This window comes from Glutamicibacter protophormiae (assembly GCF_014647495.1).
Classification (GTDB): domain Bacteria; phylum Actinomycetota; class Actinomycetes; order Actinomycetales; family Micrococcaceae; genus Glutamicibacter; species Glutamicibacter protophormiae.
In genome coordinates this window covers 1-56795 of sequence record NZ_BMPH01000004.1, presented here as the reverse complement: position 1 = coordinate 56795, position 56795 = coordinate 1, and the positions used below count along the sequence as shown (strand labels likewise).

Here is a 56795-nt window from a genome sequence, read left to right as displayed (position 1 = left end):
GCCAGAACCTGCATACCGCCTAGCCGCAGGAGAAGGAGTACCACCATGAGCACCGCACCGCAGACCCCGGCCCGGCGGCAGGACGCCGTCGGCCACCAGCCGCACACCCTGTGCCTGGCCGCGCTGAACCAGCTGGTCGAACCGAACGACGTCACCGCGGCCGCCCTGCTGGAACTGATGACGCCGGCGGAGCTGCTGGCCCTGATCCGCCGCGAGGACCACGTGCCGCAGGGCCTGGGGCTGAAGCTCGCCGAGGCCACCGGCCAGCAGCCGGCCCCGAATTCCGCCCAGGACCTTCACGTCGCGCTCACCCGCTGGCGCAAACGGCTGCCCTACGCCAACGAGCACGCCGCCCTGCAGACCATGCAGCGCCTCGGCGGGGGACTGCTCACCGACCAGGACCCGGGCTGGCCGGCCCAGCTGGGCGATCTGGGGCTCGGCCGGCCGCTGTGCCTGTGGTGGCGGGCGGCCGAGCCCGGCAACCTCGCCGGGGATCCCGCGCGGACGGTGTCCATCGTCGGCTCGCGCGATGCCAGCGACTACGGCAACCAGGTCACCTTCGAACTGGCCCGGGCGCTGGGGCTGCAGGGCTTCACGATCGTCTCCGGAGGCGCCTACGGGATCGACGCCGCCGCCCACCGCGCCGCCCTGTCCCTCGACGGCTGGGACTTCCCCAACCCGCCGACGATCACGATCCTCGCCGGGGGAGCGGACCGGCTCTATCCGGCGGGAAACCACAACCTGCTGGAGCAGGTCATCGCCCGCGGCGCGCTGTACTCCGAGGTTCCTCCGGGCATCACGCCGACCCGCTTCCGGTTCCTGAACCGCAACCGATTAATTGCCGCATTCAGCCGGCTGACCATCGTCACCGAGGCGCGGCATCGCTCCGGTGCGCTGAATACCGCCAGCCACGCAGTGGAGCTGGGCCGGGATGTCGCCGCGGTGCCCGGCAGCGTGTTCTCGCCGAACTCGGCCGGCACCCACCGGCTGATCCGCTCCGGCGCGGCCGAGTTGATCTCCAGCCCGGCCGAGGCCTCCGAGCTGCTGGGCATCGCCCCGGATGCGCCCGCCGGCACAGCGTCCGCCGAACCGGGCGATCCGCGCCAGCGCCCCGTGGACGGCCTGCCGGTGGAGGTCGGTATGCTCTACGACGTCCTGTCCTTCACCAAGCCGATGAGCCCTGACGAGATTTCAGCCCGAAGCGGGGTCACGATCCTGCAGACGCTGCGCGGGCTGTCGACCTTGCAGGGCCGCGGCCTGGCGGTACGCAACGATGCGGGGTGGAAGCTGGTGCGCAGCTAGCGAGCGGGTTCGGCGCGGTATCCTCGAAGGGATGAAGCAGGATACCCGCGCACCCAACTCCCCGCAGCTGCCGCCCTCGTTCGCCGAGCCGGTCGCCGACTACCTGGACTACCTGCGCCTGCAGCGCGGGCGCAGCGAGAACACCCTGCGCGCCTATGAAGTGGACCTGCGCACCCTGGGCACGTTCCTGCACTCCGCCCGCCAGGTCAGCACGCCGAGCCAGGTGGATGTGGAGATGCTGCGCGAATGGCTGGCCAGCCTGCACGAAGCGCAGATCTCCCGCACTACCATCGCACGGCGGATCTCCTCGGTGAAGAACTTCTTCGCCTGGGCGCTGAAGCACCAGCTCATCGACGTGGACCCCGCACTGCGTTTGGTCGCGCCGAAGAAGGAGCGCAGGCTGCCGCACGTGCTGCAGCCCGGACAGATCGACCGGCTGCTTGCGCAGACCGCCGCGGATGCCGGGGCGCAGGGCAGCGGGGACGCCGCTGGAGAACAAAGCCCGCAGCAGCTGGCGGTCCACGCCCGCGACCGGGTGATCGCCGAGCTGCTCTACGCCTCGGGGCTGCGCATCAGCGAGCTGGTCTCCCTGGACGTGAAAAACCTTGACTTCGGCCGCCGCACGCTGAAAGTGGTCGGCAAGGGCAACAAGGAGCGAGTGGTGCCCTTCGGCAATCCCGCCCAGCGGGTGCTGACCTCCTGGCTGCTGACCCATCGGGCCGTTCTGGTCGACGAGGAGAAGGCGCAGGGAGCGCTGCTGGTTGGCGTGCGCGGCGGCCGGCTGAATGTGCGCCAAGCCCGCGAGGTGATTTCGCAGGCGTTGAAATCGCTGGGGGATACCGCCGCCAGCGGGCCGCACGCCTTGCGCCACACCGTGGCCACCCATCTGCTCGACGGAGGCGCGGACCTGCGCGCGGTCCAGGAGTTCCTGGGCCACGCATCGCTGGCCACGACCCAGCTCTACACCCATGTTTCCGTGGATCGGCTGCGCCAAAGCTACCGGCAGGCCCACCCCCGCGCCTGACGGATTCTTCCAATTCCCTCCAAATCGTCCTCCCGAGTAGCGAAAAGTGCTGTTCATCGGGCAAAATAGAATCATCGGCGGTAACTGCACCACCACGATGTTGACGTAGGGGAAGACGATCAACACCGTACGGAGGATGGCATGTCTGCACCGATGACCAGGGGCGTAATTTTTATTCATTCCGCCACTGCTGCGCTATGCCCACATCTGGAATGGGCTATCGGGTCCGTGCTCGGAACACCGGCCAAGATGGAATGGACCGAACAGCACGCTGCACCCGGCTTTCGTCGTGCCGAAATGGAGTGGGTAGGACCCCAGGGCACCGGCGCCTTGCTGACCAGTGGAATCCACGGTTGGCAGCATCTGCGATTCGAAGTCACCGAGGACCCGAGCCCGGGCGTCGACGGCAGCCGCTGGTCGGTGACCCCGGATCTCGGGATCTTCCATGCGACCATCGACACGGCCGGCAACGTCATGATCAGCGAAGAGCGCATCCGCTGGGCCTATGAGAAGGGCGACGGCAATCCTTCGATCTTCTACCAGGAAATGTCCATCGCCCTTGGCGAGGCCTGGGATGAGGAACTTGAACCCTTCCGCCATGCAGGCGAGAACTCGACTGTTCGATGGCTCAACCAGGTGGTTTAGCGACTGGTTAACTAGTCGTCCCGTCGCCGCCTGGCGGCCGGAATCCAGCCCCGGCGGTGCGGGGCGCTGGATCCAAAGATGAAATGCGGTCCCCTTGGGGATCGCATTTCGTGTTTCTCCGCGAAGCTGCCGCCCTGGTGCTAGGATCGATCGTGATGAAGACCAGTCAGGCCGTCTCAGGCCGCTCCCGGAACGGCTTCCTGGTCGTTCCCTGATCCGCGCTCCTCCCTGCGTACGACGCTCCACGCATCACGGAAACCGTACAACCAAAAGGGAAACATGACCGCACAGTTCAACCACACCATCATCGCCTCGACCGATGCCGCACAGATGGCCGAGTTCTCCAAGGACCTGGTGGAGGCCGCCGAGCAGCCCGGTGGGTGGCCCTTCCGGAGCATCAGCATCGGCGTACTGCTGCAGTTCGCCGCGCCCCCCGATGCGGTTCCCTCCGCAGCGCCAGCTGTCCGGGCAGCTCAACCACGAGCACGGGGGCCGGGGCGTCTACCTGCTGGATCCCTCCGGGCACTACCTCGAACTGATCACCCGGCCCTATCTGTAACGCGGGCCCGCCGCCGGTCAGCGCAGCACGTCGAACACGTTCTTCTGGATGCCGTTGGAATAGACGGCGGAGTCGACCAGCTTCAGCTTCTGCGCGCCCAGCTCGGCACCGCTGAACAGGCGCTTGCCGGCGCCGAGCAGCACCGGGAAGACCAGCAGGTGGTAGCGGTCGATCAGGTGGTGCTCCTGCAACGAGTGGACCAGCGTCGCTGAGCCGTGGATGCTGATGGGCCCGCCGTCGCTGGCGCGCAGCCGGGCGACGTCGGCGGTCGAACGCAGGATCGTGGTTTCGCCCCAATTCTCCACCAGGTCCTTGTCCTTGAGCGTCGTGGAAACCACGTACTTGGGCATGGCGTTGTAGCCGGGGAATTCCTCGGTCATGGCGGGCCAGACAGGGGAGAAGGCCTGGTAGCTGCGGCGCCCCAGCAGCAGCGCCGTGGCCTCGTCCTGTTCTGTGCCCTTCATCTCGTAGGCCGCCGGGTCGAAGTCCACCGACGTCATGGTCCAGCCGGAATTGCGGTAGTCGGGTTCGCCACCGGGCGCCTCCATGACCCCGTCCAGTGAGATGAATGCGGTGGCGATCAAGGTGCGCATGGTGCGGCTCCTTCGAATGGAAATTGCTGGGCGGCCCGTCGAGATCGAGCGTAGCAACGCCCGGTGCCCGGCGACAATAGAGATCGCCGGTTAACGCCCAGCGGGCCGGAACCGAGTGCTCGGTTCCGGCCCGCTGGGGGACAGCTGCTGCTAGATGCTGCGGATCGCGACGACGGCGTTGTGGCCGCCGAAGCCGAAGGAGTTGTTCAGGGCGACGATCGAGCCCTCGGCCGGAAGATCGGCCGGGGCGCCGGTGACGACGTTCAGCGGGATTTCCGGATCCTGGTTGTCCAGGTTGATGGTGACCGGGGCCTTGCGGTGGTAGATCGCCAGGGTGGTCAGCACGGACTCCACGGCACCTGAGGCGCCGAGCAGGTGGCCCATCTGCGACTTGGTGGCCGAGACGAGGACCTTGTCGAGGTGCTCGCCCAGGGCGGCCTTCAGCGCGGTGTACTCCGGCTTGTCGCCCACCGGGGTGGAGGTGGCGTGCGCGTTCACGTGCACCACGTCCTCCGGCTGGATGCGGCCGTCGTACATGGCGGCCTTCAGCGCGCGGGTGGCGCCCAGGCCCTCCGGGTCCGGTGCGGTGATGTGGTAGGCGTCGGCGGTGACCGACGAGCCGGCCAGCTCCGCGTAGATGCGGGCGCCGCGGGCCAGCGCGTGCTCCTCGGACTCCAGCACCAGTGCGCCGGCGCCTTCGCCCATGACGAAGCCGTCGCGGTCCACGTCGTACGGACGCGAGGCCTTCGTGGGATCGTCGTTGCGGCGCGAGAGCGCGTGCATGGACGCGAACGCTGCCATCGGCATCGGGTGGATCGCGGCCTCGGCACCGCCGACCATGACCACGTCGGCCTTGCCGGCGCGGATCAGCTCCATGCCCACGTGCATCGCCTCGGTGCCCGAGGCGCAGGCGGAAACCGGGGTGTGCGCGCCGCCGGCGGCGCCCAGGTCCAGCGAGACCGCGGCGGCCGGGCCGTTGGGCATCAGCATCGGCACGGTCATCGGCAGCACGCGGCGCGGGCCCTTTTCCTTCAGGGTGTCCCAGGCGTTCAGCAGCGTCCAGACGCCGCCAATGCCGGTGGCGAAGGCCACGGCCAGCTTGTTGCGGTCGATGTCGTCCTTGGACAGTCCGGAGTCGGCCCAGGCCTCGCGGGCGGCGACCACGGCGAACTGCGTGGACGGGTCCATCCGCTTGGTCTCCGGACGGGTCAGCACCTCGGAAGGCTGCACCGAGGCGCGGGCGGCGAAGGTCACCGGCAGGTCGTATTCCTCGACCCAGCTGTCCTCCATGGTTGCGGCGCCGGAAACACCCTTCAGGGCGTTCTCCCACAGGGTAGGTACGTCCCCGCCGATGGGGGTGGTGGCTCCGAGACCGGTGATCACTACTTTGCGCGCCATCATCAAACTCTCTACTGGGGTACAACATTGCTGTCAAAATTTGTGGGGCCGGCTTGACGTACCGGCCGGTGTGCGCGGCTTGCCCGCACAACGGTGTGCCCGCGAAAGGTTCGCGGGCGGAATGCTGCTAGGCCTGGGCGCCGGCGATGAAGCTCACGGCGTCGCCCACGGTCTTCAGGTTCTTGACTTCCTCGTCCGGGATCTTGACCTCGAACTTTTCCTCGGCCTCAACGACGATGGTCATCATCGAGATCGAGTCGATGTCCAGGTCCTCGGTGAAGGACTTGTCCAGCTGCACGTCTGCTTCGTCCAGGCCGGTCTCCGAGTTAACGATTTCGGCGAGGCCTGCCAGGATTTCTTCGTTGCTAGCCATGGATGGCTCCTTTTCTCATGATGCCGGACGGATCCGGTCGTTGCTCTGGATTCATGCCCGCGGCGGCGGGCCATGATCCGACTGTTCGAAACCGCCGGTGCGTCCCGTACGGGGCGCACTGATGGTTTCACCGCTTAAAGCTTAGGCCAGGTGGCCCTCACCGGTTGGGCGATGACGCGTCAAGCGGGCGAAAATTTTTGGGCGGCACCCTGCGGCGCCTAGTTGGAAGTGTGCTCCGCGATGAACTCGCGGGCCGCGTCCAGGTCTGCGGGGGTCTTCAGGGCCATGCCCTTCACGCCCTTCAAGCCGCGGCGGGCCAGGCCCACCAGGGTGCCGGCCGGGGCCAGCTCCAGGATGCCGGTGACGCCTTGGGCGGCGAGGGTCTGCATGCACAGGTCCCAGCGGACCGGGCGGGAAACCTGGGCCACCAGGGATTCGAGGTTGGCTGCGCCGGATTCGACGGCCTGCCCGTCGTAGTTCGACAGCAGGGCGGTGGACGGCTCGGACGGGGCCAGCGTTTCGGCCAGTTCCTGCAGCACTCCCACGGCCGGTGCCATGTGCGCGGTGTGGAACGCCCCGGCGACCTTCAGCGGGATCACGCGGGCCTTGGCCGGAGGGTTCTCGCCCAGCGCGGCGAGCTGTTCCATGGTGCCGGCGGCGACGGTCTGTCCGCCGCCGTTGGCGTTGGCCGGGGTCAGGCCCAGCTCGGCCAGCCGGTCCAGGACCTCCTGGGGATCCCCGCCGAGCACGGCGGCCATGCCGGTCGGGGTCGCCGCGGCGGCTTCGGCCATCGCGTTGGCGCGCACGCGGACGAAGTTCATCGCATCGTTTTCGCTCAGCGCACCGGCCAGGGCCGAAGCGGTGATTTCACCGACGGAGTGGCCGGCGAGCACGGCGTTGGCAGGAAGCCGCTCGCCGAAGAGCGCACGGGCGGTGACCAGGCCGGCGGCCACGATCAGCGGCTGCGCCACGGCGGTGTCCTTGATGGTCTCCTCGTCGGAGACGGTGCCGTGCTCGATCAGGTCGCGGCCGGTGATCTCGCCCAGCGCGGCGAGGTGCTCGCGCACGCCGTCGACGTCGAGCCACTCGGAAAGAAAACCTGGGGTCTGGGAGCCCTGTCCCGGGCATACGATTGCTAACACTCTTACAGCTTTCCAAAAATTGCGGCCTCGTGGCGCGTGGTCACGCACCAAGCTCACGGTCACGGTTTGTAGGTTTCCTACAAAAGCCTAGCGCATGGGGGACGCAAAAACCCATGTAACGCCGCTGCGTGACGGGTCTGCGACTGTGCGGAACCGCCAAAAGCGTTATTGGCCGGAGTCCGCCAGGCGTCCGACGACCAGCGCGCTTTGCAGTACGAAGGCGTCGCGCGGGGACAGCGGATCCCAGCCGGTCACTTCGGAGACGCGCTTGAGCCGGTAGCGCACGGTGTTGGCGTGCACGAACAACCCGCGTGCCGTGCCTTCCAACGAATGGCCCAGCGCCAGGTAGCTGGACAGGGTTTCCAGCAGGCCGTTGGAGGCCTGCTGCAGCGGCCGGTAGATGCGCTCCAGCAGTGCGGTGCGCGCCAGCGGGTCGCCGTTGAAGGCGCGTTCGGGCCACAGGTCGTCCGCGCCCACCGGGTTCGGGGCCTGGGGCCAGGCGCAGGCGGCGGCGTAGCCGGCAATGGCGGCCTGCGCGGCCTGCGGCATGTCGGTGACGGTGGCGGCCAAGGGGGAGTAGACCAGCGGGCCGGGCCCGAAGAAGCGGGCGAGCCGTCCCAGGTCGGCCTCCTCGAATTTGGTGTCGGAGAGCATCAGCACCGAGCGGTCGCCCAGCACGCTGACCAGCGAATCGCGGGCATAGCGGGTGGCCAGGCGGCGGATGGCGGAGACGAAGCTGACGGAGTTCGACCCCGGGGTGGCGCCGACCAGGATGCGGATGTTGCTCTGCGACTTCCAGCCGATGGCGGCCAGCCGCGAGGACAGCGAATCGTGGCCCTCCCCGTGCATCACCGCGTCCACCACATGGGCCTCCAGCCGGGAGTCCCATGCGCCGCGGGTTTCGGCCGCGCGGGCGTAGACGTCGGCCGCCGCGAAGGCGACCTCGCGCGAGTAGCGCAGCACCGCCTCGCGCAGCGCTGCCTGCTCGGCCTCCGGTGCGATGTCGGGGACCTGGGATTCGACGACCTCCACGATGGTGCGCAGCAGGCCCAGCGCCTTCTGCAGCGAGATGGAGCGGGTCAGCTCGGTGGGGGCCGCGCCGAACACGTCGGTGACCACCCAGGAGGGGATGGAGGAGGGGTCTTCGTACCAGGTGACGAAGGTGGAGATGCCCTTCTGCGCGATCAGTCCCAGCGCCGCGCGCTCGTTGGGTTCCAGCGAGCGGTACCAGGGCAGCTGCTGGTCCAGGTACTTCAGCGCGGTGGTGGACAGCACGCCGATGTGGTTCTTGAGCCGTCTGACGGTTTCGGCGCTCGGCGCGGGACGGGCTGCCCGGGCGCGCGCGGCGGCGATCGATTCGGTTTCTGGGACCATGCCTCCAAGTTTAGCGTTGCGGCTTCTTCGGCGAGGGGCAGCCCGGACCGGCGCACCGCCCGCAGACGGCAAGCCGCCCTGCCCGAAACGGATTCGGGCAGGGCGGCTTTAGCGGTGTTCGAGGTGAACGGGCCGTGCGCCTAGGCGTCGCCGCCGGCGTTGCCGGACTTGCCGGCGTTCGGGTTGTTCAGATCGTACTTGGCGTGCGCCTTGACGGCCGAGTCGGCCGCGATCTCGCCGCGCTCGACCAGCGAGTGCAGGGTCTGCACGACCAGCGAGTGCGCGTCGATCTTGAAGAAGCGGCGCGCCGCCGAGCGGGTGTCCGAGAAGCCGAAGCCGTCGGCGCCCAGGGTGTGGTACTCGCCCGGAACGTACGGACGGATCTGCTCCGGCACCGCACGCATGTAGTCCGTGGTCGCGATGAACGGACCGGTGGCGGAGGACAGCTTCTGGGTCACGTATGGCACGCGGCGGGCCTTGGACGGATCGACCAGGACCTGCTCGTCGGCGTGCAGGCCGTCGCGGGTCAGCTCGTTCCACGAGGTCACGGACCAGACGTCTGCGGACACGCCCCATTCGTCGGCCAGGATCTTCTGGGCTTCCAGGGCCCACGGCACTGCCACGCCCGAAGCCAGCAGCTGCGCGCGCGGGCCGTCGGTGGTGGCTTCCTTGAGCAGGTAGATGCCCTTCTCGATGCCCTCGACGTCCACGTTCTCCGGCTCGGCCGGCTGGTGGATCGGCTCGTTGTACACGGTCAGGTAGTACATCACGTTCGGATCCTCGTGGGTTCCGCCGTACATGCGCTCCAGGCCGGAGCGCATGATGTGGCCGATCTCGTAGCCGTAGGCCGGATCGTAGGTGATGACCGCAGGGTTCGTGCTGGTCAGCACGGGCGAGTGGCCGTCGGCATGCTGCAGGCCCTCGCCGGTCAGCGTGGTGCGTCCGGCGGTGGCGCCGATGATGAAGCCGCGGGCCATCTGGTCCCCGGCGGCCCAGAACTGGTCGCCGGTACGCTGGAAGCCGAACATCGAGTAGAACACGTAGATCGGGATCAGCGGCTCGTTGTGGGTCGAGTAGCTGGTGCCCGCCGCGGTGAACGCGCCGACGGCGCCGGCCTCGTTGATGCCCGGGTGGATCAGCTGGCCCTGCGGGGATTCCTTGTAGGCCAGGACCAGGTCGCGGTCCACCGACAGGTAGTTCTGCCCGGCAGGGTTGTAGATCTTGGCGGTCGGGAAGAACGCGTCCATGCCGAAGGTGCGGGACTCGTCGGGCACGATCGGCACGATGCGGTGGCCGAATTCCTTGTCGCGCATCAGGTCCTTGAGCAGGCGCACGAAGGCCATGGTGGTGGCCGCCTGCTGCTTGCCCGAACCGCGCTTGGCGATGGCGTAGGCCTTCTCGCCGGGCAGGGTCAGCTTGACGTCGGACTCCTGGCGGCGGGTCGGCACGGAACCGCCGAGCTTGGCGCGGTGCTCCATCATGTACTTGTACTCGACCGAGTCCTCGGACGGGCGGTAGTACGGGGGCAGGTACGGGTTCGCCTCGAGCTGCTCGTCGGTGATCGGGATGCGCAGGTGGTCGCGGAAGCCCTTGAGGTCGTCGAGGGTCAGCTTCTTCATCTGGTGCGTGGCGTTGCGGGCCTCGAAGTGCGAGCCCAGGCCGTAGCCCTTGACCGTCTTGGTCAGGATCACGGTCGGCTTGCCCTTGAACTCGGTGGCTGCCTTGTAGGCGGCGTAGACCTTGTGGTAGTCGTGGCCGCCGCGCTTGAGGTTCCAGATCGCGTCGTCGGTGTAGTCCGCCACCAGTTCCTTGGTTTCCGGACGCTGGCCGAAGAAGTGCTCGCGCACGAACGCGCCGGACTCGGCCTTGTAGGTCTGGTAGTCGCCATCGGGGGTCTGGTTCATGACGTCGACCAGGGCGTTGGTCTTGTCGGCTTCGAGCAGGGCATCCCACTCGCGGCCCCAGACGACCTTGATGACGTTCCATCCGGCGCCGCGGAAGAAGGCCTCCAGCTCCTGGATGATCTTGCCGTTGCCGCGCACCGGGCCGTCAAGACGCTGCAGGTTGCAGTTGATGACGAAGGTGAGGTTGTCCAGCTTTTCGTTGGCCGCCAGCTGCAGGAAGCCGCGCGACTCCGGCTCGTCCATCTCGCCGTCGCCCAGGAAGGCCCAGACGTGCTGCTCGGAGGTCTCCTTGATGCCGCGGTTGTGCAGGTAGCGGTTCAGCTGGGCCTGGTAGATCGCGTTGGCCGGGCCGATGCCCATCGACACGGTCGGGAATTCCCAGAAGTCCGGCAGCGAGCGCGGGTGCGGGTAGGAAGGCAGCGCATGGCCTTCCTTCGACTTTTCCTGGCGGAAGCCGTTCATGTCCTCTTCGGACAGGCGGCCTTCGAGGAAGGCGCGGGCGTACATGCCTGGCGAGGCGTGGCCCTGGAAGAAGATCTGGTCGCCGCCGCCCGGGTGGTTCTTGCCGCGGAAGAAGTGGTTGAATCCCACTTCGTACAGGGTTGCGGCACCGGCATAGGTGGAGATGTGGCCGCCCACGCCGATGGAAGGCTCCTGGGCGCGGTGCACCATGATGGCCGCGTTCCAGCGCATGAAGGCGCGGAAGCGGCGTTCGATCTGTTCGTCGCCGGGGAACTCGGGCTCCTGGTCAACGGGTATGGTGTTTACATAGTCGGTGGTTGTCACCATCGGTACGCCAACGGACTTGGCGCCGGCACGCTGCAGGAGCGAGCGGATGATGAACTGGGCACGCTCGGTACCCTGGGTTTCGACGAGTGCGTCGAACGAGTCAAGCCATTCCTGGGTTTCCTCGGGATCCCGATCGGACAGCTGGTACGTCAACCCGCTACGGATCTGGGAGATGTGTTCCTCTACAGCCACTGAAGCTCCTTGATTGAAATTGCGGCTCCGCTGCGGTGCAGACATTTTTCTGCGGTGCAGCGGGATGGGACATCGGGTGCAGTAACACTGGAGTGGTGTGTCCTGCTCGGTTCACTGCCTACTCTAATGAATGGAACACCGAAAAAACGACGAGATTTTTGGGCAAAATGGCATAAAATAGGTTATTTTGGGTGACTTGTGCAACACTGTGCAGGAGTCAACGTTAGGTTGATCCTGTCAATTGGTGCCGTGTCACATTTTGGCGGGTGATATTCGTTCGGCGTGTTATCGCTGCAGCGCTTGAATGGAGCGACGAAACGGTGTTTCGTTGGTAGTAACGCTTTGCACCATCAGGAGGAATGAAGTGAGCGACGCCGTATCGGCAAACTTGGAGTCCGTTAAAAAACTGGGCTTCACGAAAGAAGAACTTATCCAGGAACTGGGTTACGACGATGACGTGGACTTCGATCTTCGCGACGCGATCGAGGACACTATTGGTTCAGACTTGCTCACCGAAGAGGATCACGACGTCGTTGATGCAGTGATCTACTGGTGGCGTGATGGCGACGGAGACCTTGTCGACGCGCTGATGGACTCGCTGAGCAACCTCGGGGAGGGCGGCATTGTTTGGCTGCTGACCCCGAAGCAGGGTCGCGAGGGGCATGTGTCCCCATCGCTGATTCAGCAGGAAGCTCCGAGTGCAGGTCTGCACGTGACCACCACCGAGGGTGTCTCGGCCGACTGGTCGGCCATTCGTTTGGCACCACGCAAGAAGAACTAGATGATCGAAACGGGTTCACGCCTGTTCGATTTCTCGCTGGAAAATCAATACGGCGAAACGATCACCAGCACCGGGCTGTCCGACGGCCGGGTGCTGGTCGTCTTTTATCCGTGGGCTTTTTCCCGTGTCTGCGGTTCGGAACTGGCGCTGCTGCAGGAGAACCTCGGGTACTTCAATGAGCGTTTGGTGCGGGTCGTCGCAATCTCGGTCGATCACAAATTCGCACTCCGAAACTATGCCGAATCGTTGGGTATCCAATTCGATCTGCTAGCCGATTTCTGGCCGCATGGTCGAGTGGCGCAGCTAGCCGGAGCCTTCGACGAGCGGCAGGGTGTTGCGATGCGACTGTCGATCTACCTTGAAGACGGAATTGTGCGCCAGACATTCACCAGTGCCATGACGCAGCCGCGCAGCCTGGATGATTATCGGAGCGCAATCGACAGGGTCTAGAGAATTACGGGTTTTGTGGGAGGGAACCCGATTTGCACAGAGTTGAAAAGCTCTGTAAAGTAATTCCTCGTTGGCTCGCAAAGGCCGATGTGGTTAGGGCCTTTAGCTCAGCTGGTAGAGCGTCACGTTTACACCGTGAATGTCATCGGTTCGATCCCGGTAGGGCCCACCAACAAGAACCCAGGTTCTCGATTATTGATCGGGAACTTGGGTTTTTTGCGTTTCAGTGTGGTGAGGTCTTGCGGAGCTAATCTCCGAGCATCCGTTCCAGCGCTTCCAGGGCGTCCGGGCTGCCCGCGTCGGCCAGCCGTTGAAGCTCTCGTGCGTCATCGTCCTTGGCGGCACGCCTGGTGAGCAGCAAGCCGGCGTATTCGCTGCCCTCGTCGAGCAGATCCGACAGCGCCTCCACGTCGCCGCGAGCTTCATAGATGTCGGCAAGCCGCTTCTGCGCAGTTTCGTTGCCTTCCTCGGCAAGTTCGCGCAGTGTCTCCTCGTCAATATTTCGGTCATTCATGGCTCGATTGTACGTACTGGCGGCTCTGGGATTTCGCAAAATTCATTGGGTTCACCCAAGCCGTTGCATGAAAATTCGTACTATCGGACTGTTTGGATTGTGCAGCCCGGAATTGAAGGCCTCGGAATCGAATTGATCGCGCTGGCGGCAGGGGGTGACGCGCTTGGACAGGATTGGAGCACCGCATTTGCGCCAGGGCCATCCAGCGTGGATGCCTGAGTGGCGGAAGGGCATCATGGCAGTAGGGTGTTGGCACCTGCTGGCTTCTGGAATCCGGTTGGATCGACCGCACGGCCTCATTCGCCGCGCTGGGCCGCGCGCAGCTAGCAAATGTCTCCCACCGACTTGCGCATCGACTAGGACATATTAGTGCGCCGACTATATCCAGCCGGCAGTCGGGGCGGTAGGGTACTGCCATGAGCATGGATTCAAGAGTGCCGGGCCACCGGGGAAGGCGCACCTTCACCTTCCGCAGTTTTCCCAAGAACCTGACGGTAGTTCCAGGGCAGCCATTCGCCACAGGATTTGTCATGGCCGCCGGCGCATTGCTCGCAGTGGGGCTGGCCATGGTCGTGGTTTCGATGTCATCTGTGCTCATGTCCATTACGCTTGCGCTGTTCCTCGCCCTGGGCATGACACCGGCCGTGAATGCGCTCAAGGGACGCGGCATGCCTCATGGCTGGAGCGTCCTGACCGTGATTGCGGCATTTGTCCTTCTCATGGTCGGAGTTGCGGCGCTGGTTGTGCCCGCGATCGTCCGCCAGTTCACGGAGTTTCTTGCAAGCATCCCGCAGGAAATCGATGCGATTCAAGCCAGCTCGTGGTACACGGAGCTCTCCGAGTCCATGGGGTTCAGCGCAAGCGAGCAGCTTCTGGCCGCGTTCGAAACGTACTTCACTGCAGAGAACCTGCTGATGCTGTCAGGAGGCGTGCTGCACGTCGGCATCGGTATCGTCAACGGCATCTCCTCAGCTTTCCTGGTGATCGTGCTGACACTGTACTTCGTTTCCACCTTGGACCCGATGAAGAAGGCCGTGGCACGTTTGGTTCCTGCCTATCGGCGTGAGAAGTTCTCCGAGACCCTGAACTCGATCGTTTTCGCTGTGGGCAGGTCAGTGGCGGGAGCGGTCACGCTATCGGCGATCAATGCTTCAGTGGTCCTGGTGATTTTTCTGCTGCTCGGCTCTCAGGTCGCGGTCTTATTCGCCCTGGTGGCGTTCCTGATTACGTTAATCCCGATGATTGGTTCCGTTCTGTTCCTGTGTATTGGAACTTTGGGGGCACTGCTGATGAGCCCGACGTCGGCGCTGATTTTCCTCGTTGTCTATTTCATTTACGTCCAATTGGAGGCATACCAGGTGACTCCCCGAATCATGGGCAAGGCGGTCAATGTCCCCGGCGTGCTGGTCATTATTGCGGCCATGACGGGCGCTGCGCTTTTGGGCCTGTTCGGCGCGTTGCTTGCCATTCCCATCACCGCTTCGATTCTGATCATTGTGCGCGAAATTGTGATTCCCAAGCGTGATGCGCAAACCGAGCCGCCGACCTAGAGATGCAGGTCACTGAGTCCTGACTTGCATGGATGCGTGGTTCCCCGTAAAGTTATTCCCTGTTGGCAGGAGGAATGATCCTCAGCCAGCAGTGGTGAGGGCCTTTAGCTCAGCTGGTAGAGCGTCACGTTTACACCGTGAATGTCATCGGTTCGATCCCGGTAGGGCCCACCAAATAAGAAACCCGTTCATGAGATCTCCAAGATCCCGTGAACGGGTTTCCTTGTTCTCCGATGAAGTAGAAGGACAGCTGGGTCGCGGGAAACAGGTGTTGTCGTCGATTTCAATGGATGGCATGCCGAAACTGGTTTGCCCGTCGGATTTTTTGCCGAAACGCCGCAGCTGCGGCATTCGTTTCCACGGTCCATCTTCGTTCCCACACACCATACTCGCTGGCAGTCCGAGAAAATCGGTTTTATTGCATCTCCTGAGTCAAATGCCGTATTTCTGCTTCGTGACAAAGTGTTACTTGGCCATTCTGAAACAATCGGAGATCTTTACTCCGATCGTCGGGAGTAAGTTGTAATCTAGCAATAGTGATAGTCGCAAGTCCGGATAAACCGGGGGGCGTAGTCCGGAGCGGCAAACGGTTTGCGTGGATATGGGGATAGCCACGAGTACCTTCACTCGCAAGAAAACCCCACCAAGAAATTGGTGGGGTTTTCCGCAGTCGGAGTAAAACGTTGATGGCGTCGACCCAATCCCTTGTGTGGAGATGCTCAATACCTGTAAACCTGCTCGTTCCCCGTGGCCCTTCATGCTGCAATAAGTTCTTGATACTTTCCTCGTGCTAGCTTCCAGTCTTCGTTCCGGCGTCTGCGGTAAGGGGCCTTCCGGGACTCCGAATATAAGGTTCGCTTCGTACACGAAAGCCGAACAGTGCCGCACGGGACGATATCCGCTCATTGCCCGCCCCGCAAGCAATTGCTGCTTTCTTGGGTTTATCTTCAGCGCCTACCCAACTGATCCGGAAGCTCGATTGTTAGCGTTGGGTATGTACGGATTTCCAGCGACAGTGAGGAAAGTGCACATGAGTTTCGGTGACAAGGTCAAGAACAAGGCACAGGAAGCCAGCGGCAAGGTCAAGGAAAAAGTTGGCGACGCCACCAACAATGAAGACCTGCAGGCCGAAGGCCTCGCAGATCAGGCAGCAGCCAAGACGAAGCAAGCTGGAGAACACGTCAAGGATGCCGCCAAGGACATCAAGAACGACTTCACGAAGTAGCGCCGCGACAGGCGACAACATCCCGAACGCCCCGGACACTGCAAAAGTGTCCGGGGCGTTGTTCGACTTATAACGGGCCGCTGCATCTGCGGACATATAACCCGGCTTTGGCCTGACAATATGAAAACATGGAACTCCATAGTTCACCCTCGGACCATAGGAGACAACATGTCAATGCCAACCGGGCGGAGCATCGAGCTGATCACCGAGTTGATTGCCGTTGACACGACGAGTCGGGATTCCAACCTTCCGTTGATTGAGCTCATTGAAGACCAGCTCACGGAGCACGGCATCGAGTCGGTGAAGATCCCCAGCCCGGATGGGCTGAAAGCGAATCTCCTGACGACAATCCCGGCGGTCGACGGCTCGCGCACCGGGGGCATTGTGCTCTCCGGGCACACCGACGTTGTTCCCGTCGATGGACAGGCCTGGCGCAGCGAACCATTCGCAGCCCAGGTGCGCGATGGAAAGCTCTATGGCCGAGGTTCCTGCGACATGAAGGGCTACCTCGGCGTGATCCTTGCGAAACTGCCGGAATTGACCGCCGCCGAACTCAGTGAACCGATTCACTTGGCGTTTTCCTATGACGAAGAAATCGGCTGCGTTGGCGCGGTTTCGCTGGTCGAGCGCATCGTCGAGCAGGGGCTGGCACCCCGTGGCTGTTTCGTCGGGGAACCAAGCAGCATGCGCGCGATCCGCGGCCACAAGTCGATGAACGTCTTCAAAGTCAGCTTCGCCGGTGTTGCCGCGCATTCGTCGCTGCCCAGCGAGGGGCTGAATGCCATCTCGTACGCATTGCGCTTCGCCTCCTTCGTTGAAGGCGTGGCCCGGGAGCTTGCAAGCACGGGGCCACGCGACAAATCCTTCATCGAGCCGACGACCACCATGAACGTCAATCGCTTCGACGGCGGAATCGCAGTCAACACCATCCCGTCAAGCTGCGTGGTGTTTTTCGAATACCGCTCACTGGCGCAGGTCGACCGCGAAGCGCTGACCGAGCGGTTCCGTGTCGAAGCCGAAAGGCTTGAAACGGAAATGGTACGGCGGAACCCGGCGGCCTCGGTGAGCTTTGAACAACAGGCCGGGGCTCCGGGGCTGGAGACCGCGCCGGGGGAGGACATCGTGGGACTGGCGGCTGCCTGCGGTGCCATTGCCACCGATGAGAAGGTCACTTACGGCACCGAAGCCGGCCTGTTCTCAAGCGCCGGCATTCCCACGGTCGTCTGCGGGCCCGGCGACATCGCCCAGGCCCACGCGCCGGACGAGTTCATCGAGCTCGACCAGATCGCCGCCTGTGAACGATTCATCGACCAGTTGATGATCCAGCTTTCGACAAGCTAACCATTCGGCATCGGCGTGCACGGTGCCAGCCGCCGGTCGCGGGGCAGGCTGGCGCCGTGGTTTTCCACGCTCTTGGCGGTCTGCGGGGCGGATCCTACAGCGCTACCAGAAGCACTGCCGTCCAGTGGCAGAGGAATGCCAGAATGGTGCAGGCATGGAACAGCTCGTGGAAACCGAAAACAGCAGGCAGCGGGTTGGGGCGTTTGAGGGCGTAGAAGACCGCGCCGACGGTATAGGCAAGCCCGCCCGCAACGATCAGGATCATCACCGCGGGGTTGGCCGCCCAAAATGCCGGCAGATACATGACAGCGCCCCATCCCAGCAGGATGTAGAGGCTGACGCCAACCCAGCGAGGAGCCCAGGGCCAGAACGACTTGACCGCGATTCCGGACAGCGCCCCGACCCAGATGATCGACAGCACGATGGTCGTCTGCTTTGCCGGAAGCGTCAGGGCGGCGACGGGAGTATAGGTTCCGGCAATCAGCAGGAAGATGTTCGCGTGGTCAGCTCGGCGGAACAGCCCCATGATCTTGTCGGTCCAATTGCCCCGATGGTACAAGGCAGAGGTGCCGAACAGGGTGATGGAGCTCAGCGCGAAGACGGCAGTGGTCCATTCGGCCAATTGCCCGTCCGCCAGGACGATGAGCAGCAGGCCCATGATGATGACGCCCGGGGTAGACCACGCGTGAATGAGTCCCCGCCACCGTGTCCTCTCCGTGCCTTGGACTGCGGCTTGTCGAAGTGGACGTTTCGGCTGCTTGTCAGCGGACAGCGTTGGCGGAGTCATGCGGATCCTTCTGGTCTTTCGGGCGTATTTCCCGATTGATTGCAGTTTACGGCACCACACTGGCAACGTGCTGTGGCGGGGAAGCCGCACTGCTCAAGGCCCCGAGGGGCGCAAAATGAACAGCCGTTCCGTGAAGATGTCACCACCGTTCGCTGGTTGTCGGCGGCGTTGGCTAAACTCTGTCGTGGCTGGGGAATTCTTCGTCCATCGGCAAAGACGAACGAGTTGTGGCCGTGCCCGATCTGGGCAACATCACTCGCATTGCAAGAATGGGGAATTATGCTGCGCCGTTTTTTGGCCACAGTATCAGTGAGCGCGTTGGTGCTCGTCGGTTGTTCTGCTCCCGAAACGGGAACACGCACCACGGCGGAGGCTTCCGGGGAGCCCGCGATTGCATCGGTGCAACCGCTTGATCTGGATCTGGTGTCAACGAAATCCAAGGCGGTCAAGCCCGGCGCAAAGCTCGATGGAACCAAGGCGTTGACTGTCCTGAATACGCTGCCGGTGAAGGGCAAGGCACCGGCGACGGGGTACAACCGCAATACCAAGTTCGGCAATGGCTGGAAGGACTTCGACAAGGACAAGTGCGACGAGCGCCAGGAAGCCCTGTCGCGAGACATGTCCAAGGTGAAGTTCAAGGACAAGAAGAAGTGCACCGTGGCTTCGGGGACCTTGAACGACTTGTACACCGGCAGGCAGATCAACTGGAAGGTCAAGTCCGGTTCGGTGGATATCGATCATGTGGTCGCGTTGAAGAACGCGTGGATTTCGGGCGGACAGCAACTCTCGCAGGCCCAGCGCCAGGCCCTTGCCAATGATCCGCTGAACCTGATCGCAGCCGACGCCTCGGCGAACCGCCAGAAGGGCGACAAGAATGCCGCCGAATGGCTTCCCAAGAACAAGTCCTTCCGCTGCCAGTACGTGGCTACCCAAATCAGCGTGAAGAAGAAGTACGCGCTCTCGGTGACCTCGGCCGAAAAGAAGGCCATGAGCAAGGTCTTGGATTCCTGCAAGAACCAGAAGGCTGCCAAGGTCACCCCGATCAAGCCCGCTGGTTCCTCGAAGTCGACCACGTCCTCCAAGCCCAAGGCGCCGGGCACAGTGAAGGTCACAGTTTCTCCCGGAGCATTCTGCAAGGGCGCAGACAAGGGCAAGAGGGGCAAGTCGAAGGCCGGTAAAACCTACACGTGCAAGTCCTCGAAGAGCGAAAGCCGTTTGCGCTGGCGCGTATAACTGAGCTCATCCCGGTCCCGTAGCCGGGCACGCAACGACCCGCAGGTCGGCGAATGCTGCCGTTCCTGCGGGTCGCTGTGTTTAATCAGTGGGCCGTGCGCTTGGTGACCAGCCCCCAGATCAGAAGGACTACCAGAGCGCCGGCGATAGCCAGCAGCCACGTTGACAGGTCCCAGAAGTTTTCGAGGCCCTTGTCGAACATCACGCTGCCGAGCCATCCGCCGAGCACGGCGCCGACGACTCCCAAGAGGAGGGTTGCGATCCAACCTCCGCCTTGCTTGCCGGGCAGGATGGCCTTTGCGATGGCACCGGCGATTAGTCCTAGAAGAATGAAGCCTAAGAATCCCATTGTGCACTCCCATGCTTTTGATTCGTAGCCGTCGGTTCTGACTGGCTTGTTCGTGACGATACCCCTCACTAAATGAAATGGTCTGCACGGGGCATGAACTTCTCAGAAATCCCCAAGGATCTGTGCCCAAGTCGCCGCCAGCGATGGAGGAAGTCCAGAAGATACGTCGCTGACCAGTAGGGATTCGATTGGCTTTGATTCACGCCGAGAACTTGCTTGACATCACATGGGTTGACTTTTAGTCTATATAAATATGATTTTATGAATCACTGGATCACTAAAGTCTGATTACAGTATTCATGCACAACGGAGTGACACATGACTGAACTGATCCCTCCCATCGTGGTGATGGGTGTTTCTGGCAGCGGCAAGTCGACCATCGGCGACCTGCTGGCCCGCCGACTGGAGCGAGCCTTCATTGACGGGGACTCGCTGCACCCGCAGTCCAACAGGAACAAGATGGCCGCCGGCCACGCATTGGACGACGCGGACCGGGCGCCATGGCTTGAAATCATCGGAGTGAAGCTGGCCGAGACCAATCAGGTCGGCGCCCCAATCGTGCTGGCCTGCTCGGCGTTGAAACGTTCCTACCGGGACCAAATCCGGGCCCACGAACCCTCCACCCTGTTTGTGCACCTTTCCGGCGGCAAGTCCCTGATCGGGGAACGCATGTCGGGGCGCGAGCACGAATTCATGCCAGCCTCGCTGCTCACGAGCCAGCTGGCCACGCTGGAAGAGCCCGACGGCGACGAGCGGGTGATCACCGCGGACATCACGCAGACCCCCGCGCAGATCGTCGACGGACTGCTCGCAGCTCTGGCCGCACCAACCTCCTAGGCTATTGAGCCTGCACCCCACCCCTCACGCTCGACTTGATCAAGGACGACAATGACAACTGAGCTCGAACTCAACTGGACGCTGGGCACCCCGGCGCTCCTCGCCCTGGCGGCGGTGGCCATCGGCGTGCTGCTGGTGCTGATCATCCGCTTCCGCGTCCACGCCTTCCTGGCGCTGGTCATCACCAGCCTGTTGACGGCGATCGCCGCAGGCATCCCGGCCGGCTCCATCATCTCCACGATGACCGGCGGCTTCGGCAGCACCCTGGCCAGCGTGGCCCTGCTGGTGGGCCTGGGCGCCATGCTCGGGCGCATGCTGGAGACCAGCGGCGGCGCCGATGTGATGACCAACTGGCTCATCGGCAAGTTCGGCGAGAAGCGCGCGCCGCTGGCGCTGTCGGTGGCGTCGCTGCTTTTCGGCTTCCCGATCTTCTTCGACGCCGGCCTGGTCGTCATGCTGCCGATCATCTTCACCGTGGCCCGCCGCCTGGGCGGTTCGCTGCTCTTCTACGCGATCCCTGCTGCCACCGCATTCTCCGTGATGCACATCTTCGTTCCGCCGCACCCGGGTCCGGTGGCCGCCTCCGGCCTGCTGGAAGCCAACGTCGGCCTGGTATTGCTGCTGGGCCTGCTGGTCGCCATTCCCACCTGGTTCTTCGCAGGCCACCTCTTCGGCAAGTTCGTGGGCAAGAAGTTTGACATCGCAGTCCCGAACATCCTGGACGCCGCGCTGGGCGGCACCAAGCCGGGCGAGCCGGATCCGTTCAAGTCCTCGCCGTCGGTGGGCACCGTGTTCAGCCTGCTGCTGCTCCCGCTGCTGCTGATCTTCATGAACACCGGCCTGAACATGCTCGGCACCGCCGGAGTGGTCGATCCGAAGGCCGACTGGGTGCAGTGGCTGCGCCTGTTCGGCGAGACCCCGGTGGCGCTGTTGATCACCGTGATGCTGGCGATTTACCTGTTGGGCTTCCGCACCGGCAAGGCCAAGACCCTGATCGAGACCGTCGTCGATTCGGCGCTGGGCCCGGTGTGCTCGATCATCCTGATCACCGGCGCCGGCGGCATGTTCGGCGGCGTGTTGCGCGCCAGCGGCATCGGCACGGCCATCGCGGACTCGCTGGAATCGGTGGGCCTGCCGCTGATCATCGCCGGCTTCCTGATCGCTGCGATCGTGCGACTGGCGCAGGGCTCGGCCACCGTGGCGCTGACCACCGCGGCAGCCATCGTGCAGCCGGCGGTGCTGGCCGACGCGTCGTTGACCGCCTTCCAGATCGCCACCATGGTGCTCGCGCTGGCGGCCGGCTCGGTCTTCGCCGGGCACGTCAACGATTCGGGGTTCTGGCTGGTGTCGCGCTTCATGCAGATGGACGTGCCGACCACCCTGCGCGTGTGGACCGTGGGCCAGGCGCTGGTCTCCGTCGTCGGCTTCGCCTTCGTGATGGTGCTCTACGGCATCGCCACCGTGCTGGCCTGATCGGGTCGGCTCCGCTCTAACGCCGCGATCCCGCTGTCGGCACCTTGCATGGTGCCGGCAGCGGGATCGCTGTGTGTTTCAGGTGCCGATTAGCTGGTTTTCCCCGGGTCCACGAACAGGCGCGGCTCGTTCTCCCACAGGCTGGAAATCTCGTTGTGCGTGCGGCGCATGATGCTTTCCATGTTGCGCCGGGCCGCGGCCGGGTCCGAGTTGGAAATCGCGTCGGCCACCGACTGGTGCCACAGCAGCGCCTCCTCGTGGGGGCGTTCGGGCATCAGCCCCAGTTCGGTGCGGCCGCGCAGGATCGCCCCGACCGGGGTGGCCAGGTTGGCGAACATCTCGTTACCGCTGGCGGCGAGCACCAGCGCGTGGAAGCGGATGTCGAGTTCGAGGAAGCGGCGCAAATCGCCCTGGCGTCCGTAGTGGTTCATCTGCGCCGAGATCAGCATCAGTTCCTTGCGCATTTCCTCCGGGGCGACCTCGGCGGCCAGCTCGGCTGCCATCGGTTCCACGGAGATGCGCAGTTCGGTCAGCGAGCGCAGCTGTGCGCCCTTGTGGTCGCTGGCCAGTCGCCAGCGGATCACGTGGTCGTCGTACGGATTCCAATGCTCGGCGCTGAGCACCCGGATTCCGACGCGTTTGGTGCTGTTGACCAGGCCGCACTGGGCCAGGACCCGCACCGCCTCGCGGATCACCGAACGGGACACCTGGAGCTTCTGCTCCAGCTCGGCGGCCAGGATGATGGAGCCGCGGGGAATTTGTCCGCTGACGATGCGGGAGCCGAGATGCTCAACCACATGAGCGTGCAGACTAGTTGCCATGACGCCAGTTTAGCCAATGGGCGGATGGTATCGGCCATCGCGGCCCCCGGCGCGCGTAAACAAATATGTTTTAAGTGCGTGCGTGCGCTGGGAATCGCCTCGCGAACCCTTGTAAGATGGGAGGGTCACGTGGTCGTGATCTGAGACCGTGACTGTCCCGGTCTCTGTTCCCGGCCCACCTCCCGGTAATTGATGGAGACTTATTTTTATGCCTGCACAGATTGGTGTCACAGGTCTGGCCGTGATGGGTGCGAACCTCGCTCGCAACTTCGCGCGCAACGGATACACCGTCGCCCTGCACAACCGTTCGGTAGCCAAGACCGACGCGCTGCTTGAGGCCCACGGCGATGAAGGGGACTTCATCCGCACCGAATCCTTGGAAGAGCTTGTCGCGAACCTCGAGTCCCCGCGCCGTGTGATGATCATGGTCAAGGCCGGCGGCCCGGTCGACTCCGTGATCGACCAGCTGGTTCCGCTGCTGGACGAGGGTGACATCATCATCGACGGCGGCAACTCGCACTACACCGATACCCGCCGCCGCGAAGCCTCGCTGGCCGAGAAGGGCCTGCACTTCGTCGGCGTCGGCGTCTCCGGCGGCGAAGAGGGCGCGCTGCTCGGCCCATCGATCATGCCCGGCGGCTCGGCCGAATCCTACAAGGCCCTGGGCCCGATGCTGGAGAAGATCTCCGCCAAGGCCGACGACGGTGCGCCATGCTGCACCTGGATCTCCACCGACGGCGCCGGCCACTTCGTGAAGATGGTGCACAACGGCATCGAGTACGCCGACATGCAGGTCATCGGCGAAGCCTACGACCTGCTGCGCAGCGCCGCGGGCATCGAGCCGGCCGCGCAGGCGCAGATCTTCGCCGACTGGAACACCGGCGAGCTGTCCAGCTTCCTGATTGAAATCACCGCCGAGGTGCTGGGCCACACCGACGCCGCCACCGGCAAGCCGCTGATCGACGTCATCCAGGACTCCGCGGGCCAGAAGGGCACCGGCCGCTGGACCGTGCAGTCCGGCCTGGACCTGGGCTCCCCGGTCTCCGCCATCGCCGAATCCGTCTTCGCCCGCTCGCTGTCCTCGCAGCGCGAGATCCGCGCCGTGGGCCAGTCGGCCCTGGCCGGCGAAACCACCGAGGTCGCGCTGCCGGAGAACTTCGTCGAGGACGTGCGCCAGGCGCTGTTCGCCTCGAAGCTGGTTTCCTACGCCCAGGGCATCGACATGCTCACCTCGGCCGCCGCCGAGTACAACTGGGAGCTGAAGCTGGACGAGATCGCCGGCCTGTGGCGCGAGGGCTGCATCATCCGCGCCGCCCTGCTCAAGGACATCATGGCCGCCTACAAGTCCGGTGCGCAGCCTGCGAACCTGCTGTTCACCCCGGCCTTCTCCGAGGCCATCGCCAAGGCCGTTCCGGCCTGGCGCCGCGTGGTGTCGATCGCCGTGCAGCTGGGCATCCCGGCGCCGGTGTTCTCCTCGTCGCTGGCCTACTACGACGGCCTGCGCCGCGACCGCCTGCCGGCGGCCTTGACCCAGGGCCTGCGCGACTTCTTCGGCGCGCACACCTACCGCCGCACCGACAAGGACGGCACCTTCCACACCCTGTGGAGCGGCGACCGTTCCGAGATCGAAGCCGAAGACACCCACTAGGTCTTCGAGCGCTGGATGCCGGCCGGGCAGGGGAACCACTTCCTTTGCCCGGCCGGCTTTTTCCTGTGCCCGGCGAGCGCCGCCGGCCCTGCGGATCCTGTCACAGCCGGGGCGGGGGATTCATACGTGCGGCTTTTGCGCTGAACAGAGACGTCACAGCCTGGGGGAAAAGAATGGGTGCAACCCCTTCAATTCCCCGAGGATGAGCCCCATGACGTTCCCGTTCCGACCCAAGGCCCTGGCATCGGTGGCGGTTCTGGCCCTGGCCGCGGCCCTGGCCGGCTGCTCCGCAGGGTCGACCAAAACCGTGTCCGAAGTGACTGGCAACACCACCTTCCAAAGCGCGGCGGTGCCCAGCAGCTCGCCCGACAGAAGCACCGCTGCACCCGGGGAGGTCACCGAGGACACCCACTTCGACGCCCGGGACCTGAAGTGGGACGCGGCCGCCGAAACCACGCTCACGCTGGCCGATTCCGGCTCCCTCGCCGAGGGCGCGAATGCAGCGGCGGTCTCGGTCTCCGGCGGCACCGTGAGAATCAGCGCGGCGGGCACCTACCGGGTCTCCGGGACGCTCGGCGACGGGCAGCTGGTGGTGGATGCCCCCGCAAAGGACCCGGTGCGGATCATCCTGGACGGCGCGCAGATTGCGTCCTTTACGGGACCCGCCATCCTGGTCAACGAGGCGGACGAGGTGCTGCTGCATCTGGCGCAGGGGTCGTCGAACGCGGTCAGCGACGCACCCGACTACGCCGACACGGGCGCGGACGCGCCGAACGCTGCGATCTACTCCATGGCTGACCTGGCCATCGCCGGCGAGGGCGCATTGACCGTGGAGGGCAACTACCAGGACGGCATCGCCAGCAAGGGCGGGCTGGTGCTTGATTCCGGGCGGGTCACGGTGGCCGCGGCGGACGACGGGATCAAGGGCAAAAACTACGTGCTGGTGCTCGGCGGGAACTGCACCGTGACCGCCGCCGGGGACGGCATCGGCTCCACCAACGACACCGATGCCGACCGCGGCTGGCTGCACCAGTACGCCGGACAGCTCACCGTCTCCGCGGGGGATGACGGGCTGAAGGCGCAGACGGCGTTGAGCATCAGCGGCGGCACCGCCGTGGTCAGCGATTCGACCGAAGCGCTGGAAGCCGCCGACATCCACATTTCCGGCGGTACCGTCGATGCCACGGCCAGCGACGACGGGCTGAACGCCGCGGGCGCCGCCTCGCCCCTGGGCGGCGGGGGAGGCGCAGAACAGGCCGGCGACGTCCACCTGGCCATCTCCGGCGGCAGCGTGACAGTTCATGCCGAGGGCGACGGGCTGGACTCCAACGGCGACATCGCGATTTCCGGCGGGCAGATCGTGGTGAACGGGCCGGCCGCCGGCGGCAACGGTTCCAACGACGCGAACGGGGACGTTGCCGTCACCGGCGGGGTGCTGGCGGCCGCGGGCAGCGATTCGATGGCCCAGGGGCTGGGCGGATCCTCCACCCAGGGCGGGCTGCAGGTCTCGCTGGGATCCGCGGTTCCCGCGGGCACCGCGATCCAGGTTGCGGACTCGGCCGGGAAGCTCGTTGCCACGTTCGTCGCCAGCAAGCCGACCGGGAACCTGGTGTATTCGGCCAAGGACATCGAGAACGGCCGGAGCTACACGATTTCCACCGGCGGCAGCGCAGAGGAGGCGGCCGGGCTCGGCGCCGGGAGCCTGGACGGGGCCGTGCCGGTGGCGACGGTCACCGCGGGGCAGTACGCCTCCGGCCTGGGCGGCGGGCCCGGCGGGCGCTGACCCTACGCCTGCGCCCTGGCCAGCCGCCGGGCCGACTCGACCAGCCGGGCCGCCTCGGCGGGGCTGATGCGGACCAGCGCGAAGGCCGCGACCACCAATCCGGTGACCGCATCTGCCAGCAGCGCAAGACGCTGGCCGGCCAGTCCCGGGACGGCGGCCTGCAGCCCGCGGGAGAATGCGGCGTGCAATTCACCGCGGTAGGCGCAGATTGCCTGGCTGACGTGTTCATCGCTGGCGATCGGGGCGTTGGCGCTGTTGATCAGCAGGCACCCGTTGGCCGCCGGCAGCGATTCGGGCTTCTGGAAAATGGCCTGCGTCGCCGCCAGGTACTCGTCCAGCGCCTGGGCGGCGACGTCGCCTCCGGCCAGGGCCGCGAGCCGCGGCCGGACCACCTCGTCCAGGTAGCTGTCGACCGCCGCATCGAACAGCCCGCGCTTGGAGCCGAAGGAGTTGTAGATGCTCGATCGGCTCAACCCGGTGGCGGCTTCCAGCTCGGGGATGGCGGCCGATTCGTAGCCGCGGGACCAGAAAACAGCACGCGCCTGGCGCACCACCTCGGCGCGGTCGAAGGCCAGTGTTCGAGCCATCACAGTCCTTTCCCTTTTCGTAACGACCATTTCAGTATATATTGAAATGGTCGTTACAGAAATAGGTTCGCGGCGGCGGCCGCCGAGGGAAGGACGCAGCCATGATGCTCGCCTCGCAGTTCCTGGCGCTGTTGGCCGCGCTGCTGCACGTATACATCTTCGCGCTCGAAACGCTGTGGTGGGAACGCCCTGCCACACGCAAGGTCTTCGGCACCAGCGCCGCGGACGCCCGCGCCACCCGGACCCTGGCCTTCAACCAGGGCTTCTACAACCTGTTCCTGGCGCTCGCCGTGCTCGCAGGGCTGGCCTTCCAGCTCGCGGGGCAGCTGGCCGTGGGATCCACGCTGGTTTTCACGGGCCTTGGCTCCATGCTGCTCGCTGCCCTGGTGCTGGGCATTTCCAGCCCCGAAAAATCCTCGACCGCCCTGAAGCAGGGTGCGCTGCCGCTGCTGGGGCTCATCGCGCTGGCGCTCGGACTGCTCCGCTAGGGAGCCTATCGACTCGCCGATCGGGGCATCCTCCGGATCGCTCCACTACAGAAAGGGCACACCAACCCATGGACAACACCACCAGCACCCAGATCCTGCTCGCCTCCCGCCCGGCCGGCTGGCCCTCCGAAGAGAACTTCGAGGTCCGCACCGTCGAGCTGCCCGCCATGGCCGACGGCCAGGTGCGGGTGCGCAACGAGTTCATCTCGGTGGACCCCTACATGCGCGGCCGCATGAACGACACGCGCTCCTATGTCGCCCCGTACCAGATCGGCGAACGGATCGCCGGCGGCGCCGTCGGCCGGGTTGTCGCCTCCGCCGCGCAGCAGCTGCCCGTCGGCACGCTGGTCACCCACCAGCACGGCTGGTCGGACACCGTGCAAGCCGCGGCGGAAACCTTCACCCCGGTGCCCGAGATCCCCGGCGTGCCCAGCTCGCTGCGCCTGCACATGATGGGCATGACCGGGCTGACCGCGTGGGTGGGGCTGACCGTGGTCGCCGGGATGAAGGAGGGGGACACCGTCTTCATCTCCGGCGCCGCCGGGGCCGTGGGCACCGCCGCCGGGCAGATCGCCCGCCTGCTGGGCGCCAAGCGCGTCATCGGCTCCGCCGGCAGCCCCGAGAAGGTCGAGCTGCTCACGCAGAAGTACGGCTACGACGCCGCCTTCAACTACAAGGACGGGGATGTCGCCGGCCAGCTGGCCGCGATGGCGCCCGAGGGCATCGACGTGTTCTTCGACAACGTCGGCGGCGAGCACCTGGAAGCGGCGCTGGGAGCCTTCAACGACGGCGGCCGCGCCGCGCTGTGCGGTGCGATTTCCAGCTACAACACCACCCAGGCTCCCGTCGGGCCGCGCAACATGGCGAACCTGATCACCCGCGGCCTGAAGCTGCAGGGCTTCACCCTGTCCAACTACCTGCAGCATGCGCCGGAGTTCGGTCAGCGCATGGGCCAGTGGTTCACCGAAGGCAAGATCGCCTACGACGAGACGATCGTGGACGGAATCGAAAACACCGTTGAGGCGTTCATCGCGATGATGCAGGGGGCGAACACCGGCAAGATGCTGGTGCGCATCTAGCACCTGGCCTGGGCGCAGTGCCGGTCGTGGGAAACTGGGAGCATGACTGGTCCCGAAGAAAACCTCTGGCTTGCCGCACTCCGCAACAACCCCGACCACGCGGCGGACTACGCCGAACGCTGGCGCGGATTCATCGCGCAGGGCCGCGACATCCACGGCGAGGCCCGGATGATCGACGCCATGGCCGACCGCGGCGCGCGCATCCTGGACGCGGGCTGCGGCACCGGTCGCATCGGCGGCTGGCTGGCCGAGCACGGCCACCGCGTGCTGGGTGTGGACCTGGATGCGCAGCTGATCCAGGTGGCCCGCGAAGACTATCCGTTCGTGCGCTGGCTGCAGGGCAACCTGGCCGACTTCACCCTGCCCGAGGGGCCGGGGGAGCTGACCGAGTTCGACCTGGTGGTCTGCGCCGGCAATGTGCTCACCTTCCTGTCCGCCGGCGAGCGCCTCCCGGCGCTGGCCCGGCTGCGCGGGCGCCTGGCCGAGGGCGGCCGGCTGGTGGTGGGCTTCGGCGCCGGCCGCGGCTACGAGTTCGCGGACTTCCGCGCCGACGCCGCGCACGCCGGGCTGTCTGTGGACCAGGAATACTCCACCTGGCAACTGCACGCGCCGAACGACGACTTCCTGGTCGCGGTGCTCAGCGCCGCCTAGCCGGGCAACCGGGTCGCCGCGTGCGCAGGAGCTGGAAGGGCGGCGACCGTTGTCGCCGTCCCGGGCCTCCCGACTGGATTCCACCACCTGTGCCAGGAGCCGGGCGCGCTGCCAATCACCACGTGGGAGCATCGGCAGGAGACTCCTTGGAAACCACGGCTTCACGGGCGGAGCAAGCTTTTAATCTGGAATCGCCTAGGGTGATCGCCCGCCGCACGGCGCGCCAGCTCGCCGCGCGGGCCATGTCGCGACCACGCTGACTGCTCAGGCAGTGATCATCGCCATGTGCTACGCCGGCTCGATGCGCAACGCCGAACCGCGCATGATGCCCCGGTCTCCGATGAAGCAGGCAAGCACGGCACGGAGCTCTTGCATTGCGTAGGCGGCACCGCCGACGAATCCGCGTGGCATCCTGAGTCCATTCAAATCTGCGATGTCGCGCTCGCCGACGCGCCATTCGATGACGGTGCGACCCGTGTCCTCGAAGTTCGGCATGTCAATGAAGATGCCCCACGGCGTCAGGTGCGCGTCGTAGCCGAGGTCGTCCACGAGAAAATCGACGACCTGCTGCCGCTTGAAAGTCTCCATCATTTGAGTATATGGCTTTTGGCAACGCATGGCGCCGCAATGCGCCCTACCCGCAGTCCGTCCCGGCGCCCTGGGCAACAACGAGCGGGGCTGCGTGCGGGCCAGTTTCTGCGCAGCCGGACGTCCACGCCTACGCCTTCACGTAGGCGGCCAGGTGCTGGCCGGTGAGCGTGTCCGCGGCCGCCAGCTGCGCCGGGGTGCCTTCGAAGACGATGCTGCCGCCGTCGTGGCCGGCGCCCGGGCCCAGGTCGATGACCCAGTCCGCGTGGGCGATGACCGCCAGGTGGTGCTCGATCACGATCACGGTGTTGCCTTCGTCGACCATCTCATCCAGCAGCGCCAGCAGCCGCTGCACGTCGGCCAGGTGCAGGCCGGTGGTCGGTTCGTCCAGCACGTAGGTGCCCGCGCCCTTGCCCAGGTTGATCGCCAGCTTCAGGCGCTGGCGCTCGCCGCCCGAGAGCGTATTCAGCGGCTGGCCGAGCTTCAGGTAGCCCAGCCCCACCTGGTTCAGCCGCACCAGCATCGGCGCGGCCTTCTTGATCTTCAGCCGCGCCGCGGCTTCCTCGATGCTCAGATCCAGCACCTGGGCGATGTTCAGCCCCTCGAAGGTGTATTCCAGCACCTCGGCCTTGTAGCGCCTGCCCTCGCAGATCTCGCAGGGCAGCGCCACCCCGGCCATGGACACCAGGTCCGTGTAGGTGAAGCCCACGCCGCCGCAGTGCTCGCAGGCGCCCTCCGAGTTCGCGCTGAACAGCGCCGGCTTCACCCCGTTGGCCTTCGCGAAGGCCGCCCGGATGGGCTCCAGCAGCCCGGTGTAGGTGGCGGGGTTGGAGCGGCGCGAGCCGCGGATCGCCGACTGGTCCACCACCGCCACGTCCTCGCGCTTGGAGATCGTGGAGTGGATCAGCGAGGACTTGCCCGAGCCGGCCACCCCGGTGACAGCGCACAGCACCCCGGTGGGCACGTCGACGTCCACGTTTTTCAGGTTGTGCAGGTGCGCCCCGCGGATCGCCAGCGGCGCTCCTTTCTGGCGCACCGCATCCTTCAGCGGGATCCGGGTGGAGAAGTGCCGGCCGGTCAGCGTGCCGCTGGCCAGCAGCCCGGGCACATCCCCGCTGTAGGTGACTTCTCCGCCGTGCACCCCGGCCCCCGGGCCCAGGTCGATCACGTGGTCGGCGATCTTGATGACCTCGGGCTTGTGCTCGACCACCAGCACGGTGTTGCCCTTGTCGCGCAGGTCTTCCAGCAGCCGGTTCATCCGCGCGATGTCATGCGGGTGCAGGCCCACGGTGGGTTCGTCGAACACGTAGGTGACATCCGACAGCGCGCTGCCCAGATGGCGGATCATCTTCACGCGCTGCGCCTCGCCGCCGGACAGCGTCCCGGCCGGGCGGTCCAGGCAGAGGTAGCCCAGGCCGATCTGCACCATCGCCTGGAGCACCGCGGTGAGGTTGGCCAGCAGGGGAGCGGCGGCCGGGATGTCCAGCCGTTCCAGCTGGGCCAGCAGGTCGGTCACCTGCAGCGCGGCCATGTCCGCGATGCCCAGCTGGTTGATCTTCGAGGCGCGGGCCTTCTCTCCCAGCCGCGAACCGCCGCAGGCCGAGCAGGGCGCGGTGGTGGAGATGCGGTCGATCCAGTCGCGGATGTGCGCCTGCTTGATCTCGCGCCCCGAATGGATGTAGTTGGACTTGATGCGGGTGACCAGCCCGGAGTAGCTCATGTTCGCGCCGTTCAGCTTCACCTTGCCGGGCTGGTCGTAGAGCAGCCGCTCCAGCATCGCCTGGGGCATCTCGCGCAGCCTCACGCCCAGGTCCGCCTGGGTGCCGGCGGTCAGCGTCTGCCACAGCCAGGCGCCGGGGGCGAAGTTCGGGGCGGTGATCGCGCCCTCGTTCAGGGTCTTGTCCCAGTCCAGCAGCTCATCGAGGTCGATGCTCGCCTCGGTGCCGAAGCCCTCGCACACCGCGCAGGCGCCCTCGCCCAGGTTGAAGGAGTACGCCCCGGCGCCGCCGGCGCTGGGCTCCGAATAGCGCGAGTAGAGCACGCGCAGCAGCGAGTAGGCGTCGGTGGCGGTGCCCACCGTGGAGCGGGAGTTCGCGCCCATGCGCTCCTGGTCCACCACGATCGCCGCGGACAGGTTTTCCAGCACCTCCACGTCGGGGCGCGGCATGGAGGGCATGAAGGTCTGGATGAACGCGGTGTAGGTCTCGTTGATCAGCCGCTGGGATTCGGCGGCGATGGTGCCGAAGACCAGGGAGGACTTGCCCGAGCCGGAGACCCCGGTGAAGGCGGTGATGCGGCGCTTGGGGATGTCGGCGTCCACGCCCTTCAGGTTGTTCTCGCGGGCCTGGCGCACGCGGATGGTGTCATGGGTGTCTGCGGGGTGCTGGGTCATGGAAACCAGCCTACTTAAATCCGCCCCTGCGCGGGGGAATTTCGGTGCACCCCGGCCACCCTCTATCATTGTTGGGTGCGCTGCGACACAATCCGCGGGCGCACCGCATCGCTCCGTCCCCCTCACCCCAAAGGATCATCATGAAGCTGCTGAAATCGATACCGCTGCTGGGATGGATAGTCCTGGCCATCGTGGCCGGCATACTGCTGGGCCCGGTGATGCCGCTCTGGCTGGGCAGCGTCTTCCTCACCTACAACTCGATCTTCTCCGGCGTCCTGGGCTTCGTGGTGCCCCTGATCATCTTCGGCCTGGTCGCCCCGGCCATCGCGGAGCTCGGCAAGGGCGCCGGCAAGTGGCTGGGCATCACCGCGGTCGTCGCCTACGGCTCCACCCTGGCCGCCGGCCTGCTGGCGTACTTCACCAGCATCTGGCTGTTCCGCGGCCCGCTGTCCGGCGGAGGCGTGGAAGCCATCACCGAGGGCGAGGGGTCCGGCTTCGAAGCCTTCGTGACCCTGAGCGCCTCCGCGTCGGGCTCCGCCACTGAGATCGTGCTGCCGCCGGTCTTCCCGGTGATGACCGCGCTGGTGCTGGCCTTCATGGTCGGCGTGGGCATCACCTCCTTCCACTCCAAGGTGCTGTTCCGCGGCGTCGTCGAATTCCGCGCGATCATCGAGGGCGTCATCCGCCGCATCATCGTCCCGGCACTGCCGCTGTTCATCTTCGGCATCTTCCTGGACCTCTCCGCCAGCGGCTCGGCCGTCGTGGTGATCCAGAAGTTCCTGCTGGTCGCCGTGGTCTCCTTCGCGCTGACCCTGGTGGTGCTGCTGCTGCAGTACGCCATCGCCGGTTCGATGAACAAGCAGAACCCGCTCAAGGCGCTGTGGAACATGCGCGACGCCTACTTCACCGCGCTGGGCACCTCGTCCTCCGCGGCCACCATCCCGGTCACCCTGGCCTCCACCAAGAAGAACAAGGTTTCCGATTCCGTGGCAGGCTTCGTGGTGCCGCTGTGCGCCACCATCCACCTGTCCGGCTCGATGGTCAAGATCACCTGCTTCTCCATCGCGGTGCTGCTGCTCACCGGCGGCAACGTCGCCTTCGGCGCCTACCTGCCGTTCATCCTAATGCTCGGCGTCATGATGATCGCCGCCCCGGGCGTCCCCGGCGGCGCGATCGCCGCGGCCGCCGGCCTGCTGCAGACCATGCTGGGCTTCGGCGAGGTCGAGGTCGGCCTGATGTTCGCCGCCTACATCGCGCTGGACTCCTTCGGCACCGCGACCAACGTGACCGGCGACGGCGCGATCGCGATGATCATGAACAAGCTGACCCGCGGAAAGCTCGGCGCCCAGGCGCAGGACCCTTCCGACGAGTCCGTGGAACTGCTCGAAGGCCAGAAGCCCTCGCACCTGCTCGGCGAGTAGCCTCCCCGCACCAACGGCACAGCGCCGGTACCCACTGGGTACCGGCGCTGTGCCGTTGGTGCCTTGGCGCTGCCGCAGGCTAGATCCACATGGCCGGATCGATGTACTCGGCCGGGTCCACGGCAGGCTGGCGCTGCTCGGGGGTGCGCGGACGGTTCTGCGCCGGGATGCCGGTCACGATGGAGCCGGCCGGGGCGTCCTTGACCACCACGGCGTTCGCGCCGATGGCAGAATCCGCGCCGATGGTGATCGGGCCCAGCACCTTGGCGCCGGCGCCGATGACCACGCGGTCCTCGATGGTCGGGTGGCGCTTGACCTTGGCCAGCGAGCGGCCGCCCAGGGTCACCCCGTGGTACAGCATCACGTCGTCGCCCACCTCGGCGGTCTCGCCGATGACGATGCCCATGCCGTGGTCGATGAAGAAGCGCCGGCCGATGGTCGCGCCCGGGTGGATCTCGATGCCGGTGATCGCGCGGTTCGCCTGCGAGAGCAGGCGCGCGGGCCAGCGCAGCGCGGGGTTCTGCCACATGCGGTGGGCCAGCCGGTGCATCCAGATGGCATGCAGGCCGGAATACACGAAGAAGTTTTCCACGTCGCTGCGGGCGGCCGGATCGTGGGAGCGGGCGGTGGCCAGGTCTTCACGTAGCCGGGAGAAGAAACTCATGAACTCTACCTTAGTGGTTGGTCGTTTCAGTGACGGAAATACATATGTCACACAGCAAATCGGCGCGAGCCGCACCATTGCGAACCCTCTACGGTTCAACGGTGGCTCGCGCCGATTTATTCACTTTTCGGCGAACTTCTTTTCAGATCGCGCCCGCCGGGCCGGTTAGCCGCGGATGTCGTCGAAGAGCAGGGTGGAGATGTAGCGCTCGCCGAAGTCGGGGATGATCGCCACGATCAGCTTGCCGGCGTTCTCTTCGCGGGCAGCGACCTGCAGGGCGCCCCACACGGCCGCGCCGGCGGAGATGCCGCCCAGGATGCCTTCCTTCACGCCCAGGGCACGGGCGGTGGCGACCGAGTCGTCGATGCTGGCATCCAGGACCTCGTCGTACAGCTCGGTGTCCAGCACCTCGGGGATGAAGTTGGCGCCCAGGCCCTGGATCTTGTGCGGGCCCGGCTTGCCGCCGTTGAGGATCGGGGAGTCCTTCGGCTCCACGGCCACCAGCTGCAGGTCAGCGTTCTTGGACTTCAGGTAGCGGCCGGCGCCGGTGATGGTGCCGCCGGTGCCGATGCCGGCGACCAGCACGTCCACGGTGCCGTCGGTGTCTTCCCAGATCTCCGGGCCGGTGGTGTCGGCGTGGATCTGCGGGTTCGCGGTGTTGGCGAACTGCTGGGCCCAAATGGCGTTCTCGGTGGTGGCCACGATTTCCTTGGCCTTCTCCACCGCGCCGCGCATGCCGTCGGCACCCGGGGTCAGCACGATCTCGGCGCCGAAGGCGCGCAGCATGACACGGCGCTCGGTGGACATGGTCTCCGGCATGGTCAGGATGACCTTGTAGCCGCGGGCCGCGCCGACCATGGCCAGGGCGATGCCGGTGTTGCCCGAGGTGCCCTCCACGATGGTTCCGCCGGGCTTCAGCGCGCCGGACTTCTCTGCGGCGTCGACGATGGCCACGCCGATGCGGTCCTTGACCGAGTTGGCAGGATTGTAGAATTCGAGCTTGACCGCGACGTTGCCTGGCAGGCCTTCGCTCAGGCGGTTCAACTTCACCAACGGGGTTCCGCCAACTACTTCGGTGACATTGTTGTAGATCTTGGCCATCTTCTATGCAATCCTTACGTGACTTGTCTGCGAGCGAGTTCCGCGGTGCACTGACCGCGAGTGGTTCATGTCCAACACTAGTGGGGCAGCTGGAGGCTTAGGCCTCGATTAGCCATTGAGCGTAATATTTCCTGACTTTTGCGAGCTTTGGGTCGATGATGACCCTGCAATACCCCGCCTGGGAGTTGTTCGAGTAGTAATCCTGGTGGATTTCCTCGGCAGGGTAGAAATCTTTCGACTCTTCCATTGTGGTTACGATCGGATCAGGGTAGAGGCCCGCATACTTCTTGATGGCCTTCTGGAAGGTTTCGCGCTGCTGCTCGTCGAGCGGGAACATGGCCGAGCGGTACTGGGTCCCCACGTCGTAGCCCTGGCGGTTCAGGGTGGTTGGATCGTGCGTGGTGAAGAACATGTCCAGGATGACTTCCGCGGGCACCACGTCTTCGTCGAAGATCACCGCGAGACCTTCGGCATGCCCGGTGGTTCCGGAACACACCTGGTAGTAGTCCGGGTCGACGGTGTGCCCGCCGATGTAGCCCGAGATGACCGCGGCCACCCCCTTGGTGCGCTGGTATACCGCGTCCAGGCACCAGAAGCAGCCGCCGGCCAGCACGAAGGTGGTCAGCTGCTTGCCGTCGACGTCCAGGCGGGCAGTGAAATGATGGGGCGATTGAATGCTCAGAGTACTCACACAGTTCCCAACGTCGCGGCGTTGCATTCTGTTCCATCTCCAGTTCCAGCGCGTAGGCTTGGCTTATGCAGAGCAAGGCAGATAACTCGCACGAACCGCAGTCCAAAGAAGCCGTTGTGGCGCCTCCTGCGCTCAAGCCCGTTGCCGACAAGCCGGCGGATCCGCAGGAACGCACCAGCACCGTGGCGGCGACCCTGGGCAACGTCCTGGAGGCGGCCGAGGAGCTGTGGCCGCAGTCGCTGGCCGAGGACTGGGACGCCGTCGGACTGGTCACCGGGCGCACTGGCGCACAGGTCTCCAAGGTCGTGCTGGCCGTGGATCCCACCCTTGAGGTTATCGAGGATGCGATCGCCCGCAGCGCCGACCTGCTGATCACCCACCACCCGCTGCTGCTGCGCGGGGTCACCCAGGTGGCCGGCACGCACTTCAAGGGCGAGGCGATCCACCGGCTGATCGAAACCGGCACCGCGCTGCTCACCGCCCACACGAACGCCGACAGCGCCGTGGGCGGGGTCAACGACGCGCTGGCCGACGCCTTCGGGCTGAAGGACTGCGTGCCGCTGGTCGAATCCAAGGACGGGCTTCCCGAAGAGGGGCTGGGCCGCGTCGGTTTCCTCGACAAGCCGATGAAGCTGGAGGATTTCGCCGAACGCGTCTACACCGTGCTGCCGGCCGTGGCCGGGGGCATCCGGGTGGCCGGCGACCGTACCGGGCTGGTGCGCAAGGTCGCGCTGTGCTCCGGGGCCGGCGATTCGCTGTTCGACGCGGTGCGCTCGCACCAGGCCGATGTCTACGTCACCGCCGATCTGCGCCACCACCCGGCCAGCGAGGCGCGCGAAGCCGCCGGATCCGGCTTCCCCTACCTGATCGACGTGTCGCACTTCGCCTCCGAGTGGGTGTGGCTGTCTTCCGCGGCCAAGGCGCTGGACAACGTGCTGCGCGATCTGGGCCACGAGGTCGAGATCGAGGTTTCCCAGGTCAATTCCGACCCTTGGGACTTCATCCTCACCCCTTAAATAAGACGCCGATGCTGCATCATCTGGAGTTGTGGGTCCAGGACCTGGCCGCCAGCGAGGCGTCGCTCGGCTGGCTCCTGCTGCGCCTGGGATTCGCGGCCGACTCGCGCTGGAGCGCCGGGATCAGCTACCGCCACGAGGATTTCTACATCGTGCTGGAATCCGGGCCCGACGTGCTGCCCGGCGGTCATGATCGCACCCGTGCCGGGCTGAACCACCTGGCGTTCCATGCCGGAAGCCAGGAAGAGGTCGAGGCGCTGGCCGCCGAGGCAGGGGAGCATGGATTCAGCCTGTTATTCGCCGACCGCCACCCGTATGCCGGCGGACCGCAGCACTACGCCGCCTACCTGGCGGATGAGGCGGGATTCGAGGTCGAGCTGGTCGCATCCGCGGCGGAACGCTGAGCCGGGCTCAGGCCACCTTGTTCACGGTGGTGAACTGGTGGTCTTCCGGAAGCAGGATGTTCAGCGCCGTGCCCTTCTTGTCCTCGACCAGGCTCGCCTCCCACCGGGTGGAGACCAGCTCCAGCAGCTGCTGCGCGGTGGACGGCGCCTGGGACTGCTGCACCAGAAAACGCGCGACCTCGCCGCGGGTGTGCTTCGCGAAGTGCGAGACCACCTTCGGGGTGCCGTTGCGTAGCTGGAAGACGTTGACCGCCACGGTATTGCCGCCGGCCGGCTTATAGGCCGCGGCGTAGGTGCTGGAACGGGCGTCGACCACCAGCTGCCCTTCGGCCGCCTGGTCGAGCGCCGCGCTCATGCGCTTTTTCCACCAGCTGGCCAGCTTGCCCAGCGGTTCGAGCTTGACCGACATCGACAGCCGGTACGGCGGGATCCGGTCGCCGAAGCGCACCGCGCCCCACAATGCGGAGATCACGACCACCGATGCGTCGGCACGCCGCTGCGAGGCCGCATCCAGGCTGGAGTAGCCCAGGGCCTCGAACAGGACCCCCGAATAGATGTCGTGGGCGCGGGCGGCGGGCTCGGTATGCAGCTTGATGTTGCGGGTGACCTCCTTGACCAGCGATGCGCCGACCCCGAGCAGTTCCAGCGCGTTGTCCCGCGAGGAGATTTCGGCCAGCGCGGAGATGACCAGCTCGCGGTCCGCGTTCAGTTCGGGGAACGAGAGCTCGGCCAGCTCGAAGGGGGTTCCGGCGGCGTGGGCGGTCTTGCCTTCTGAAGGCGGCAGCAAAATAAGCACGCTTTCCAGCTTATCGCCACCGTCGCCGACTTCCAGCCAATCGGGAAACGGCTGGGGATCGGCCCCGACCCCTATGCCGGGCGCCGCCGGCTCACTACGCTGGAGCAACAGCGGCAAGCTCGCCGCCTGTAGCGCAGGGAGGGACCATGCGGGATGCAGCCGGCAATGCCGCCGACTTTGACGTGATCGTGATCGGAGCCGGGCCGGCCGGGGAGAACGCCGCGGACTATGCGGTGAAGGCCGGCCTATCCGCGGCGATCGTCGAGTCCGAGCTGGTGGGCGGAGAATGCTCGTACTGGGCCTGCATGCCCTCCAAGGCGCTGCTGCGCAGCGGGCAGGCGCTGGACGCTGCCCGGCGGCTGCCCGGAGCGCGGCAAGCGGCGGCCGGCACGCTGGACGTCGCCGCGGTGCTGGCCCGGCGCGACGCCTTCACCAGCGGCTGGAAGGACAGCGGCCAGGTGGCGTGGCTCGACTCCGCCGGCATCACGCTGCTGCGCGGCCACGGCAGGCTGACGGCGCCGCGCACCGTCCAGGTGGGAGCGCAGGCCTACACCGCCCGCGCCGTCGTGCTGGCCACCGGATCGGTGCCGGTGCTGCCGCCGATCGACGGGCTGGCCGAAGCCGAGCCCTGGGGCACCCGCGAGGCCACCTCGGCCCGGCGGGTTCCGCCGCGGCTGATCGTCATCGGCGGCGGCGTGGCCGGCACCGAGATGGCCTTCGCCTATTGTTCGCTCGGCTCCCGGGTCACGGTGCTGGCCCGCGGCCGGCTGCTGGGCAACGAGGAACCCTACGCCGGGGAACTGGTGGCCCAGGCGCTGCGCGAGCGCGGGGTCGATCTGCGCACGGGCACCACCCCGGCGCGGGTGGACCGCGGCCCCGACGGCGTAGTGGGCGTGCAGCTGGCGGACGGCACTGTGCTGCAGGCCGAGGAGCTGCTGGTCTCCACCGGCCGGAAACCCGGCATCGACGGGCTGGGGCTGGAAAACCTCGGCATCGCGGCCACGGCGCTGCGCGAGGTCGATGACACGCTGCTGGTTCCCGGCACCGACTGGCTGTATGCGGTGGGCGACGTGAACTCCCGCGCCCTGCTCACCCACCAGGGCAAGTACCAGGCCCGGGCCGCCGGCGCCGCGATCGCCGCCCGGCTCACCGGTCGGCCGCTGGCCGCCGGACCCTGGGGAGCGCATGCGGCAACGGCCGACCACGCTGCGGTGCCGCGCGTGGTGTTCAGCGATCCGCAGGTCGCCGCCGTGGGGCTGACCGAGCGGCAGGCGCGCGAGCAGGGGCTGGACATCGCGGTGGTCGAGCATGATCTTGGCTCGGTTGCCGGCGCGAGCCTGCACTCGGACGGGTATGCCGGCCGCGCCACGCTGGTCATCGACCGGGACCGCGCGGTAGTGCTCGGGGCGACCTTCGTCGGGCAGGACGTCTCCGAACTGCTGCACGCGGCCACCGTCGCGGTCGCCGGGCAGGTGCCGCTGGATCGGCTGTGGCATGCGGTGCCCGCGTACCCGACGATCAGCGAGATCTGGCTGCGGCTGCTGGAGGACTACTTCTACCTGCAGCCCCTGTGAGCCAGTTCGCGGGCACCGGTGGGCAGGAAGTTTTCGCAAAGGGACTAGACTGGTGGTGAATGGGATGGCCAGGCGGCCGCGTGGCAAGCAATTGTCCCGAGGAACGTCCGGGCTCCACAGAACAGGGTGGTGGGTAACGCCCACTCGGGGTAACCCGCAGGCCAGTGCCACAGAAAATAGACCGCCAGGATTTCCTGGTAAGGGTGAAACGGTGGTGTAAGAGACCACCAGCATCCCGGGTGACCGGGATGGCTCGGTAAACCCCACTCGGAGCAAGGTCAGACAGACTGCGTTATGAGGGCTGTTCGCCCCATGCAGTCGGGTGGACCGCTAGAGGCTGTCGGCAACGGCAGTCGTAGATAGATGGCCGTCCCCGCTTCGGCGGGACAAAACCCGGCGTATCGGCCATCCCATTCGCACTCTTGGACGGTGAGATGATTCACAAGCGGAAGCCTGTGGAAATTCCCTGCACCGTCTAGAATGGAAATCGTACTTGCGGGGATGATCCTGTTACCCCGCGCCACCGCAAAAGCAATGGTGCTTCTCTCGGTGCCAACCGGCTTTATGGATCTGCAAGTCGGCTGATTTGGAAGGATTCTCTGTGACCCAGCAGTCTGTCGTTGCCCAGGAAGAATGGAGCGGGCGCGAAGAGCTCGCCGAGGCCATGATTCCGCTGATCGGACGTCTCTACCGCAAGAACAATGTGGTGACCTCCATCTACGGCCGCAAGCTGATCAACCAGTCCGCCATCGATATCATCAAGGCCCACCGCGTGGTGCGCCGCATCGACGGTGAAGAGCTGGACCTGAATGCCACCAAGGCAATTCTCGATGTCATTGAAACCCTGAACGTTGGTTCGGTTTCCGTGGACCTCGGCCGCCTGAACAAGAAGTTCGTCGAGTCCGGCTCCGCCGACCTGAACGACTTCGTCTCCGCCGAACTGGGCGCAAAGGTCGGCCAGGCCGGCGCCACCGACGCAGAGCCTACCGACGTGGTCCTGTACGGCTTCGGCCGCATCGGCCGCCTGCTGGCCCGCATCCTCATCGAACGCGGCGGCTACGGCCTGCGCCTGCGCGCCATCGTCGTGCGCAAGGGCTCGGACGACGACATCGTCAAGCGCGCCTCGCTGCTGCGCCGCGACTCGGTGCACGGCAAGTTCGACGGCACCATCACCGTGGACGAGGAAAACAACACCATCCTCGCCAACGGCACCCTGATCCAGGTCATCTACTCGAACGACCCGGCCACCATCGACTACACCGCCTACGGCATCGACAACGCCATCGTCGTTGACAACACCGGCCGCTGGCGCGACGAGGCCGGCCTGTCCCAGCACCTGCAGTCCAAGGGCGTGTCCCGCGTGCTGCTGACCGCACCGGGCAAGGGCAACCTGAAGAACATCGTGCACGGCATCAACGATTCCGACATCACCGCCGATGACAAGATCGTCTCCGCCGCATCGTGCACCACCAACGCCATCACCCCGGTCCTGAAGGCCCTGAACGACAAGTTCGGCGTCATCCACGGCCACGTCGAGACCGTTCACTCGTTCACCAACGACCAGAACCTGATCGACAACTTCCACAAGGGCGAGCGCCGCGGCCGCTCGGCGGTCCTGAACATGGTGATCACCGAGACCGGTGCCGCCAAGGCCGTCTCCAAGGCCCTGCCGGAACTGGAGGGCAAGCTCACCGGCAACGCCATCCGCGTTCCCACCCCGGACGTGTCGATGGCGATCCTGAATCTCAACCTTGAGACCGCCACCGACAAGGACGAGCTGAACAACTACCTGCGCGAGACCTCGCTGGGCGCCGAGCTGCACAAGCAGATCGACTACATCGACTCGCCGGAGGTTGTGTCCACCGACTTCGTCGGCTCGCGCCGCGCCGGCATCGTCGACGGCCTGGCGACCATCGCCACCGGCAAGAACGCCGTCGTCTACGTCTGGTACGACAACGAGTTCGGCTACTCCTGCCAGGTGGTCCGCGTCATCGAGACCATGGCCGGCACCCATCCGGTTGCTGTTCCTGCAGTGAAGGCCGAAGCGGTCAACGCCTAGGCGCCACGCAGCGATACGCCCTTCCAAGGGGCCGCACCCCGTGATTCATCACGCGGGGTGCGGCCCCTTGGCCGTTCCCGGCGCCGGGGCCCGGGAGTAGACTCGGAAGCCCCGGGGAGAGGGGCCGGGGAACGGCCAAGGGGGCACAAGCATGGCTGACTCACGAGGCGCTCGCGCAGTCGACGCCCCGCCGGCGCCCGCCCGGCAACACCCCCTGCCTCCGGGCGGCGGGTCATGAAGCCCGGCCGATGATCCCCGCAGCCCAGCGGCACCGGTCGCGTGAGGCGTTCTCCGACGGGGTCATGGCGGTGGCGATCACCCTGCTGGTGCTGGATCTGCAGGTTCCCGAACCGGAGCCGGGCCGCTCCCTGGCCCGCGGCCTGCTGGAGCTGTGGCCCAATGCGCTGGCCTACGTCATGTCGTTGATCTCCATCGGCATCATGTGGCTGAGCCACCACACCATGTTCCACCGGCTGGCCAGGGTGGACCATTCGGTCCTGCTGCTGTGCATCGTGGTGCTGCCCTTCACCACCTCGGTGCTCTCCAGCTATCTGGATGTCCCCGGCCAGGGCGTCCTGGCAGCGGTGCTCTAGGCCGGTTCGTTCCTGGCGACCTCCTCGCTCTTCTTCGCCCTGCAATACCACCTGCTCAAACGGCGCCCGCACCTGCTGCGCGAGGCGCCGGATCCCGTGCAGACGCGGTTGATCCTGCGCTGCGGCCTGGTTTCGATACCCGTCTATGTGCTCGCGGCGGCGGCCGCCCTGGTGTCCCCGTATCTGACGTTGGGCATCTGCATGGTCTTGGGCTTGGCTCTACCTGTTGAGCACCGCCGGCCTCGGAGATCGGAGAACCTCCGGTTCCTAGCAGGCTGCGAGGTTCCCTCCCGGACCCGCCCGCCGTGGTGATCCGATGTATGTCGCCGCGACCTTCGGAGACGGCTTCACCGTGCTGGAGACCGGCCTGCGCGAAAACCCGCCGCGGTATTCGGTTCTCGTGGGCAGCGCCGGGGATCCGGGCCGCACTGCCTGCGTCCGCCTCGACGGCGTGTGGCTGGAGGCATTCATTCCGGAGTTCGATGTCCAGTGCGGAATCCTGGATGGGCAACGGTGGCGCCTGGGCCGGAACCGGTGGAGCGTGAAGTAATCCGGGCGCCGCCGCGCGGGCCATCGTGTTGCCAGGGGTGGCGGCCTGTGCGAAGCTCGGGGGCATGAAGCGATCAACGAACCCGGCCCCGGGCGCGTGGCCCGCAGGCATGTCGCTGGCCATCGACGAGCACGCGCAGCAACTGAGGATGCTGCTGTACATCAGGCATGCCTGGGGCCTGGCCGACGATCTGCCGCTCCCGGCCCTGCACCCGGTCCCGGAGGCCGGTTCTTCCGCGATGCCGGATGAGGTGGAACGGATCGTCTGGGAACGGCGGTGGCTGAGAACCTGGGCCCAGGCCTGGGGCGGCCAGACGCACGGCCCGTATCGACCGCCGGGTACCGGGAAGATCCTGCCTGACTCCGGGCTGCTCAGCGACACTGATGTCTGGACCGCGCAGTACGGCAGCGCGGGCCTCGACCTCCTCGCCTTCGACCGATGGGAACAAATGTTCGAACCGTCGCTCGGTCCCAGCCTCGACCCGGTGCTGCGAAGTCCCCAGGTGGCACCCGTGCTGGTTGCCGCGTGGGAGCGCGGCCTGGAAAGCCTGACCGTCGTGCCCTGGGCCGGGTACTGCATGTACCGGCTCAGCGCGTCGCACCTGGCGACTTCCTTCGACACCGCCGCCAGCTGGTCCCTGCTCAACCAGGCGCTCGCCGAGTGGATCCGCGCCCCACTGGCATGACGCGGCGGGCGAAGCATTCCCGGGTCTTGAGCGGCGCCTGATTCTGTGTCAGGCTCGCAGCACCACCGAGCGCAGCCAAGGAATGATTCGATGCCGCCGAGCAACCCCAGCAAGGCCCTGTCCTCCAGCAGCAGCAACCAGATGCGGCCGCCGGCCATGACCCCTTGCGCTCGACGGGCCCGGCCCATGGAGCGGCGCAGAATCCTGCAATTGCGCATGGCGAACCAGCTGCTGCTGGAACCTGCAGGGTCCATCCCCGCGGCCGCGGAACGCATGCTGGCCCTCCAGTCCCAGGACCTGGCCGCCGGGCGCTATGCGCTGGCCCAGCGCTCCGGGAGGAAAACCAGCCGGGCGGACATCGACGCCCTGTTCACCTCCGGCGCGCTGGTGCGTTCCTGGACCATGCGCGGGACGCTGCATATCTGCGCCGCCGGCGACGTGCGCTGGCTGGTCCGCGCGGCCAGACGGCGCACGCTCGCGGCCATGGCGCCGAGACTGCGTGAAGTGCAGATCGGCGCAGCTGACATCGACGCCGCCGGCGAACTGGTCTTCGGCCACCTGAAAGAGCACGGCTGCGCAAGCCGCGCGACCCTGTTCACGCTGCTGAACCAGCACGGAATCCCGACCGCAGCCCAGCGCGGGGTGCACCTGCTGATGTGCCTGGTCATGGACGGGCTGCTGTGCCTGGGGCCGATCCCGGAGGGCGCCGGACTGGCCGGACAGGACTTCATGCTCGTCGACGAGCTGGCGGCCGCGGACTTCGAGCCCGCAGAACCACTGCAGGAGCTGCTGCGGCGCTATCTGGCGGCTCATGGGCCGGCCAGCCTCCGCGATGCCGCCTGGTACACCGGACAGACGCTGACGCAGCTCAAGGCCGCCGCCGCCGACCTGGGACCGCAGCTGTATGGAGTGGGGCTGGACGCTCACGAAGAGGAGCTCTACCTGCTCGCGGACTGCCCGGCGCTCGACGCGCGGCTCCCGAACCGGCTCCCGCTGCGGCTGCTCGGGCACTTCGACGAGTACTATCTGTCCTACGCGGATCGCTCGCTGGCCGCCGATGCAGGCCAGCATCGGCCCGGGCAAGAACGGCATGGTCAAGCCCTTCTGGCTGCGCTCGGGACGGGCCGACACCCTCTGGAACGCAGAAACAGCGCGGACCGATCGGATCGGTGCGGCGCTGCATCAGCGGTATCTGGGGTTCCGGGCCTAGTGGCCGAACGGGTCCTCATCGGTGCCCGGCAGCCAGGTGTTGCCCGGAACGCCCCAGCCCAGGGACTTCTTGGCCTTCTTCCAGCGCTTCTCCCAGCGCGGCTGCAGCTTGTCCACATACAGCAGGCCGTCCAGGTGGTCGTACTCATGCTGCATGATGCGGGCAAACCAGCCGTGTGCCTCGAAGGAGATCGGATTGCCGAACTCGTCGAACCCTTCCACCTTGGCGTAGTCGGCGCGCTTGAGCGGGAAATCCAGGCCCGGGACGGACAAGCAGCCCTCGGAGTCTTCCTCGGCGTCAGGGACGCCCTGCGAAACCTTGGACAGGGTGAGCCTCGGATTGATCACCACGCCGCGTTCCGGTGCGTCGTCCTGGTCCGCGTAGACGTAGGTGAACATGCGAAGTCCGAGGCCAACCTGCGGAGCCGCCAGGCCGACGCCGTGCGCCGCATCCATGGTGGTGTGCATGTCCGCTACCAGCTGGCGCAACTCGTCGTCGAACTGCGTCACCTCCACGGCGCGAGTATGCAGGACGGGTTCCCCATAGACGGTGATCTGCCGAATAGGCACGTGATCAGTTCCTTTCCAAAAAGTGCTTAGAGTGCTCGTCCAATAGTTTCACGCATAATCTCACTTGTGCCACCGAAAATGGTCAGCAAGCGGGATGCGGTGAACGACTGGGCGATCGGGTACTCCATGATGTAGCCGTATCCGCCGTGGATCTGCAGCGCCCGGTCGGTGAGCTTTTTCGCGCTTTCACTAGCCCAAAGCTTGACCTCGGCCGCTTCTGCCGCGGTGAGCTCGCCGGCGTTGTACGCAAGCACTGCGCGATCCACGAAACTCTGGGTGACATGCGCCTCAGTCTTCAGATCCGCCAGCTCGAAGCGGGTGTTCTGGAAGTCGGTCAATGCCTGGCCGAAGGCGGAGCGCTCGCCGGCATGGGCCAGGGCCTGGTCGAACGCGGCGGTGCAGATCGCGCTGGCAGCCACGGCGATCGCCAATCGAGCCTGGGGCAGCTGTTCCTTGATGTAGGCGAGACCCCGGCCCACATCGCCGATGCGGTCAGCGTCGGAGACGCGCACCTCGTCGAAGAACAACTCGGCGGTGTCCGAGGCACGCAGCCCCATCTTGTCGAAGGGCTGGCCATTCGAGTAGCCCTCTGAACGCTCCACCATGAACAGGGTGAATGAATCCTCGCCGGCACGCGAGGTCTGTCCATCCGTGCGGGCCAGCACCACCGCTGCGTCGCCATGGGCGCCGTTGCCGATGAAGGTCTTCTGACCGCTGAGCAGCCAGTCCTCACCGTCGCGCACCGCCTTGGTGCGCACGCCACGCAGGTCCGACCCGGCACCGGGCTCGGTGAAAGCGCATGAGGTGATGGTGGAGCCGTCCACGAAGCGCGGGAGCCAGCGCTGCTTCAGGTCCTGCGAACCGTAGGCCAGCAGGTAGGGGAGCACCAGGTCGTCGTGCAGGTGCAGGGCCAAGGCGACTGCAAGGTGTCCGGAACGGACGAACTCTTCATCGAGCACGACACGAAAACGGTAGTCGTCGATGCCCATGCCGCCGAATTCCTCGGGCACGGCCAGTCCCAGCAGGCCGTTCTCGCCGGCCGACTGCCATACCTCTCGGGGAATCTGGTGTTCTTTTTCCCATTGTGCATACTTACCGGCGATCTGCCTGGAGTTGAACTCAATGGCAAGTTCGCGGAACTGTTCGTGATCTTCTTCAAAGAGCGCGCGTTTCACGGGGAGATGCCTTTCACGGGGTGGGGAGGTGCGGCAGGCCGGAACGAGTCTGTCGTCCTGCGGATTTATTCACTTCCATTATGGTCGCACCCGCTGACATGCGCCTATTTGACGTCGAATATCTGATGCTCTCGTCATTTTTGAAGCAGTAAGTCACGAAAAACACGGGGTTAGACCACCATGGACACCAGATTCGAATATAGTTTCGAATCCTTGTCGTAACACGCCTTAACGACAAGGTGCCAGCATCAAAGGATGCTGGCACCGGTCTGTATCGGTGGGAGTCATTTGCGCTCATTGCGAGTGATTGCAATCTAAAGTCCCGCGATCCGTTCCATCAGCTACTGTGATTCCCCCAAGAACCCATCGCATAGGCTGACTGAACAAGAATCATCATATGCGTAAGTATGGACATTTAAGGAACAAAACCGGGGGACTAGGTAGGTGATCACTCAGAAATAGGTAGGGCTAGAGTATATTCTGTGGCCTGCAGCACTTCCGAGTCGCCTGTAGCGGGTTCAGCCAGCAGCTGCCGGCGGTCGGTAATACCCAGTTTCGAGTAAGAACGCTGCAGGTGGCCCTCCACGGTACGCGGGGACAAGAACAGCTCCTTGGAGATCTCCTGATTGCTCGCCCCTTCGGCGGCCCTGATGCACGTGGCATACTCGCGTGCAGTCAACAGCGACTCGTCGACGCGCGCACGCCCCAAGGCAGGGGTATTGACCTGGTCCAGCGGCTGGGCAATCTCCAAGGACAGCCCCAACAGATGGGTAGCTGCAGTCCGCCGCCCCATTGACCTGGCACGTTCGGAGCCGCTGGCGGCCAGCTGCGCCGCCAGCAGCAGCTGCCCTGCCTCCGCATGGGCCTGGACCAATTGGCCCACAGCAGACTCCGTCGGGTCGTCGAGCGCCGCCTGGTAACCCGCCAGAGTCGCCGCGAGCGGCCCTTGAACCTGCTCCGCAGCCCGCGAGAGCCGCTCAACGTCCGTGAGCAACCCGCACTGCCAGGCCTCGAGCAGCAGCCGCATCACCAAGTTTTTCCGGCCGAAAGCCTCGGCAGACGCAAGATGCTTCTCCAAATGTGCTTGCGCAGCATCGCGCCCTTCGACTTCCAGGATCACCGACAACAAGGACCGCTCAGCGATTGGCCTCAAGATCTGCCCCGACACCGCAGGCTCGGAGCGAGACATGTCCAAGTAGTACGACGCCTTCGCCCGATTTCCCAGCAGATTGGCGGCGTAGGCCGCGAACGCCGAGGCGAAGCCCTTGATCAGATATGGGTCTCCCACGGACAGCAGTCCAATGGCTTGTTCCAAGGTCGACAATGCCTGTGAAGCCAGTCCGGACTCCAAGAAGCCCATGCCGATGCTCACGATGACATTCGCATGATCGGCGTTCGCCTGTTTGAGATCCTCGCCCACCGACATCTGCGCAAACGTGGCCGGATTCATCCCCAAAGCAAATGCAATCGTGGGGAAAGCAAAGATCAGCTCGGCCCGCACCGCGGCGGACCACTCCTGCCATTCCTGCGACGATGAAATCCGAGCGTACTCAGCCATGGCATCTTCGGCCAGCCCCGCATATGACTGCTCAATCAGCACATGGGCCAGGAACGATGCCCTACCTTCGGTTCGAAGCTCGGGCATTTCCGCGTATCGGCGCAACGCCTCCACATCGACGAGCTTATTCGCCCTTGACCGAATCAATAGCAAATACGCGGCGACCCCGGGCGGATCACCTGGACGCTCCTCAAGAATCTTCTCCGCAACTTCGAGCCGCCCCAAACTCGCATAGGCAATCTTGGCGGCGACAAAACGCATCTCCGGCGAACCCTGCGGCAGGTGTTCCTGAAGCAAGGCCAATGCGGCTTCCGGCTTACCTAGCTCGTATAGCGCGTCGGCACGGGCAATCAGCAACGTTTCCAACTGCGCAGGGGAGTCGACTCGCTGTTGATCCAGCAGGTCGGTCAGCGCGATCACCTGAGCGAACTGTCGCGCGCTCGCCGCTTGTTCAACGTCGGAGAGCAATTCCCGAATCGGCACCGTCAGTCCCATATCCAAGCGATGCCTGGTGAATCGGCTGCGAGACGCTGAATCAAATAGCTCCCACGACAATCTCTCATCGATTGTCTTGATATGCCGGCGCAGGGTCGAGGAATCAAAGCTGCTGAAGACCAGCTGCGATGAGAGCCCAGCTCCGAGGCGAACGCGTTCGGTGCGCTCGCCGGTCACCGGATTCTCCGACACGAGGTCCAATCGCACCAAGTCGGCGTCGATGGCGTCGTAGATGGACTGCCCCATGAGCTTGCGAGCCACGCCAAGGGGAACTGGGCCCGTGACGGCGAGAAGCTCCAAGGCCTCGCGGACGTTATCGGGTTGATCGCTCAGCCGGGCATTGATGAGATCCGTTGTTCGCTTTCCATGGGGCGCCCACGCACGGCTGAGCGTCCAGTAGTCCTGCTGCTTGGTAAGGGCACCGGTTGCCTGTGCGTCCAGGGCCAGCTCGCGAAGATGCAATGCGTGGCCGCCGGAGAACTCGAGCAGCGACGTGACGGTGCTGGAATTGACTTCTCCGGCAAGGATTTCGGCGAGCATCATGTGCGCATCTTCATATGTCAACGGCTCGAGTTCAATACGCGTGAAAGTCGGCGAGGAGATCAGTGAGCGAAGTTCGCTCGGCATGGAACGTACCGTCGTCGCCGCGACAACCAGTCGAATGTTGCCGGCGGTACAGAATTGCTTGAGGACGGCAGCACTCTGCTGGTCCACGTGTTCGGCCTGGTCCAGGAAAATCCACTGTGTGCGTTTGCTTGTAGCCTGGCCTATGCCTGTGACTAGTTCGGTGGGAGTTGTCCCGGCAGGCCCGTCGGGAATCTGGGTTGCCAAGACGCTCAGGGTGGAAAAGGGGACCGAACTCAGCGACTTGGAGCCGATGATCCAAATGAAGTTGGATTCGATGCGATCCATGAGCTGCAAGGAAAAAGTTGTGCGTCCGGTGCCGACGTCTCCGATGATGAAGACGGGGCCACCACGATGAGCTGCCTTAATTGCAGTGTTCAGGGCATCTACACGTGAGGGAAGAACTTCTCGGCGTTCGATCTGGAAGCCAGTCATCCTACTAATATCAAACTCCCAGGTAGCGCCAGTCAAGTATCGGCCACTCATAACTCACGTAGTTTTGAGGGTATTGCAAGAGTGACTTTACTAGTAATAATGTCCCGGTCAACGGGTAACCTAGGTAGGTTATCCAACGCTTGTCGAATAATTGACGCGACCCATTGAATGTTCCATACTGCATGGCTGACATTCCATGGCGAATTTGATGTGGCTCACGCGCCCGAAATAATAACGAATATTGGCGTAACATTTCCAAAATTCCTGTTGTCCGTCGATTTTCCTGTTTCATACTGCAGTCCAAAAGCAGTGATCAGTTGACGAATTCATGCTTTCGAAGTTGCGAACCGGCGATTATCCAACCCTTGAAACGGCGTTTCGGGCGAACGGCGGGGAAGAGCGGCCGGATTGTTTGCTGCTTCCTATCAAGCCTGTGATCCCCTGTAGTTTCATCGCCCTTTGTGGAGGAGCAGGCTGTTATCCTTCCGAACTTTCATCAATTCGCGATTTCTCGTGTTTTCCCGTGCAATTGCCGAGTCATGCAGGTTCGGGTTCCCAGCGCCCGGCCTCACGCTTGCCTGGGTCGCAGGGAATTCTATGCAGTCGGCAAGGGAGCGGGCGGCGGCTTCAGCGCTGATGTTGTTCTTTCCAAGTTTGGATTGCTGGGCTCGCCGTGCGAAGGAATTGCCTGGAACTTTGTGCCCTGTCATGGTCGCGAATGCACGGCGCGTGCGGGCTCGTAATCCTTGGAGCAGAGCCTTGCTTCCACCATGGTGTCCTCAAGGGTGTCATGTGTGACTCGACCGATCATTCTGGCCGGATTTCATCGTGCCGTCTTGGCGCCGAAGATCCTGGCTGTGGCGGTCACGATGTTTTCTGCTGCCAGCGGGGCGCCGATCCCCGGGCGCGCTTTTGCAAGGATGGCTGCGACACCCCGAAACCGGGCAAGAAGTCATTGCAGCGGTTGCTGGTTGTCGAAGGTCCTGCATGTCGACGATCGCGCAGCGTATGGAAACACCTGGTTTGGAGCTGCGGACCAGCATGGTGAACGGGCGTTGTTCCGGGATCTGGTAGCGCTGGATCGTTGCTGGGCATAGTGAAAAAAGACCAGGCTGGAATCTTCGTCAAGGACTATCCCTCGAACCAGATACCAGCCTGATCTAAATGGGGTGAGTAACGGGGCTTGAACCCGCGACCTTCTGGACCACAACCAGACGCTCTACCGACTGAGCTATACCCACCATATTTACTAAGAACCTAGTCAAAACACGATTAAGTTTCAACCGGAGTCCTTGGCAACGAGAATTACTATACACCGAAACTTTGAGGAAATGCCAATTCGGGTTTCCCGGTGCAGAGCGGGGCATTTTTGGGTGGGGTAAATTTGAGTTCATGCCTACTTCTGCAGAAAAACTTGTGTGGATCGATTGCGAAATGACCGGGCTCAGCCTGGAGAACGACGCGTTGATTGAAGTCGCGGTCCTGGTGACCGATTCGGAACTCAATGTCCTGGGTGACGGGGTGTCGGTTGTGATCAAGCCGGAGCCCCAGGCCCTGGAGCAGATGGGCGATTTCGTCCGCAACATGCACATCAACAGCGGGCTTCTCGAAGAGCTTGACGGCGGCATGGGCATGTCCGAGGCCACCGCCGTCGTCATGGACTACATCCGTGCCTATGCTCCGGAGCCGAAGACCGCCCTGTTGGCCGGCAACTCGGTCGGCACTGACAAGAATTTCCTGGCACGCGACATGCCAGAGGTGATTGACCACTTGCACTATCGGATCGTCGATGTGTCAACGATCAAGGAACTCAGCCGCCGCTGGTACCCGAAGGCCTACTACTCGGCCCCGGCCAAGGATGGCAATCACCGCGCGCTCGGCGATATCAAGGATTCCATCGACGAGCTGCGCTACTACCGCGCCGCTGTCATGGTTCCGGCCCCCGGGCCGGTTTCGGAGGTTGCCGCGGGGATTGCCGCGGAGATTAAATCCAACCCTTCCTAGGGGGCGTCCGGCGACTCCCCGGCGGCCAGTGATGCAACGCACAGCCGCCAGGGGCGTTGCCGATTGGCCAGCATCGGGAAAATGTGTGTATAGTATTTCTCGTTGCCGAATACGGGGTCGCCGCGCAAAAGCGTTTTGACTTGGTACGAAAGCCAACATGGTGGGTATAGCTCAGTCGGTAGAGCGTCTGGTTGTGGTCCAGAAGGTCGCGGGTTCAAACCCCGTTACTCACCCCAAATGATCACCCGATCGGAAACATGGTTTCCGATCGGGTGTTTTGCATTCATCTCCGCGCCGCAGACCAATGGTGTGATTCGCTTCGCATGCGGGCTGTCGTCCAGAGTTGGCGCAGGCCTGCGTGCTAGAGTTTCCGTTGATTCTTTTGTAATAATGGGCGTCCAGCGCCCGGCCGTGGGAGAAGTTCGCAGCGGGCCCGTTTCGGCGCGCTGACATGCGCAAAGTACGCGCGGCAAACCGCCGCCCCGAGCGGTTCGAGGACGGCGAAAGGGAAAAGATGGCGCCAGACATGCGCAAGGATTCCGCCGCGCGGCCCGTGGCAGACGCCCCGTCGGCAACCGATCGACATGCGTCCTTCAACCCGCTGTGGCAGGGGCTGGTCGGCTCGATGATGATTGCCTTGGGTTCTTTCGGCGTCGGCTGGCTAGCCAGCGTTTCTCCGATGAACCGCAACCCGCTGTTAATCGCCATCCGCACCGAATACGCCGGCGTCATCACCTCCACCGTGGTACTGACCCTAGGCTGCTGGATCCTGTTTCGTGCCTGGCTCCGGCTGGGCCAGGTTAATGCAGGCTGGGGCCCGGATTCGCTGAAGGCGGTCAAGAAGGCCGTCTGGACCTGGTCCGCCCCGATGCTGCTGGCGTTGCCGATCTTCTCACGCGACGTCTTCGCCTACATCGGCCAGGGCCGCCTCGTGGATGCCGGGCAGGACCCCTACGTCACCGGCATCTCTTCGCTGAACAACTGGTTCCAGCTGGGCACCGACATCACCTGGGCGCAGGATGAGACCCCGTACGGTCCGCTGTTCCTGCTGCTCGAATACTGGGTATTCCGCGCCGTCGGCTTTAGCCCCGACCTGTCGGTGCTGCTCTTTCGCTTGATTGCCTTCGCCGGAGTCATCTTGTGCCTGGTTTATGTGCCCAAGCTCGCGGCGCTGCACCACGTCTCCGGGGCGAAAGCCGCGTGGATCACCGTCGCGAACCCGTTGTTCCTGATCAGCTTTGTCGCCTCCGCGCACAACGACGCGGTGATGGTGGGCCTGGCCGTGGCCGCGACCTACTACGCCGCCACCCGGCGCGGTGTCCTCGCGGTGGTTCTGATGACGGCCTCCATCGGAATCAAGCCGATCACCATGGTGCTGCTGCCGTTCATCGGCCTGCTGTGGGCGGGAACCGACGCGAAGTGGCCGCGCAAGATCCTCTACTGGTGCTACACGCTGGCGCTGTTCGCCGCGATCATGCTGGCCGTCGGGCTGGCCAACGGCTACGGCATCGGCTGGCTGAAAGTCATGCTGGGCACCGGCACCGGCTCGGTGCTGTTCGCCCCCGTCGGTGCCCTGAACGCGTTGCTCTCCGGCATCTTCGATGCTTTCTCGCTGCCCACCAACTGGATCCTTCCGGTGCTGAAGGTCGGCGGACGCCTGCTCTCCGTGGTGCTGGTGCTCGTGCTGATCTTCAAGGGCAAGCCATCGCACCTGGTGCAGCGCATGGCGTTGGCCTTCACCGCGCTGGTGGTGCTCTCGCCGATCGTGCAGCCGTGGTACCTGCTGTGGCTGCTGCCGTTCTTCGCCGTGACCGGGATCCGCGACGACTGGCAGATCGTCTGGGTGTACTTCACCACCGCCTTCTTCATCGCCTTCGGCGCCGCCGACCAGCTGTTCATCTGGCAGTTCCTCGGGGACCTTGACCCATGGGTCAAGCACCTGTCCACCGGCATCTCCTGGGTCGCGATGTTCTACCTGGCCTACCTGGATCCGCGCACCCGCACGTTGTTCACCGGTCTGGTGCCCTCGAAGCAGTGGCTTCGGGTGTTGCGCAGCGGCCCCAAGAAGGACGAGGTCGCGCCATCGTAGCCCCCACCCACCGCGACAACCGGCAGCCCGGGGCCGCGCCGCAGCGTCCGGGTCCGCGGGACTCGCGGGGGCCGATCCTCCAGGGGCTGCTCGCCTCGGCCATGGTCACCTGTGGATCCTGGGGCGTGGGCTGGCTGCCCTATGCCCAGGAATCGGTGCTCGCCCGATCCCCGCTCGTGCTCCCGCTGCGCGCCGAAACCGTCGGCGTGATCATCTGCACGCTGCTGCTGGCCGTGGGCACGGTGCTGATGTTCCGCGCCTGGCTGCGCCTGCGCCAAACCACCAAAGGGCTGGGGGACCGGGCCCTGGGGCTGATGCGCCGGGCGGCCTGGACCTGGTCCGCGCCGATGCTGTTCTCCTTCCCGATCCTGTCCCAGGACGTGTATTCGTACCTCGGGCAGGGACGGCTCATGCATGCCGGGCTCTCGCCCTATGAGAACTGGGTGTCCCAGCTTCCGGGCTGGTTCGCCCAGGGCGCGGACTCGCTCTGGGCCGAATCCTCCTCTCCCTACGGGCCGCTGTTCCTCATGTACGCCCGGCTGGCGTATTTCGTCTCCGGGGGAGTCCCCGAATACGGCGTGGTCATGATGCGTCTGGTCGCGGTGGCAGGGGTGGCGCTGTGCATCTACGCGATTCCGCGGCTGGCCCTCAAGCTCGGCGGCGATCCGACCTGGACGCTGTGGGTCTCCGTGGTGAACCCGCTGTTCCTGATGAACATGGTCGGCGGCGTGCACAACGACGGGCTGATGCTCGGCGGCGTGCTGCTCGCCTTCCTGCTGGTCTACCGGCAGCGACGCGTACTGGGAACCATCGCCATGGCGCTGTCCATCGCGATCAAGCCGGTGATGCTGCTGGCGCTGCCGTTCCTGGGGTTGGCGATGCTCAAGCCCGAGGCCCGGCTGCGCTCCAAGATCCGTGTCTGGCTGTGGATCACCGCGATCACGGTGGCGATCCTCGCCGCGCTTGGCGCCGCCACCGGCCTGTGGTTCGGCTGGATCGGCGGCGTGGCCAGTTCCGGCGACGCGGCGTTCCCCTACGCCCCGGTGGGCCTTTTCGGCCTGCTGGTCGGCTGGATCGGATCGCTGTTCGGCGGAAGCATCAATGCCGTCGCCGACATTGTCTACGCGGTCTTCAAGGTGTTCAGCATGGCGATCATCGCGTGGCTGGCGCTGCGCAAGCCGGCCGGAAACCCGCTGCTCTACTCCGGGTACGCGCTGGCGGCCAGCGTGCTGCTGGCCCCGATCATCCAGCCCTGGTACCTGCTGTGGCTGATCCCGTTCTTCGCCCTGGGCAAGAAGTTCAGCGTCGGCCAGGAACGCCTGCTGTACGTGCTGTGCCTGGTGCTGGCGATCGCCGGCGTCGTCGACCAGCTTTCCGTGGCACAGTGGTTCTCGCTGCTGTGGATGCGAATCTTCGCCGCGCTGGTCGGCCTGCTCTGCGTGGCCTACATGGTGTTCATCGATCCGAAGACCGCGCCGCTGTTCGGCCATCTGGGTCGCCGGCTCAGCCCGCGAACCCGCAAATTCCTACGTATTCCCAATCCAGAAGAAACGAGGCAACAGGACCGTGATGCAACCGGTTAAAACCCTGTTCAACGCCCGCGAGGCGACGCGTCCGGTGATCCTATGGCTGCTGGTCCTGACCGCGGTCGGCGCCGGTATTGCGGTGCTGACCAAGCAGTGGTGCCGAGTGAATGCCTGGCCTGCGGCCGAGCAGCACCTGCACATGTGCTATTCGGACTTCACGCAGCTGTTCGGCACCCGCGGCATGGCCGACAAGTTATTCCCGTATTTCACCGGACTGCCGCCGGAGCAGGCGCTGGAGTACCCGGTCCTGCTGGCCATCGTCGCCGGCGTGACCGCGTGGATGATCCCCGGCATCGGGTTCTCCCCGGAGCGCCAGCTGGCATACTTCGATCTGAACTCGGCGCTGTCCTTCATCTGCTGGGCGGTGATCGTCGTGGCCATCGCCTACGCCGCCCGCCATCGCAGCCGCGACGCCATCATGGTCGCACTGGCCCCGGGAATCATCCTCACCAGCCAGTTGAACTGGGACCTGTGGGCCGTGATGCTCGCCACCCTGGGCCTGCTGGCGTTCTCGCGCAAGCACATCGTGCTGGCCGGCGTGCTGCTGGGCCTCGGCGCCGCAGCGAAGCTGTACCCGTTCTTCCTCTTCGGGGCGATTCTGGTGCTGTGCCTGCGTTCAGGGCGCATGCGCCACTTCTGGGTGTCGCTGGCCTCCGGCGTGGTGGCGTGGCTGGCGGTCAACGTCCCGTTCATGCTCACCGCTTTCGACGAATGGAGCCGTTTCTACACCTTCTCCGGGGACCGCCCGGCGGGCAACTCCTCGATGTGGCTGGCCTTCGCCGGAACTGGAATGTCCGGCTCGACGATGTCGCTGCTGTCCAACGGCCTGTTCGGGTTGGCCTGCCTTGGCATCGCCTACCTTGGCCTGACCGCACAGCGCCGCCCGCGCATGGCCCAGCTTGCGTTCCTGATCGTTGCCGCATTCCTGCTGCTGGGCAAGGTGTACTCGCCGCAGTTCGTGATGTGGCTGATCCCGTTGTACGTGCTGGCCCGGCCGAAGTGGCGCGAATTCCTCGTGTGGCAGCTGGTCGAGGTTTTCCACTGGGCGGTGGTCTGGCTGTGGAGCGCCAAGGCGGTCTCCGAGGGCGGATACTTCGGCGGTAGCTGGACCATTGAGATCCTGTACGGCCTGGGCATTGTGGCCCACATGGCGATGCTGATCTACATCTGCATCAAGATCATCGGGGATATCCGCAATCCCGAACGCGATGTCATCCGCGCGGACGGAACAGACGACCCGTTGGCCGGTCCGATTGAACATGCTGATGATGCCTTCGTCCTGGGGTCGGCAAAGAAGAGCTGATCCCCAGTCCACGAGAAAGCACTACGGATGCCGCCGATTTTCCCTGCAGGGAAGATCGGCGGTTTCCTTTTGCCGGAAGAAGTCTTTGGGAGCTGGTCCTACGGGTCGGGGTCCTCGGGCGGGTCCTCAAGCTCCTCACGCAGCAAGGTCTTCCCGCGCACCCATTTCGACTGCGTCAGCAAATCCGGAAACCGGCGGTGCCGGTACCCGGTCACCGGCGGCGCCACTGACTGGTAGTAGGCTCCGGTGCCCGGATTGATGCGGATGGAGTGGGAGTACTCCCCGACGGGCACCTCGACCCAGTTCGGGGATTCCTTGGCC

General features: G+C 65.0%; 50 protein-coding genes, 4 tRNA genes, 1 other RNA gene and 2 pseudogenes (1 of these 57 running past the window's edge). 35 read left to right on the top strand and 22 right to left on the bottom strand.

All coding sequences use genetic code 11. From position 1 onward, the window contains the following. The 5 genes from IEY43_RS06475 to IEY43_RS18325 all read left to right on the top strand — a co-directional run. Positions 1-23 carry the end of a YifB family Mg chelatase-like AAA ATPase gene (locus IEY43_RS06475; RefSeq protein WP_188947796.1) on the top strand. It extends 1519 nt beyond the left edge of the window, so the window shows 23 of its 1542 coding nt (coding positions 1520-1542); the start codon falls outside the window, past its left edge; it ends in the stop codon at positions 21-23. A 22-nt stretch (positions 24-45) separates the two neighbouring features. Then, positions 46-1302: a DNA-processing protein DprA gene (dprA, locus tag IEY43_RS06470; RefSeq protein WP_188947795.1), complete on the top strand. Its 1257-nt coding sequence runs from the start codon at positions 46-48 to the stop codon at positions 1300-1302. A 31-nt stretch (positions 1303-1333) separates the two neighbouring features. Next, positions 1334-2326 carry a tyrosine recombinase XerC gene (locus IEY43_RS06465; RefSeq protein WP_188947794.1) on the top strand — a complete coding sequence of 331 codons (993 nt, stop codon included), beginning with the start codon at positions 1334-1336 and terminating at the stop codon, positions 2324-2326. Between the two features lie 141 nt (positions 2327-2467). Continuing rightward, positions 2468-2971 carry a DUF3145 domain-containing protein gene (locus IEY43_RS06460; protein WP_188947793.1) on the top strand — a complete coding sequence of 168 codons (504 nt, stop codon included), beginning with the start codon at positions 2468-2470 and terminating at the stop codon, positions 2969-2971. 436 nt (positions 2972-3407) lie between these two features. Next, complete coding sequence (locus tag IEY43_RS18325; RefSeq protein ID WP_268240053.1) at positions 3408-3530, top strand: VOC family protein; 123 nt, start codon at positions 3408-3410, stop codon at positions 3528-3530. A 17-nt stretch (positions 3531-3547) separates the two neighbouring features. Here IEY43_RS18325 and IEY43_RS06450 read toward each other — a convergent pair whose 3' ends face one another. From IEY43_RS06450 to aceE, 6 genes are all read right to left on the bottom strand, one after another. Then, positions 3548-4123: a dihydrofolate reductase family protein gene (locus IEY43_RS06450; protein ID WP_188947792.1), complete on the bottom strand. Its 576-nt coding sequence runs from the start codon at positions 4121-4123 to the stop codon at positions 3548-3550. A 150-nt stretch (positions 4124-4273) separates the two neighbouring features. After that, on the bottom strand, positions 4274-5521 hold the full coding sequence (gene fabF, locus IEY43_RS06445) for a beta-ketoacyl-ACP synthase II (protein WP_188947791.1): 1248 nt from the start codon (positions 5519-5521) through the stop codon (positions 4274-4276). Between the two features lie 127 nt (positions 5522-5648). Further along, entirely contained in the window at positions 5649-5894 is a 246-nt protein-coding gene (locus IEY43_RS06440; protein ID WP_188947790.1) for an acyl carrier protein, read from the bottom strand. Positions 5895-6112: 218 nt separating this feature from the next. Continuing rightward, positions 6113-7036: an ACP S-malonyltransferase gene (locus IEY43_RS06435; RefSeq protein WP_188947789.1), complete on the bottom strand. Its 924-nt coding sequence runs from the start codon at positions 7034-7036 to the stop codon at positions 6113-6115. Positions 7037-7201: 165 nt separating this feature from the next. After that, the gene (locus IEY43_RS06430) at positions 7202-8410 is read right to left on the bottom strand and encodes a PucR family transcriptional regulator (RefSeq protein WP_188947788.1); all 1209 of its coding nucleotides are present in this window, start codon (positions 8408-8410) and stop codon (positions 7202-7204) included. 140 nt (positions 8411-8550) lie between these two features. Then, positions 8551-11340, bottom strand: a complete 2790-nt coding sequence (gene aceE, locus IEY43_RS06425; RefSeq protein WP_245353563.1) for a pyruvate dehydrogenase (acetyl-transferring), homodimeric type — start codon at positions 11338-11340, stop codon at positions 8551-8553. A gap of 319 nt (positions 11341-11659) precedes the next feature. Here aceE and IEY43_RS06420 point away from each other — a divergent pair, with 319 nt between their 5' ends. The 3 genes from IEY43_RS06420 to IEY43_RS06410 all read left to right on the top strand — a co-directional run bounded on the left by IEY43_RS06420 (position 11660) and on the right by IEY43_RS06410 (position 12698). After that, positions 11660-12076: a DUF3052 domain-containing protein gene (locus IEY43_RS06420; RefSeq protein ID WP_229777304.1), complete on the top strand. Its 417-nt coding sequence runs from the start codon at positions 11660-11662 to the stop codon at positions 12074-12076. Next, positions 12077-12526, top strand: coding sequence for a redoxin domain-containing protein (locus IEY43_RS06415; RefSeq protein ID WP_188947785.1), 450 nt, complete (start codon positions 12077-12079; stop codon positions 12524-12526). A 96-nt stretch (positions 12527-12622) separates the two neighbouring features. After that, positions 12623-12698 (top strand) — tRNA-Val (locus IEY43_RS06410). Between the two features lie 75 nt (positions 12699-12773). Here IEY43_RS06410 and IEY43_RS06405 read toward each other — a convergent pair. Further along, positions 12774-13040: a hypothetical protein gene (locus IEY43_RS06405; RefSeq protein ID WP_188947784.1), complete on the bottom strand. Its 267-nt coding sequence runs from the start codon at positions 13038-13040 to the stop codon at positions 12774-12776. Between the two features lie 416 nt (positions 13041-13456). On the opposite strand from IEY43_RS06405, the gene IEY43_RS06400 reads away from it, so the two are divergent. The 4 genes from IEY43_RS06400 to argE all read left to right on the top strand — a co-directional run bounded on the left by IEY43_RS06400 (position 13457) and on the right by argE (position 17156). Beyond that, entirely contained in the window at positions 13457-14590 is a 1134-nt protein-coding gene (locus IEY43_RS06400) for an AI-2E family transporter (protein WP_188947783.1), read from the top strand. A 98-nt stretch (positions 14591-14688) separates the two neighbouring features. Beyond that, a tRNA-Val gene (locus tag IEY43_RS06395) sits at positions 14689-14764 on the top strand. Between the two features lie 856 nt (positions 14765-15620). After that, a complete protein-coding gene (locus IEY43_RS06390; RefSeq protein ID WP_188947782.1) occupies positions 15621-15815 on the top strand; it encodes a CsbD family protein in 195 nt (64 codons plus the stop codon). Positions 15816-15935: 120 nt separating this feature from the next. Next, positions 15936-17156 (top strand): acetylornithine deacetylase, encoded by a 1221-nt coding sequence (argE, locus tag IEY43_RS06385; protein ID WP_374189856.1) that lies wholly within the window; start codon positions 15936-15938, stop codon positions 17154-17156. A 94-nt stretch (positions 17157-17250) separates the two neighbouring features. On the opposite strand, the gene trhA is transcribed toward argE, so the two are convergent. Continuing rightward, positions 17251-17943, bottom strand: a complete 693-nt coding sequence (gene trhA / locus IEY43_RS06380) for a PAQR family membrane homeostasis protein TrhA (protein WP_188947780.1) — start codon at positions 17941-17943, stop codon at positions 17251-17253. 399 nt (positions 17944-18342) lie between these two features. Between trhA and IEY43_RS06375 the strand changes: the two genes are divergently transcribed. Beyond that, complete coding sequence (locus IEY43_RS06375) at positions 18343-19176, top strand: HNH endonuclease family protein (protein ID WP_229777302.1); 834 nt, start codon at positions 18343-18345, stop codon at positions 19174-19176. Positions 19177-19261: 85 nt separating this feature from the next. Here IEY43_RS06375 and IEY43_RS06370 read toward each other — a convergent pair whose 3' ends face one another. Next, entirely contained in the window at positions 19262-19525 is a 264-nt protein-coding gene (locus IEY43_RS06370) for a GlsB/YeaQ/YmgE family stress response membrane protein (RefSeq protein ID WP_188947778.1), read from the bottom strand. Positions 19526-19843: 318 nt separating this feature from the next. Here IEY43_RS06370 and IEY43_RS06365 point away from each other — a divergent pair, with 318 nt between their 5' ends. After that, positions 19844-20362: a gluconokinase gene (locus IEY43_RS06365; protein ID WP_188947777.1), complete on the top strand. Its 519-nt coding sequence runs from the start codon at positions 19844-19846 to the stop codon at positions 20360-20362. Positions 20363-20413: 51 nt separating this feature from the next. After that, complete coding sequence (locus IEY43_RS06360) at positions 20414-21835, top strand: GntP family permease (RefSeq protein ID WP_188947776.1); 1422 nt, start codon at positions 20414-20416, stop codon at positions 21833-21835. Between the two features lie 89 nt (positions 21836-21924). On the opposite strand, the gene IEY43_RS06355 is transcribed toward IEY43_RS06360, so the two are convergent. Beyond that, a complete protein-coding gene (locus tag IEY43_RS06355; RefSeq protein WP_188947775.1) occupies positions 21925-22656 on the bottom strand; it encodes a FadR/GntR family transcriptional regulator in 732 nt (243 codons plus the stop codon). A gap of 208 nt (positions 22657-22864) precedes the next feature. Here IEY43_RS06355 and gnd point away from each other — a divergent pair, with 208 nt between their 5' ends. Then, positions 22865-24304: an NADP-dependent phosphogluconate dehydrogenase gene (gene gnd / locus IEY43_RS06350; RefSeq protein ID WP_188947774.1), complete on the top strand. Its 1440-nt coding sequence runs from the start codon at positions 22865-22867 to the stop codon at positions 24302-24304. 211 nt (positions 24305-24515) lie between these two features. Then, positions 24516-26087, top strand: coding sequence for a carbohydrate-binding domain-containing protein (locus tag IEY43_RS06345; RefSeq protein WP_188947773.1), 1572 nt, complete (start codon positions 24516-24518; stop codon positions 26085-26087). A 2-nt stretch (positions 26088-26089) separates the two neighbouring features. Here the strand turns inward: IEY43_RS06345 and IEY43_RS06340 are convergent, their stop codons facing one another. After that, positions 26090-26674 (bottom strand): TetR/AcrR family transcriptional regulator, encoded by a 585-nt coding sequence (locus IEY43_RS06340; protein ID WP_188947772.1) that lies wholly within the window; start codon positions 26672-26674, stop codon positions 26090-26092. 101 nt (positions 26675-26775) lie between these two features. Between IEY43_RS06340 and IEY43_RS06335 the strand changes: the two genes are divergently transcribed. From IEY43_RS06335 to IEY43_RS06325, 3 genes are all read left to right on the top strand, one after another. Next, entirely contained in the window at positions 26776-27162 is a 387-nt protein-coding gene (locus IEY43_RS06335) for a DUF1304 domain-containing protein (protein WP_188947771.1), read from the top strand. A 68-nt stretch (positions 27163-27230) separates the two neighbouring features. Further along, positions 27231-28241 (top strand): NADP-dependent oxidoreductase, encoded by a 1011-nt coding sequence (locus tag IEY43_RS06330; RefSeq protein ID WP_188947770.1) that lies wholly within the window; start codon positions 27231-27233, stop codon positions 28239-28241. Positions 28242-28283: 42 nt separating this feature from the next. Next, a complete protein-coding gene (locus IEY43_RS06325; protein ID WP_188947769.1) occupies positions 28284-28892 on the top strand; it encodes a class I SAM-dependent methyltransferase in 609 nt (202 codons plus the stop codon). A 288-nt stretch (positions 28893-29180) separates the two neighbouring features. Here IEY43_RS06325 and IEY43_RS06320 read toward each other — a convergent pair whose 3' ends face one another. Continuing rightward, positions 29181-29480: a hypothetical protein gene (locus tag IEY43_RS06320; RefSeq protein ID WP_188947768.1), complete on the bottom strand. Its 300-nt coding sequence runs from the start codon at positions 29478-29480 to the stop codon at positions 29181-29183. A 130-nt stretch (positions 29481-29610) separates the two neighbouring features. Beyond that, positions 29611-31872, bottom strand: coding sequence for an ATP-binding cassette domain-containing protein (locus IEY43_RS06315; RefSeq protein ID WP_188947767.1), 2262 nt, complete (start codon positions 31870-31872; stop codon positions 29611-29613). 140 nt (positions 31873-32012) lie between these two features. Between IEY43_RS06315 and IEY43_RS06310 the strand changes: the two genes are divergently transcribed. Next, positions 32013-33293, top strand: coding sequence for a dicarboxylate/amino acid:cation symporter (locus tag IEY43_RS06310; protein WP_188947766.1), 1281 nt, complete (start codon positions 32013-32015; stop codon positions 33291-33293). A gap of 79 nt (positions 33294-33372) precedes the next feature. Here IEY43_RS06310 and epsC read toward each other — a convergent pair whose 3' ends face one another. From epsC to msrA, 3 genes are all read right to left on the bottom strand, one after another. After that, positions 33373-33957, bottom strand: coding sequence for a serine O-acetyltransferase EpsC (gene epsC / locus IEY43_RS06305; protein WP_053797996.1), 585 nt, complete (start codon positions 33955-33957; stop codon positions 33373-33375). A 165-nt stretch (positions 33958-34122) separates the two neighbouring features. Beyond that, positions 34123-35058, bottom strand: coding sequence for a cysteine synthase A (gene cysK, locus IEY43_RS06300; RefSeq protein ID WP_188947765.1), 936 nt, complete (start codon positions 35056-35058; stop codon positions 34123-34125). Between the two features lie 97 nt (positions 35059-35155). After that, the gene (gene msrA / locus IEY43_RS06295; protein ID WP_188947950.1) at positions 35156-35683 is read right to left on the bottom strand and encodes a peptide-methionine (S)-S-oxide reductase MsrA; all 528 of its coding nucleotides are present in this window, start codon (positions 35681-35683) and stop codon (positions 35156-35158) included. Between the two features lie 131 nt (positions 35684-35814). On the opposite strand from msrA, the gene IEY43_RS06290 reads away from it, so the two are divergent. Continuing rightward, positions 35815-36765 carry a Nif3-like dinuclear metal center hexameric protein gene (locus tag IEY43_RS06290; RefSeq protein WP_188947764.1) on the top strand — a complete coding sequence of 317 codons (951 nt, stop codon included), beginning with the start codon at positions 35815-35817 and terminating at the stop codon, positions 36763-36765. 11 nt (positions 36766-36776) lie between these two features. Further along, a complete protein-coding gene (locus IEY43_RS06285) occupies positions 36777-37169 on the top strand; it encodes a VOC family protein (RefSeq protein WP_188947763.1) in 393 nt (130 codons plus the stop codon). A 7-nt stretch (positions 37170-37176) separates the two neighbouring features. Here IEY43_RS06285 and IEY43_RS06280 read toward each other — a convergent pair whose 3' ends face one another. Further along, a complete protein-coding gene (locus IEY43_RS06280; protein ID WP_188947762.1) occupies positions 37177-37965 on the bottom strand; it encodes a YaaA family protein in 789 nt (262 codons plus the stop codon). A gap of 146 nt (positions 37966-38111) precedes the next feature. Between IEY43_RS06280 and IEY43_RS06275 the strand changes: the two genes are divergently transcribed. The 7 genes and pseudogenes from IEY43_RS06275 to IEY43_RS18135 all read left to right on the top strand — a co-directional run. Further along, positions 38112-39539: a dihydrolipoyl dehydrogenase family protein gene (locus tag IEY43_RS06275; protein ID WP_188947761.1), complete on the top strand. Its 1428-nt coding sequence runs from the start codon at positions 38112-38114 to the stop codon at positions 39537-39539. A gap of 60 nt (positions 39540-39599) precedes the next feature. Further along, positions 39600-39956, top strand: an RNA gene (rnpB, locus tag IEY43_RS06270) — RNase P RNA component class A. A gap of 184 nt (positions 39957-40140) precedes the next feature. Further along, positions 40141-41598 carry a glyceraldehyde-3-phosphate dehydrogenase gene (locus IEY43_RS06265; RefSeq protein WP_188947760.1) on the top strand — a complete coding sequence of 486 codons (1458 nt, stop codon included), beginning with the start codon at positions 40141-40143 and terminating at the stop codon, positions 41596-41598. 248 nt (positions 41599-41846) lie between these two features. Beyond that, positions 41847-42191: a TMEM175 family protein gene (locus IEY43_RS06260; RefSeq protein WP_188947759.1), complete on the top strand. Its 345-nt coding sequence runs from the start codon at positions 41847-41849 to the stop codon at positions 42189-42191. A gap of 316 nt (positions 42192-42507) precedes the next feature. Further along, complete coding sequence (locus tag IEY43_RS06255) at positions 42508-42741, top strand: hypothetical protein (protein ID WP_188947758.1); 234 nt, start codon at positions 42508-42510, stop codon at positions 42739-42741. Between the two features lie 64 nt (positions 42742-42805). Beyond that, on the top strand, positions 42806-43426 hold the full coding sequence (locus tag IEY43_RS06250) for a hypothetical protein (protein ID WP_188947757.1): 621 nt from the start codon (positions 42806-42808) through the stop codon (positions 43424-43426). Positions 43427-43516: 90 nt separating this feature from the next. Then, positions 43517-44476 (top strand): annotated as a pseudogene (locus IEY43_RS18135) (winged helix DNA-binding domain-containing protein); the annotation flags it as partial. Positions 44477-44632: 156 nt separating this feature from the next. Here IEY43_RS18135 and def read toward each other — a convergent pair. The 4 genes from def to IEY43_RS06230 form a co-directional block, all read right to left on the bottom strand. Next, positions 44633-45205 (bottom strand): peptide deformylase, encoded by a 573-nt coding sequence (def, locus tag IEY43_RS06245; protein WP_188947949.1) that lies wholly within the window; start codon positions 45203-45205, stop codon positions 44633-44635. 26 nt (positions 45206-45231) lie between these two features. Continuing rightward, positions 45232-46380, bottom strand: coding sequence for an acyl-CoA dehydrogenase family protein (locus tag IEY43_RS06240; RefSeq protein ID WP_188947756.1), 1149 nt, complete (start codon positions 46378-46380; stop codon positions 45232-45234). A 448-nt stretch (positions 46381-46828) separates the two neighbouring features. Then, a complete protein-coding gene (locus IEY43_RS06235; protein ID WP_188947755.1) occupies positions 46829-49492 on the bottom strand; it encodes a LuxR family transcriptional regulator in 2664 nt (887 codons plus the stop codon). A 1165-nt stretch (positions 49493-50657) separates the two neighbouring features. Beyond that, positions 50658-50733 (bottom strand) — tRNA-His (locus IEY43_RS06230). A gap of 151 nt (positions 50734-50884) precedes the next feature. On the opposite strand from IEY43_RS06230, the gene orn reads away from it, so the two are divergent. From orn to IEY43_RS06205, 5 genes are all read left to right on the top strand, one after another. Continuing rightward, complete coding sequence (orn, locus tag IEY43_RS06225; RefSeq protein ID WP_188947754.1) at positions 50885-51496, top strand: oligoribonuclease; 612 nt, start codon at positions 50885-50887, stop codon at positions 51494-51496. Between the two features lie 160 nt (positions 51497-51656). After that, positions 51657-51732: transfer RNA gene (locus tag IEY43_RS06220), tRNA-His, on the top strand. Between the two features lie 290 nt (positions 51733-52022). Beyond that, entirely contained in the window at positions 52023-53585 is a 1563-nt protein-coding gene (gene mptB / locus IEY43_RS06215; protein ID WP_188947753.1) for a polyprenol phosphomannose-dependent alpha 1,6 mannosyltransferase MptB, read from the top strand. After that, positions 53531-55168: a polyprenol phosphomannose-dependent alpha 1,6 mannosyltransferase MptB gene (gene mptB, locus IEY43_RS06210; RefSeq protein ID WP_188947752.1), complete on the top strand. Its 1638-nt coding sequence runs from the start codon at positions 53531-53533 to the stop codon at positions 55166-55168. The genes mptB (IEY43_RS06215) and mptB (IEY43_RS06210) overlap by 55 nt, the downstream gene beginning before the upstream one ends. Then, complete coding sequence (locus tag IEY43_RS06205; RefSeq protein ID WP_188947751.1) at positions 55155-56474, top strand: glycosyltransferase family 87 protein; 1320 nt, start codon at positions 55155-55157, stop codon at positions 56472-56474. The genes mptB (IEY43_RS06210) and IEY43_RS06205 overlap by 14 nt, the downstream gene beginning before the upstream one ends. 98 nt (positions 56475-56572) lie before the next feature. Here IEY43_RS06205 and IEY43_RS06200 read toward each other — a convergent pair. Beyond that, positions 56573-56795: pseudogene (locus IEY43_RS06200) on the bottom strand (HNH endonuclease); the annotation flags it as partial.

Coding starts and splice junctions, on each gene's coding strand:
- IEY43_RS06430 (WP_188947788.1), bottom strand. CDS start 8,410: ATGGTCCCAGAAACCGAATCGATCGCCGCCGCGCGCGCCCGGGCAGCC.
- IEY43_RS06450 (WP_188947792.1), bottom strand. CDS start 4,123: ATGCGCACCTTGATCGCCACCGCATTCATCTCACTGGACGGGGTCATG.
- IEY43_RS06440 (WP_188947790.1), bottom strand. CDS start 5,894: ATGGCTAGCAACGAAGAAATCCTGGCAGGCCTCGCCGAAATCGTTAAC.
- dprA (WP_188947795.1), top strand. CDS start 46: ATGAGCACCGCACCGCAGACCCCGGCCCGGCGGCAGGACGCCGTCGGC.
- epsC (WP_053797996.1), bottom strand. CDS start 33,957: ATGAGTTTCTTCTCCCGGCTACGTGAAGACCTGGCCACCGCCCGCTCC.
- IEY43_RS06320 (WP_188947768.1), bottom strand. CDS start 29,480: ATGGAGACTTTCAAGCGGCAGCAGGTCGTCGATTTTCTCGTGGACGAC.
- IEY43_RS06330 (WP_188947770.1), top strand. CDS start 27,231: ATGGACAACACCACCAGCACCCAGATCCTGCTCGCCTCCCGCCCGGCC.
- IEY43_RS06400 (WP_188947783.1), top strand. CDS start 13,457: ATGAGCATGGATTCAAGAGTGCCGGGCCACCGGGGAAGGCGCACCTTC.
- IEY43_RS06250 (WP_188947757.1), top strand. CDS start 42,806: ATGAAGCGATCAACGAACCCGGCCCCGGGCGCGTGGCCCGCAGGCATG.
- IEY43_RS06390 (WP_188947782.1), top strand. CDS start 15,621: ATGAGTTTCGGTGACAAGGTCAAGAACAAGGCACAGGAAGCCAGCGGC.
- IEY43_RS06360 (WP_188947776.1), top strand. CDS start 20,414: ATGACAACTGAGCTCGAACTCAACTGGACGCTGGGCACCCCGGCGCTC.
- IEY43_RS06310 (WP_188947766.1), top strand. CDS start 32,013: ATGAAGCTGCTGAAATCGATACCGCTGCTGGGATGGATAGTCCTGGCC.
- gnd (WP_188947774.1), top strand. CDS start 22,865: ATGCCTGCACAGATTGGTGTCACAGGTCTGGCCGTGATGGGTGCGAAC.
- aceE (WP_245353563.1), bottom strand. CDS start 11,340: ATGTCTGCACCGCAGCGGAGCCGCAATTTCAATCAAGGAGCTTCAGTG.
- IEY43_RS06340 (WP_188947772.1), bottom strand. CDS start 26,674: ATGGCTCGAACACTGGCCTTCGACCGCGCCGAGGTGGTGCGCCAGGCG.
- IEY43_RS06405 (WP_188947784.1), bottom strand. CDS start 13,040: ATGAATGACCGAAATATTGACGAGGAGACACTGCGCGAACTTGCCGAG.
- fabF (WP_188947791.1), bottom strand. CDS start 5,521: ATGGCGCGCAAAGTAGTGATCACCGGTCTCGGAGCCACCACCCCCATC.
- IEY43_RS06235 (WP_188947755.1), bottom strand. CDS start 49,492: ATGACTGGCTTCCAGATCGAACGCCGAGAAGTTCTTCCCTCACGTGTA.
- IEY43_RS06260 (WP_188947759.1), top strand. CDS start 41,847: ATGATCCCCGCAGCCCAGCGGCACCGGTCGCGTGAGGCGTTCTCCGAC.
- IEY43_RS06255 (WP_188947758.1), top strand. CDS start 42,508: ATGTATGTCGCCGCGACCTTCGGAGACGGCTTCACCGTGCTGGAGACC.
- IEY43_RS06315 (WP_188947767.1), bottom strand. CDS start 31,872: ATGACCCAGCACCCCGCAGACACCCATGACACCATCCGCGTGCGCCAG.
- orn (WP_188947754.1), top strand. CDS start 50,885: ATGCCTACTTCTGCAGAAAAACTTGTGTGGATCGATTGCGAAATGACC.
- argE (WP_374189856.1), top strand. CDS start 15,936: ATGAAAACATGGAACTCCATAGTTCACCCTCGGACCATAGGAGACAAC.
- IEY43_RS06460 (WP_188947793.1), top strand. CDS start 2,468: ATGTCTGCACCGATGACCAGGGGCGTAATTTTTATTCATTCCGCCACT.
- IEY43_RS06275 (WP_188947761.1), top strand. CDS start 38,112: ATGCGGGATGCAGCCGGCAATGCCGCCGACTTTGACGTGATCGTGATC.
- trhA (WP_188947780.1), bottom strand. CDS start 17,943: ATGACTCCGCCAACGCTGTCCGCTGACAAGCAGCCGAAACGTCCACTT.
- IEY43_RS06345 (WP_188947773.1), top strand. CDS start 24,516: ATGACGTTCCCGTTCCGACCCAAGGCCCTGGCATCGGTGGCGGTTCTG.
- IEY43_RS06370 (WP_188947778.1), bottom strand. CDS start 19,525: ATGGGATTCTTAGGCTTCATTCTTCTAGGACTAATCGCCGGTGCCATC.
- cysK (WP_188947765.1), bottom strand. CDS start 35,058: ATGGCCAAGATCTACAACAATGTCACCGAAGTAGTTGGCGGAACCCCG.
- IEY43_RS06325 (WP_188947769.1), top strand. CDS start 28,284: ATGACTGGTCCCGAAGAAAACCTCTGGCTTGCCGCACTCCGCAACAAC.
- IEY43_RS18325 (WP_268240053.1), top strand. CDS start 3,408: ATGCGGTTCCCTCCGCAGCGCCAGCTGTCCGGGCAGCTCAACCACGAG.
- IEY43_RS06335 (WP_188947771.1), top strand. CDS start 26,776: ATGATGCTCGCCTCGCAGTTCCTGGCGCTGTTGGCCGCGCTGCTGCAC.
- IEY43_RS06355 (WP_188947775.1), bottom strand. CDS start 22,656: ATGGCAACTAGTCTGCACGCTCATGTGGTTGAGCATCTCGGCTCCCGC.
- IEY43_RS06290 (WP_188947764.1), top strand. CDS start 35,815: ATGCAGAGCAAGGCAGATAACTCGCACGAACCGCAGTCCAAAGAAGCC.
- IEY43_RS06365 (WP_188947777.1), top strand. CDS start 19,844: ATGACTGAACTGATCCCTCCCATCGTGGTGATGGGTGTTTCTGGCAGC.
- IEY43_RS06285 (WP_188947763.1), top strand. CDS start 36,777: ATGCTGCATCATCTGGAGTTGTGGGTCCAGGACCTGGCCGCCAGCGAG.
- IEY43_RS06465 (WP_188947794.1), top strand. CDS start 1,334: ATGAAGCAGGATACCCGCGCACCCAACTCCCCGCAGCTGCCGCCCTCG.
- IEY43_RS06415 (WP_188947785.1), top strand. CDS start 12,077: ATGATCGAAACGGGTTCACGCCTGTTCGATTTCTCGCTGGAAAATCAA.
- mptB (WP_188947753.1), top strand. CDS start 52,023: ATGCGCAAGGATTCCGCCGCGCGGCCCGTGGCAGACGCCCCGTCGGCA.
- IEY43_RS06205 (WP_188947751.1), top strand. CDS start 55,155: ATGCAACCGGTTAAAACCCTGTTCAACGCCCGCGAGGCGACGCGTCCG.